Origin of the sequence: Helicobacter japonicus (assembly GCF_000762845.2) — a bacterium.
GTDB classification, from domain to species: domain Bacteria; phylum Campylobacterota; class Campylobacteria; order Campylobacterales; family Helicobacteraceae; genus Helicobacter_C; species Helicobacter_C japonicus.
Genome location: NZ_JRMQ02000005.1, coordinates 57672 through 115342, shown reverse-complemented (window position 1 = coordinate 115342; position 57671 = coordinate 57672). Strand labels below are relative to the sequence as shown.

The 57671-nt window shown below is 35.7% G+C and carries 60 protein-coding genes (2 of these 60 cut by a window edge); 34 read left to right on the top strand and 26 right to left on the bottom strand.

The window, feature by feature from the left end; all coding sequences use genetic code 11:
* The 3 genes in view from LS65_RS05215 to LS65_RS05205 are tightly spaced (at most 8 nt apart) and all read left to right on the top strand, a layout consistent with a single transcriptional unit that may run on beyond the window.
* On the top strand, positions 1-758 hold the 3' portion of the coding sequence (locus LS65_RS05215) for a peptidoglycan D,D-transpeptidase FtsI family protein (protein WP_052061000.1). It extends 1054 nt beyond the left edge of the window; the window shows 758 of its 1812 coding nt (coding positions 1055-1812); its start codon lies off the left edge, out of view; the stop codon is at positions 756-758.
* Positions 759-766: 8 nt separating this feature from the next.
* Positions 767-1231: a hypothetical protein gene (locus LS65_RS05210; RefSeq protein WP_052060999.1), complete on the top strand. Its 465-nt coding sequence runs from the start codon at positions 767-769 to the stop codon at positions 1229-1231.
* Complete coding sequence (locus LS65_RS05205) at positions 1231-1512, top strand: RNA-binding S4 domain-containing protein (RefSeq protein ID WP_034360859.1); 282 nt, start codon at positions 1231-1233, stop codon at positions 1510-1512. Before LS65_RS05210 ends, LS65_RS05205 begins: the two co-directional genes overlap by 1 nt.
* A gap of 1 nt (position 1513) precedes the next feature.
* Here LS65_RS05205 and LS65_RS05200 read toward each other — a convergent pair whose 3' ends face one another.
* Genes LS65_RS05200 through pheS form a run of 4 tightly spaced genes read right to left on the bottom strand, consistent with a single transcriptional unit; the run spans position 1514 to position 9193 of the window.
* The gene (locus LS65_RS05200) at positions 1514-3799 is read right to left on the bottom strand and encodes a PD-(D/E)XK nuclease family protein (protein WP_034360857.1); all 2286 of its coding nucleotides are present in this window, start codon (positions 3797-3799) and stop codon (positions 1514-1516) included.
* A gap of 12 nt (positions 3800-3811) precedes the next feature.
* Entirely contained in the window at positions 3812-5773 is a 1962-nt protein-coding gene (gene tkt / locus LS65_RS05195) for a transketolase (protein WP_034360856.1), read from the bottom strand.
* 28 nt (positions 5774-5801) lie between these two features.
* Positions 5802-8204, bottom strand: coding sequence for a phenylalanine--tRNA ligase subunit beta (gene pheT / locus LS65_RS05190; protein WP_034360854.1), 2403 nt, complete (start codon positions 8202-8204; stop codon positions 5802-5804).
* Positions 8204-9193 (bottom strand): phenylalanine--tRNA ligase subunit alpha, encoded by a 990-nt coding sequence (gene pheS / locus LS65_RS05185; protein WP_034361845.1) that lies wholly within the window; start codon positions 9191-9193, stop codon positions 8204-8206. The genes pheT and pheS overlap by 1 nt, the downstream gene beginning before the upstream one ends.
* A 156-nt stretch (positions 9194-9349) precedes the next feature.
* Between pheS and LS65_RS05180 the strand changes: the two genes are divergently transcribed.
* From LS65_RS05180 to LS65_RS05170, 3 genes are read left to right on the top strand one after another with little or no spacing between them, the layout of a single operon-like run.
* Positions 9350-9691, top strand: coding sequence for a histidine triad nucleotide-binding protein (locus LS65_RS05180; RefSeq protein ID WP_034360852.1), 342 nt, complete (start codon positions 9350-9352; stop codon positions 9689-9691).
* A gap of 12 nt (positions 9692-9703) precedes the next feature.
* Entirely contained in the window at positions 9704-10375 is a 672-nt protein-coding gene (locus LS65_RS05175; protein WP_052060998.1) for a class I SAM-dependent methyltransferase, read from the top strand.
* Complete coding sequence (locus LS65_RS05170; RefSeq protein ID WP_236096641.1) at positions 10299-11741, top strand: MATE family efflux transporter; 1443 nt, start codon at positions 10299-10301, stop codon at positions 11739-11741. Before LS65_RS05175 ends, LS65_RS05170 begins: the two co-directional genes overlap by 77 nt.
* 42 nt (positions 11742-11783) lie before the next feature.
* Here the strand turns inward: LS65_RS05170 and LS65_RS05165 are convergent, their stop codons facing one another.
* From LS65_RS05165 to LS65_RS05160, 3 genes are read right to left on the bottom strand one after another with little or no spacing between them, the layout of a single operon-like run.
* Positions 11784-12812: a glycosyltransferase family 8 protein gene (locus tag LS65_RS05165; protein ID WP_138129780.1), complete on the bottom strand. Its 1029-nt coding sequence runs from the start codon at positions 12810-12812 to the stop codon at positions 11784-11786.
* Positions 12791-12922 carry a hypothetical protein gene (locus LS65_RS10365; protein WP_268903703.1) on the bottom strand — a complete coding sequence of 44 codons (132 nt, stop codon included), beginning with the start codon at positions 12920-12922 and terminating at the stop codon, positions 12791-12793. Before LS65_RS10365 ends, LS65_RS05165 begins: the two co-directional genes overlap by 22 nt.
* A complete protein-coding gene (locus LS65_RS05160; protein WP_034360981.1) occupies positions 12922-14526 on the bottom strand; it encodes an ABC-F family ATP-binding cassette domain-containing protein in 1605 nt (534 codons plus the stop codon). Before LS65_RS05160 ends, LS65_RS10365 begins: the two co-directional genes overlap by 1 nt.
* 161 nt (positions 14527-14687) lie before the next feature.
* Between LS65_RS05160 and ccoG the strand changes: the two genes are divergently transcribed.
* The 4 genes from ccoG to LS65_RS05140 all read left to right on the top strand — a co-directional run bounded on the left by ccoG (position 14688) and on the right by LS65_RS05140 (position 18487).
* A complete protein-coding gene (gene ccoG, locus LS65_RS05155; RefSeq protein WP_034360983.1) occupies positions 14688-16088 on the top strand; it encodes a cytochrome c oxidase accessory protein CcoG in 1401 nt (466 codons plus the stop codon).
* 163 nt (positions 16089-16251) lie between these two features.
* Positions 16252-16464, top strand: coding sequence for a hypothetical protein (locus LS65_RS05150; RefSeq protein WP_034360984.1), 213 nt, complete (start codon positions 16252-16254; stop codon positions 16462-16464).
* Positions 16458-17489, top strand: a complete 1032-nt coding sequence (locus LS65_RS05145; protein WP_052061007.1) for a glycosyltransferase family protein — start codon at positions 16458-16460, stop codon at positions 17487-17489. The genes LS65_RS05150 and LS65_RS05145 overlap by 7 nt, the downstream gene beginning before the upstream one ends.
* Positions 17489-18487: a hypothetical protein gene (locus LS65_RS05140; RefSeq protein ID WP_034360986.1), complete on the top strand. Its 999-nt coding sequence runs from the start codon at positions 17489-17491 to the stop codon at positions 18485-18487. The genes LS65_RS05145 and LS65_RS05140 overlap by 1 nt, the downstream gene beginning before the upstream one ends.
* A gap of 230 nt (positions 18488-18717) precedes the next feature.
* Here LS65_RS05140 and LS65_RS05135 read toward each other — a convergent pair whose 3' ends face one another.
* From LS65_RS05135 to folD, 9 genes are all read right to left on the bottom strand, one after another.
* Entirely contained in the window at positions 18718-19827 is a 1110-nt protein-coding gene (locus LS65_RS05135) for a hypothetical protein (protein WP_034360990.1), read from the bottom strand.
* Positions 19828-19882: 55 nt separating this feature from the next.
* Positions 19883-20983 carry a redox-regulated ATPase YchF gene (ychF, locus tag LS65_RS05130; RefSeq protein WP_034360992.1) on the bottom strand — a complete coding sequence of 367 codons (1101 nt, stop codon included), beginning with the start codon at positions 20981-20983 and terminating at the stop codon, positions 19883-19885.
* A complete protein-coding gene (locus LS65_RS05125; RefSeq protein WP_034360994.1) occupies positions 20984-22405 on the bottom strand; it encodes a leucyl aminopeptidase in 1422 nt (473 codons plus the stop codon).
* A 47-nt stretch (positions 22406-22452) separates the two neighbouring features.
* Complete coding sequence (locus tag LS65_RS05120; RefSeq protein WP_034360996.1) at positions 22453-23199, bottom strand: DedA family protein; 747 nt, start codon at positions 23197-23199, stop codon at positions 22453-22455.
* Positions 23199-23738 (bottom strand): adenine phosphoribosyltransferase, encoded by a 540-nt coding sequence (locus tag LS65_RS05115; protein ID WP_094777055.1) that lies wholly within the window; start codon positions 23736-23738, stop codon positions 23199-23201. The genes LS65_RS05120 and LS65_RS05115 overlap by 1 nt, the downstream gene beginning before the upstream one ends.
* Before the next feature lie 17 nt (positions 23739-23755).
* Positions 23756-24106 (bottom strand): membrane protein, encoded by a 351-nt coding sequence (locus LS65_RS05110; RefSeq protein ID WP_034361001.1) that lies wholly within the window; start codon positions 24104-24106, stop codon positions 23756-23758.
* A 24-nt stretch (positions 24107-24130) separates the two neighbouring features.
* Positions 24131-24562: a ribose 5-phosphate isomerase B gene (rpiB, locus tag LS65_RS05105; RefSeq protein ID WP_201274335.1), complete on the bottom strand. Its 432-nt coding sequence runs from the start codon at positions 24560-24562 to the stop codon at positions 24131-24133.
* A 67-nt stretch (positions 24563-24629) separates the two neighbouring features.
* Positions 24630-25643, bottom strand: coding sequence for a signal peptidase I (gene lepB / locus LS65_RS05100; RefSeq protein WP_034361004.1), 1014 nt, complete (start codon positions 25641-25643; stop codon positions 24630-24632).
* A complete protein-coding gene (gene folD, locus LS65_RS05095) occupies positions 25640-26512 on the bottom strand; it encodes a bifunctional methylenetetrahydrofolate dehydrogenase/methenyltetrahydrofolate cyclohydrolase FolD (RefSeq protein ID WP_034361007.1) in 873 nt (290 codons plus the stop codon). Before folD ends, lepB begins: the two co-directional genes overlap by 4 nt.
* 74 nt (positions 26513-26586) lie before the next feature.
* Between folD and LS65_RS05090 the strand changes: the two genes are divergently transcribed.
* Positions 26587-26910: a c-type cytochrome gene (locus LS65_RS05090; RefSeq protein WP_034361009.1), complete on the top strand. Its 324-nt coding sequence runs from the start codon at positions 26587-26589 to the stop codon at positions 26908-26910.
* Between the two features lie 105 nt (positions 26911-27015).
* Here LS65_RS05090 and LS65_RS05085 read toward each other — a convergent pair whose 3' ends face one another.
* Complete coding sequence (locus tag LS65_RS05085) at positions 27016-28536, bottom strand: flagellin A (RefSeq protein WP_138129779.1); 1521 nt, start codon at positions 28534-28536, stop codon at positions 27016-27018.
* Between the two features lie 376 nt (positions 28537-28912).
* Between LS65_RS05085 and LS65_RS05080 the strand changes: the two genes are divergently transcribed.
* Positions 28913-29374 (top strand): acyl-CoA thioesterase, encoded by a 462-nt coding sequence (locus LS65_RS05080; RefSeq protein ID WP_034363720.1) that lies wholly within the window; start codon positions 28913-28915, stop codon positions 29372-29374.
* Here LS65_RS05080 and LS65_RS05075 read toward each other — a convergent pair.
* Together LS65_RS05075 and LS65_RS05070 are read right to left on the bottom strand one after the other, a co-directional pair.
* Positions 29371-29874, bottom strand: a complete 504-nt coding sequence (locus LS65_RS05075) for an ankyrin repeat domain-containing protein (RefSeq protein WP_052061181.1) — start codon at positions 29872-29874, stop codon at positions 29371-29373. The two genes, LS65_RS05080 and LS65_RS05075, sit on opposite strands and share 4 nt — an antisense overlap.
* 14 nt (positions 29875-29888) lie before the next feature.
* Complete coding sequence (locus LS65_RS05070) at positions 29889-31325, bottom strand: catalase (protein ID WP_034363718.1); 1437 nt, start codon at positions 31323-31325, stop codon at positions 29889-29891.
* A 189-nt stretch (positions 31326-31514) separates the two neighbouring features.
* Between LS65_RS05070 and ribA the strand changes: the two genes are divergently transcribed.
* The 7 genes from ribA (at position 31515) to LS65_RS05035 (ending at position 35620) form a co-directional block, all read left to right on the top strand.
* Entirely contained in the window at positions 31515-32099 is a 585-nt protein-coding gene (gene ribA, locus LS65_RS05065) for a GTP cyclohydrolase II (protein ID WP_034363716.1), read from the top strand.
* A 34-nt stretch (positions 32100-32133) separates the two neighbouring features.
* Positions 32134-33378 (top strand): molybdopterin molybdotransferase MoeA, encoded by a 1245-nt coding sequence (locus LS65_RS05060; protein ID WP_034363715.1) that lies wholly within the window; start codon positions 32134-32136, stop codon positions 33376-33378.
* Positions 33379-33425: 47 nt separating this feature from the next.
* Complete coding sequence (locus tag LS65_RS05055) at positions 33426-33650, top strand: MoaD/ThiS family protein (RefSeq protein ID WP_034363711.1); 225 nt, start codon at positions 33426-33428, stop codon at positions 33648-33650.
* Positions 33650-34105 (top strand): molybdopterin synthase catalytic subunit, encoded by a 456-nt coding sequence (locus LS65_RS05050; protein ID WP_034363708.1) that lies wholly within the window; start codon positions 33650-33652, stop codon positions 34103-34105. The genes LS65_RS05055 and LS65_RS05050 overlap by 1 nt, the downstream gene beginning before the upstream one ends.
* Entirely contained in the window at positions 34095-34670 is a 576-nt protein-coding gene (mobB, locus tag LS65_RS05045) for a molybdopterin-guanine dinucleotide biosynthesis protein B (protein WP_034363705.1), read from the top strand. The genes LS65_RS05050 and mobB overlap by 11 nt, the downstream gene beginning before the upstream one ends.
* Before the next feature lie 9 nt (positions 34671-34679).
* Positions 34680-35210 (top strand): molybdopterin adenylyltransferase, encoded by a 531-nt coding sequence (gene mog / locus LS65_RS05040; protein ID WP_138129782.1) that lies wholly within the window; start codon positions 34680-34682, stop codon positions 35208-35210.
* Between the two features lie 116 nt (positions 35211-35326).
* Positions 35327-35620 (top strand): hypothetical protein, encoded by a 294-nt coding sequence (locus LS65_RS05035; RefSeq protein ID WP_236096640.1) that lies wholly within the window; start codon positions 35327-35329, stop codon positions 35618-35620.
* 3 nt (positions 35621-35623) lie between these two features.
* Here LS65_RS05035 and LS65_RS05030 read toward each other — a convergent pair whose 3' ends face one another.
* Both LS65_RS05030 and LS65_RS05025 read right to left on the bottom strand, forming a co-directional pair.
* Positions 35624-36268: a Fic family protein gene (locus LS65_RS05030; protein ID WP_034363551.1), complete on the bottom strand. Its 645-nt coding sequence runs from the start codon at positions 36266-36268 to the stop codon at positions 35624-35626.
* Positions 36252-36989, bottom strand: a complete 738-nt coding sequence (locus LS65_RS05025) for an ankyrin repeat domain-containing protein (protein WP_034363553.1) — start codon at positions 36987-36989, stop codon at positions 36252-36254. Before LS65_RS05025 ends, LS65_RS05030 begins: the two co-directional genes overlap by 17 nt.
* A 323-nt stretch (positions 36990-37312) precedes the next feature.
* Here LS65_RS05025 and moaC point away from each other — a divergent pair, with 323 nt between their 5' ends.
* From moaC to LS65_RS04950, 15 genes are all read left to right on the top strand, one after another.
* A complete protein-coding gene (gene moaC, locus LS65_RS05015; RefSeq protein WP_034363558.1) occupies positions 37313-37789 on the top strand; it encodes a cyclic pyranopterin monophosphate synthase MoaC in 477 nt (158 codons plus the stop codon).
* Positions 37728-39176, top strand: a complete 1449-nt coding sequence (locus tag LS65_RS05010) for a DNA recombination protein RmuC (RefSeq protein ID WP_236096639.1) — start codon at positions 37728-37730, stop codon at positions 39174-39176. The genes moaC and LS65_RS05010 overlap by 62 nt, the downstream gene beginning before the upstream one ends.
* A 110-nt stretch (positions 39177-39286) precedes the next feature.
* A complete protein-coding gene (locus LS65_RS05005) occupies positions 39287-40447 on the top strand; it encodes a radical SAM protein (RefSeq protein WP_338323598.1) in 1161 nt (386 codons plus the stop codon).
* A gap of 1 nt (position 40448) precedes the next feature.
* Positions 40449-40769, top strand: coding sequence for a hypothetical protein (locus tag LS65_RS10160; protein WP_034363561.1), 321 nt, complete (start codon positions 40449-40451; stop codon positions 40767-40769).
* Positions 40759-41694 (top strand): glycosyltransferase family A protein, encoded by a 936-nt coding sequence (locus tag LS65_RS05000; protein ID WP_052061167.1) that lies wholly within the window; start codon positions 40759-40761, stop codon positions 41692-41694. The genes LS65_RS10160 and LS65_RS05000 overlap by 11 nt, the downstream gene beginning before the upstream one ends.
* Positions 41695-41832: 138 nt before the next feature.
* A complete protein-coding gene (trxA, locus tag LS65_RS04995; protein ID WP_034363564.1) occupies positions 41833-42153 on the top strand; it encodes a thioredoxin in 321 nt (106 codons plus the stop codon).
* A 216-nt stretch (positions 42154-42369) separates the two neighbouring features.
* On the top strand, positions 42370-43959 hold the full coding sequence (locus LS65_RS04990; RefSeq protein ID WP_034363566.1) for a phosphoethanolamine transferase: 1590 nt from the start codon (positions 42370-42372) through the stop codon (positions 43957-43959).
* A gap of 173 nt (positions 43960-44132) precedes the next feature.
* On the top strand, positions 44133-45293 hold the full coding sequence (locus tag LS65_RS04985; protein ID WP_034363568.1) for a hydrogenase small subunit: 1161 nt from the start codon (positions 44133-44135) through the stop codon (positions 45291-45293).
* Positions 45294-45303: 10 nt separating this feature from the next.
* Positions 45304-47034, top strand: a complete 1731-nt coding sequence (locus tag LS65_RS04980; protein WP_034363569.1) for a nickel-dependent hydrogenase large subunit — start codon at positions 45304-45306, stop codon at positions 47032-47034.
* A gap of 10 nt (positions 47035-47044) precedes the next feature.
* Entirely contained in the window at positions 47045-47803 is a 759-nt protein-coding gene (gene cybH, locus LS65_RS04975) for a Ni/Fe-hydrogenase, b-type cytochrome subunit (protein ID WP_034363571.1), read from the top strand.
* A gap of 11 nt (positions 47804-47814) precedes the next feature.
* Positions 47815-48354, top strand: coding sequence for a HyaD/HybD family hydrogenase maturation endopeptidase (locus LS65_RS04970; RefSeq protein WP_034363572.1), 540 nt, complete (start codon positions 47815-47817; stop codon positions 48352-48354).
* On the top strand, positions 48351-50108 hold the full coding sequence (locus LS65_RS04965) for a hypothetical protein (protein ID WP_034363574.1): 1758 nt from the start codon (positions 48351-48353) through the stop codon (positions 50106-50108). The genes LS65_RS04970 and LS65_RS04965 overlap by 4 nt, the downstream gene beginning before the upstream one ends.
* 50 nt (positions 50109-50158) lie before the next feature.
* The gene (locus LS65_RS04960; protein WP_034363576.1) at positions 50159-50929 is read left to right on the top strand and encodes an SIMPL domain-containing protein; all 771 of its coding nucleotides are present in this window, start codon (positions 50159-50161) and stop codon (positions 50927-50929) included.
* A 10-nt stretch (positions 50930-50939) separates the two neighbouring features.
* A complete protein-coding gene (locus LS65_RS04955; protein ID WP_034363579.1) occupies positions 50940-52091 on the top strand; it encodes a trans-sulfuration enzyme family protein in 1152 nt (383 codons plus the stop codon).
* Position 52092: 1 nt separating this feature from the next.
* On the top strand, positions 52093-53019 hold the full coding sequence (locus tag LS65_RS04950) for a PLP-dependent cysteine synthase family protein (protein ID WP_034363582.1): 927 nt from the start codon (positions 52093-52095) through the stop codon (positions 53017-53019).
* 184 nt (positions 53020-53203) lie between these two features.
* Here the strand turns inward: LS65_RS04950 and LS65_RS10155 are convergent, their stop codons facing one another.
* From LS65_RS10155 to lepA, 5 genes are all read right to left on the bottom strand, one after another.
* The gene (locus tag LS65_RS10155; protein ID WP_236096638.1) at positions 53204-53476 is read right to left on the bottom strand and encodes an FkbM family methyltransferase; all 273 of its coding nucleotides are present in this window, start codon (positions 53474-53476) and stop codon (positions 53204-53206) included.
* Positions 53477-53480: 4 nt separating this feature from the next.
* Positions 53481-53909, bottom strand: a complete 429-nt coding sequence (locus LS65_RS10150) for a hypothetical protein (RefSeq protein ID WP_236096637.1) — start codon at positions 53907-53909, stop codon at positions 53481-53483.
* A 265-nt stretch (positions 53910-54174) separates the two neighbouring features.
* On the bottom strand, positions 54175-55086 hold the full coding sequence (locus LS65_RS04940; protein WP_236096636.1) for an alpha-1,2-fucosyltransferase: 912 nt from the start codon (positions 55084-55086) through the stop codon (positions 54175-54177).
* A 23-nt stretch (positions 55087-55109) separates the two neighbouring features.
* On the bottom strand, positions 55110-56201 hold the full coding sequence (locus tag LS65_RS04935; protein WP_034360928.1) for a DegT/DnrJ/EryC1/StrS family aminotransferase: 1092 nt from the start codon (positions 56199-56201) through the stop codon (positions 55110-55112).
* Between the two features lie 81 nt (positions 56202-56282).
* On the bottom strand, positions 56283-57671 hold the 3' portion of the coding sequence (lepA, locus tag LS65_RS04930) for a translation elongation factor 4 (RefSeq protein ID WP_138129778.1). Its footprint extends 423 nt past the window's final position; only the last 1389 of its 1812 coding nucleotides appear in the window; the start codon falls outside the window, past its right edge; it ends in the stop codon at positions 56283-56285.

Genomic DNA, 57671 nt, shown 5'->3' with positions numbered 1-57671 from the left:
ATACACACCCGCTCAAAAGCGCAAGTATTGAGGATATTATTGTGCGCTCTAGCAACATAGGTATGGTAAAAATTTCAAAAGATTTAAAACCTAATGAATATCACATTGCGCTTCACGCTTTTGGATTCGGGGAGTTAAGTGGGATTGATTTGCCCTATGAAAAAACAGGCTTAGTGCCAAGCCCAAAGACATTTAATAATGAGGTATATCGCGCAAGTGTAAGCTATGGCTATGGAATGAGAGCAACTTTTATGCAACTTTTGCGCTCTTATGCAATTTTTAGCAATGGTGGTTATTTAGTAACACCTCGTGTGAGCGAATATGTAACTTCTCCAAGTGGGGAAAAGTATATTCCAAAACGACTTGAGCCAATTGCTATTCTTTCTCCAGAGACAACACAACAAGTATATAATACACTTATTCAGGTCGTTCAAAAAGTCATTAAAGTAGCTCAAATAGAGGGTATTATTACAGGTGGTAAAACAGGCACAGCCAGAATCGCTCTTAATGGTAAATATGATAGTAAGTATAATGGTTCATTTTTTGGTTTTGCTCAAGACGAAAACAATGCCTATACGATTGGTGTTGTAGCTTTTGAATCTGATATAAAAGATGATTATTATGGCGCACGCACTGCTGCACCAATTTTTAGACGCATTGTAGATATCTTGCTTGAAGAAAATTATCTCACACCTATGAGTAAAACTACAGAGACTGCCACCCAAACAAATGAATCCCAAACAAATATCACACAATAAGTATCTCTATGAGACGCACACAAAATACCGCACAATACCAACCTCTTATCTATCTTGCCCAATGTGATACAACTGCGGGATTGCTTAGTGAAAATCCACAGATTCTAAATAGTGTAAAAAATCGTCCAAAATATCAAAATATACTTATGCAAATCTCTTCACTTCATATTCTTAAAATTCACACTAGAATACCTGCTGCACATAAAAATCGTGTCCGAAAATCTAAACTCTGCACTTTTATTTATCCTAATCAAAAAGCATTGAGGGTGATTAAGGATAAATACCATTTGCAATTTTTTGCTCCTTTTACTGCTCTTTATTCTACTTCGGCAAATCTCACACGATGTAGCTTTAATCAGCAATGGGCAGAAGAAATATGCGATGTGATTGTGCGCGATAAGAGAGGTATTTATGAGAATCAAGGCTCAAAAATATACAAAATTAATCAACATAAAATTAAAAGGATTCGTTAATGCGTATTGATAAATATTTAAGTAGTGTAAATATCCTCAAAAGACGCTCTATTGCCCAAGATATGTGTGAAAATGGTGTAGTAAGCATTAATAATATCATAGCTAAACCAAGCAAAGAAGTGCGTGTGGGCGATAAAATTACATTAAAATATCTTGATTATAGCAAACATTATGAGGTTCTTGCACTCCCTACGACAAAAACTATACCCAAATCTCAAAGTAATCTCTATTTTAAAGAGATTAGCCCAAATCTTAAAGATAAGAAGTTTATAGATTCTTAAGCTATCTATCACATAACTGCGTAAAAGGGCAATAATGGCAATTACTTCTTGTCTCTGTTTTGCTAAAACATATCTCGCCCTGCAAAGTTGTAAGATGTTCTACAAGAGCCTTTTCTTTTTCTGCTACAAACTCTTCTTCTATTTCTGTATTATCTTTTATATTCCAATAATACATTTTCACAGGCAAAGAAGCATATTGGGGATAATTTTGCTTAAAAGCATTTTTATAAAGTAAAAGTGCAAAATCTGTCATTTTTGACACATTTGTTTGCAGCTTAAAATTTTTGCGATATTTATAGTCAATGATTTCAATACACTCACCATTCTTTTGTATTCTATCAGGGCGCACTTTGAATCTAAAACCTTCATATTGCGTTTGCATTTCTTTTTCAAGGCAAAGAATCTCCACTTCACTTTTGCCCTCATAAGAATACAAAAATTGCTCAATTTCATATTCAAGAAGCCTTATATCAGCCTTTTGCAAAGCAGATAAATTCTTTTGTGTATTTTTGTAAGCATTAAGCCATAAAACCGCTTGGCGACTTATCTTTTGTATATCAAAACATATTTTTTGCCCCACATATTCACAATATACAGATTCTAAACATTCGTGTAAAACATTGCCCATAAATGCCCTATCTTGCCCCATATCACTTAAATATTCCACATATTGGTAAAAATATTTTCTCGGACATTCTAGTAGCACTTTAAGTTTGCTCGGACTTAATTCTAGTGAAATCTTACCCCTCATCTCATCTTCTTGATATTCTAGCTTCTCACCCTCTGCTAAAAGTGTAAAACACTTATCACCATTATGCTCCTGTATAGGTGCTTTTATATACGCACTCAACTCCTCAAGCAAGAGACTTTTATGTTTATCATCATTTTCTACATAAGAGAGCACTATCTCATCAGCTGTGCTAAAAAGAGTAGAATAATAATGCTTTTGCAGATTCTCTTTATCTTTGATTGTCGGCATTTTTAGACTTTCACGCAAATGTGAATTTAAAAATAAATCACTTTGAGCCACACTTGGTATTACACCTTCATTAAAATCTACAATTATCACTTTTTTACACATAAAGCCTCGAGATTCTAAAACACCCATTACGCGTATTTTTCCACCTGTAACATCATCAATGCTATATTCTTTTAACCCTTCAAGCAAAAGCTCCAAAATTTCCACAAATTTACAATGCCCAAAACCAATACTCTCCCATATAAACAGAATCTCACTCACATATTCTCGCACTCTTTGACTCTCTCTATCCGTATAAATTTCAAGGCGATTTTGTATCTCTTCACAGATACGCTCATAAGGTGAATTCATACTATCCCCCCTATAAACATTAAGCATTTCTTGCAATTCTTGATACACAAGGGAATGCGTTATATCCCTCCCCATAGCAAAATTTAAATTATGCATTTTGTCAAAGAGTAAAAGATATTGAGTAAATTGCTCATCTGGCACGATAATGACAATATCCTCCTCTTTTACACCATTTTTCAACCACTCATCAAGCATATAAAATACAAGTGCAACTTGGGATATACGGAGGGCGAAACTATAGGAACGCACTTGTGCCTTGAAACTTATGGGAGTTTGAGTAAGCATTTGTGCTGTTTTAAAATCAAAACTATATCGATTAAAGGTTGTGCATTGCTCTAAAATTTCTTTTGGTAAAAAAGGCAAACTCGCATTATAGTCATCATAACAAAAATGCACCCGAAGTGTCGTAAAACAAGCCACTTGAGAAAGTAAAGCAAGATGAGCCTTGCTTATAATACCCTCAACATACATATCAATAGATTCAAAATGAGAAATAAAAGTCTCATTGATTTCTAAATGTGCATTGGGAGGTAAAATCAGACCATCATAATATTTCGATTGCTCTAAATATGCTTTGTAATGTTTTTGAATCCATTCAAGCACATATAAGTGGTCTTCATAATCCCCATAAGTATCAAGGAGCGGAATCTCCTCTATACACACTTGTGCTTGAGAAAGCTCATCAAAAAATCCAAATAAAAATTGCGAAGATTCTAAGAAGGCTAGAAAACTCTCTTCAAAGATAAAATTCACTCTTTGAAGTTGTTCTGCACAACTTTTAAGAATCTGCATAGATATGGGCAAACGCATTGCTTGTGGTAAAGCTCTATAGTCCTTAATTATTACAATTTGACTAAAAAACTCGCTCATCATCATATGAGGTTCAAGCAAAATTCCTTCATCTAAATGCTGAATTAAAGAACGATGAGAGCTATAAACTTTGAGTGTTTGTTTCATTTTTAGTTTTTTTTAAGAATCTGCCTTGACTAACTCCTGCGCTACTTCAACAATATGTGCCACACTAAAACCAAAATGTTCAAAAAGCGCATCACCTTTACCTGAAGCACCAAAGCCTGACATACCAATTACATCATCTGCAAAAATATGCCACTCTAAGCCTCTTGAAGCCTCTATTGCAAGCACTTTACCTTTGCATAAACTTGCCTTATAACTTTTATCTTGTTCCAAAAGCAAATCAAAACAAGGCACACTTACTACTTGTGTCTTTATCCCTACTTGTTCTAAAGATTGAGCTGCCTTAAGTGCGAGACTTACTTCACTTCCGCTTGCCATAAGTGTAATATGAGGATTATCTTGCGACAAAATCACATATCCGCCTTTTTGCACCTGCTCCTTAAGTTGTGGTGTATAAGATTCGAGCACAGGGAGATTCTGCCGACTTAGCACAAAGGCACAAGGCATTTTAGAATCTAACCCCACTTGCCAACACGCAACATTTTCATTCGCATCAGCAGGGCGAAAAACAAGTAGGTTTGGCATTGCCCTAAAATGACTTAGCTGCTCGATAGGCTGATGTGTCGCACCATCTTCACCCACACCTATACTATCGTGCGTCCAAATGTAATATACTCTTGCTTTCATCAAACTTGCTACACGCACACTAGGACTCATATAATCACTAAAAACAAAAAAAGTTGCGCAGAAAGGCAAGAATAAGCCGTAATTTGCTACACCATTAGTAATTGCACCCATTGCGTGTTCTCTAATACCAAAATGCCAATTTTTACCCTGTGGGAAATCACCCTCATTCTCTAAATGTGTGTTATTTGATGGTGCTAAATCTGCACTTCCACCAATAAAACCCTCCATAGCCTGTGAAATAGCATTTAGAATCTTGCCATTACTTACCCTTGTCGCCATACTTTCTCCCACTTCAAACTGCGGATATACAATATGTGAGACATCTTTAGCTATCATTTTATCAAGTCGCTCTTTTGTAATCTGCGGGAGATTCTCATATTGTTTCTGCCATTGCACTACACTCAGCTCACCCCGCTCTTTCATAACTCCAAAGGCAAAAGCTACATCTTCGGGTATATGAAAAGCACTTGGCTCTAAACCAAGTTTTGCTTTGGCTTGAAAAATAATCTCCTCACCCAAAGGTGCGCCGTGTGCCTTATGACTACCTTCCAAACTTAGAGCATTTTTTGCAATTTTTGTCTTTGCAATAATAATACTAGGCTTAGGAGAACTTTTGGCACAAGAAATTGCATTATCAATTTCTAAAAAACTATGCCCATCACAAGAAAACACCTCAAAACCTTGCGATTCAAAACGTTTAGCAATATCCTCACTCATAGAAATGTTTGTATTTCCCTCAATTGTAATTGTATTACTATCATAAATTACAATAAGATTTGATAATTGATGATGTCCTGCCAAAGAAGCAGCTTCATAGCTAATACCCTCTTGCAAATCCCCATCACCACATAAACAATACACATAATGTGAGATAATTTCTTTACCAAAGAGATTCTGTGCATATTTACTCGCCATAGCCATACCTACTGCATTTGCTATACCTTGTCCCAACGGACCTGTAGTAATTTCAACACCTTGAGTATGTCCGTATTCTGGGTGTCCTGGTGTTTTAGAGTGAATCTTCCTAAAAGACTGCAAATCTGCCTTACTCACATCAAACCCCCATAAATGTAACAGCGCATAAACAAGCGCACTTGCGTGTCCCCCGCTAAAAACTAATCTATCACGATTGAGCCAAGTTGGATTATGAGGGGCAAGGTGGAGATGAAAACTAAGCACACTAGCAATATCTGCAAGCCCCATAGGTGCGCCAGGGTGTCCGCTATTTGCCTTTTGCACCATATCTGCGCACAAAAACCCAAGTGTGTGCGACATTTTCTGAAGCAAAGGTATGTCTTCTTTTGTAATATGAGGTGAAACTTGCTGCATACATTATCCTTTTATTTTTAAAATAAGCTTAGGCACGTAAAGTCGCCTGAAATGAATCTTGCAATATCTTAAGCACAGCGTGTGTAGCATTATTTAATTGTGATTCTTGCAAGGTGTCTTCATAAGATTGCAAAACAAGACGAATGCTTAATGCCATTTGCTCACCTAAGCTCTCATTATAATACACATCAAGTGGATAAACGTTTTGCACAAAGTCAATTTGAGCCTGTGTAATAGCCTCACGCACACGATAAAATGGAATCTGCTTATCAATAAGAATTGTTAAATCACGTGTAGATTTCTGATATTTTGAAAAATCCTTAGCCTGTGTCAAAGCCATATTATTCAAGCAAAGATTAATCTCACATATAAAAGTTTCGCTTATATCTAACTGCGTGGTAATTTGTGGATGCAATTTTGCGATAATACCAATAGGTTTATCATCTTGATATACAAAAGCACTTTGATAAGGGTGCAAGATTCTATCGTCTCTTAACCCAAATTCTGCTAAAAGTGTCTGTGAATCTTCTACATCACGTATATTTTTTAAACTTATCTCTCCTATACATTTTTGACACACAAGAGCAAAGGAGAAAAAATCCCAAGTTGTAGCTTTTGTATGAGGATAGCATTCATCTTTGCTTAAACCGCTTACCACAAAAGCTAGCTTGTTTTTCTCCTCACGCTTTATGTTATAAACGCTACCTATTTCAAAAAGTGCAATACTTTTAAATCCAAGATTTTCATTGCGTTTTACAGAATCTAAAAGTGCAGGAAGTAAGCTTGTGCGTAAAGTATCAAGCTCTTGTGTGATAGGATTAAGCAAAGCAAGATTTTCATCAATTTGTGTAAAGCCAAGATTCTCTAAAGATTGTGAATAAGCAAACACATAGTGGATACATTCATTAAAAGCATTGGCAATAAAATTATGAGCGAGATTGCGTGTATTTCTATAAGTAAAATATGCTTGAGAAATATTACAAGCTTGCAAATGAGGTAAAGGTGCAGGCATAAGATTATCAATGCCATAGATTCTTAATACTTCTTCAGCTACATCTTGAATACTTTGTATATCGTGGCGATAAGAAGGCACAACAATCATAAAAAAGTTTTCATCACCAGTTACTTCAAGTCTAAAAGAAAGCGATTTTAAAATACTTGCAATTTCCTCTCTCTTTAGTTCAATACCAATAATTTTATTAATTGCACTAAAGGTTGTTCGAATCATCATCTCATCGGTATGCTGTATGATACTATGTGAGCCAGAATATACAAGCACATTAGAGGCGCACATAAGCTTTTTACACAAAAAGTCAATACCTTGTTCTAAATATGGATTACTTCCTCTCGTGCTACGATAAGTAAGAGACGCATCACCTTTGATTTTATCCTCATAAAGTTTTTTAGCAATATGAATAGGATTCACATAACTTGCCTCTAAGATTAAGACTTCTGAACGTGTGCCAAAATGCCTATCTCCATAAGTCGTGCCAAGAATAGAAAGTTTCTCGTGAGCAAAAACTGCCTCTAAACCATTTTCATCTTTTTTGATACTTAGTTGTGCTACCGGGGAATCATCTAAAGCATTTTCCTTATCAATACAATCTTGCATTTTATAAGCATTTACAATAACGCCTGTCATATAAGTGGTATATTCTAAAAAATTACACACAATATCATCAACCAAAGTGCCATTACGCGCTAGAGCAAGAGCAATATCAAGGGGTAAATATGCTTGTTTTATTTCTACTACACGATAAAGCAAATATGCGTCAATTTTCTCATTTGTCAAAATACGCAACACTCTTCCAAGCCCTAAAGTAACAACATTATCCATATCTATTTCAGTCTTTAGGCGCAGATTATAATAGGCTGCAATTTCACGTGCAATTCCTAACACACTCAAACAATCCCCGCGATTAGGCGTGATATTAACTTCTATTACATAATCATCAAAAAGTGCTAACTCTCCTACTTCTTTACCAAGTATCAACTCCCCTGCCGTGTTATCAAGCACCATAATACCATTATTTATTTTTGGTAACCCTAACTCTGTGCTTGAACAAAGCATACCACAGCTCTCTACACCTCGCAAAGTAGCTTTTTGAATGACAAGCTCACCATTTTTTGTATGCGGTATCACTGCACCCACAAGTGCGACAGCTACATATTGCTCTGCCTTTACATTTGGCGCACCACAAACAATTTGAAGCTCCTCACTTCCTATATCAACACAACACACACTTAATTTATCTGCATCTGGGTGTGCATTACAAGAGCGCACTTTACCAACAACAACCTTTTGCGGAATCCTTATCTCATAAGCAGATTCTACTTCTAATCCAATATTGCTTAAAAGTGTGCAAAGCTTATCAAATTGTATATGTGAAATATCAACAAATTGTGATAATAAATGTTTTGTAAAAATCATTAAAACTGCTCCAATACTCGTAAATCTGTCTCAAAAAAGCTACGCAGATCATTTACACGATGAATAAGCATAGCAAATCGCTCCACACCAAGTCCAAAGGCATATCCGCTCACATCTTCATAACCTACTGCATCAAATACCTTTTGATTCACAATGCCACAACCTAGCACCTCAAGCCACCCTGTATGCGAACATACTCTACAACCCTCACCTTTACAAAACACACAACTTATATCTACTTCAGCACTAGGCTCTGTAAAAGGAAAAAAACTAGAGCGGAATCGGACTCGCACATCACCAAACATATAATGCAAAAAATCCTCTAAAATATATTTTAAATGCGCGAAATTTACCTTTTCTTTAGAATCTACAACAAGTCCTTCAATTTGGTGAAACATAGGAGAATGCGTCAAATCATAGTCTCTTCTAAACACACTACCCGGGGCAATCATACGAATAGGAAATGTATTCTCTTGCATTGTGCGGATTTGCACAGGTGAAGTATGAGTGCGTAAAAGCATAGAATCTTTAAAATAAAAAGTGTCTTGCATATCACGTGCTGGGTGATAAATGGGGAGGTTGAGTGCTTCAAAATTATGAAAATCATCTTCTATAAGCGGTCCTGTCTGCAAAGAAAAATTCATACTTACAAAAAATTCAATAATTCTATCCATTGTCTGATAAATAGGATGTCCCTGACTTTTTGGACGCAATGTGCTAAACAAACTCGCATCAACACAATCTTTAACAAGCTGCTCTTTCATTTGAGAAACAAGAATCGTATTTTTTTTGTTTGCAAGGAGAGATTCAAAAGATTCCTTATAAGTATTTAATTCTGCAGCAAAAGCCTTTTTTGCCTCTCCCTGTAAAGCTTTAAGTGTTGCAAATTGCTGTGTTAAAAAACCTTTTCTCCCTATGGTTTCTACACGCAATGCTTCTAAATCCTGCAGATTCTCCACCTGCTCTAATTTCTGTAAAATCTCTTGCATTTGTGCTTTCAATGCCTATCCTTCGTTAAAATATAAAATAAAAGCGATATTGTAGCATATTTAAAGTTTTTATTGTCCTTTATTGCTATAATAAAGGCTTTAGAATAGTTTAAAAACTTAAGATGTTTTTAGAATTCACACTTTAAAGGAGTGTAAATGGTAGAGAAAACGATTTTTGAAAAAATTGTTGCAGGAGAAATTCCTTGTAAAAAAGTAGCTGAAAATGAAAAATTTCTTGCTTTTTATGATATTGCCCCTCAAGCACCAGTGCATATTCTAGCGATTCCAAAAAAATGTGTAAAAGATTTTTCTTGTGCTTCAGGAGAACTTTTAGGTGAGTTATGTGTATTTGCACAAGAAGTCGCAAAAAGCGTAGGTATAGACAAAAGTGGATATAGAATCATCACAAATATTGGTAGTGATGGCGGACAAGAAGTGCCTCATTTGCATTTACACATTCTAGGCGGCAAAAAACTCTCAAGCATTATCGTGCGTTAATTAAGGCAAAATATGCAAGAAGATGCGCTTAAATGGAATGAGCGTTATAAAAATGGTTTTATGCCATTTGAACCAAGTGCATTTTTAGAGCTTGCCTCTCCCTATATTAAACAATGCTTTCCCTCTCTCTTAAATACACAATCGCACTCTCCTAAACGAGATTCACAACAAAGTAAATCTTTAACAGCACATTCTCACACACAAGATTCTCATCATACACGACCCATTGCTCTTGATATTGCCTGTGGTAATGGACGCAATGCAAAATTTCTCGCACAACTAGGCTTTGATGTTGATGGCATTGATATTTCTTCTGTGGCATTAGAACATCTTGCAAATATACCTCATATCACGCCTATTTTGGCAGATTTAGACAGCTTTAACTTAAAAACTTGTCATTATGATATTGTTCTTGATAGCTTTTTTCTTGATAGACGACTTTTTCCTGCGATAATAAAAGCACTCAAACCTCAAGCACTCCTACTTTTTGAGACTTTTATACATATTGATTCCCATAAACCAAAAGATGATAGAGCTTTGTATTTTGGTGAGCTAGAAGAGGTTTTTAGTAATAAAAAAGGCTTTCACATACTCTACCATCATATTTATGAATCTAAAGACGAAGATTCTCATAGAAGAGCGATTTATCCGCATATCGTGCAATTTATTGCAAAATATCACTAAAGTATCAATGATGACTTATAATTTTAATCAAAGAATGCATAAAATTTTGCGTATTGCGCTTCCCTCTGGAGGAAATTCTTTTCTCGATATTGCTAATATTGCTGTGGGAATGTATTTTATCGCGCATATTTCTACAAATCCTGAAATCACAAAACATAATATTGTCGCCCTAGGACTTGGTATGAACTGCTGGATGTTCCTTTTTGCTCTCACAACAATTTTTTATGTTGGCACAAATGCACAAATTTCACGTGCCTTTGGGGAAAGAAACTATCCCAAGATGAATCTTATCTTAAGCACAATGAGCATAGGTGCTTTACTTGTCTCAATACCAATTTATCTCCTTGCCTGTGTGCTTAATGAATTATATTTTGATTGGATGGATGTGGGAGAAGAGACAAAAACGCTTGGAATGCTTTTTTTGAGCCTCATTTTTTATAGTATTCCCGCGTTGTTCGTAAAAACAATTTTTATCTCCTCTTTAGCTGCCACAGGTGATACAAAAAGTGTATTTTTTATTAAAATTATGAGCACTCTTTTAAATATCCTACTCAACTATATACTTATTTTTGGTAGTAATTTGCTTAGTATCCCTCCACTTGGCATTAAGGGTGCTGGAATAGCAAATGTTATTGTCGCTTATTTTGAATCTTTTGTACTCTTTGGGATTCTCTGTGGGCTACATAGACATCTTAAAATAGCTTTTGTATTGAGATGGCAAAATCTCATCTCTGGGTTACGCATAGGTATTCCCTCCGGTATTGAACGCGCCTTAACGATTTTTTCACTTGTGCTTATCACAAAATTTATGACAGATTATGGCTTAGAAGTGATTGCAGGATTTCAAATTGGCTCAAGAGTAGAGAGCTTCATCTTTATGCCCGGCTTTGGTTTTCAAGTGGCAGCAATGTCGCTTGTTGGGCAAATGCTAGGGGCTAAACGCATAGACTTAGCTCAATCTTTTGTCCGCACTACCCTCCTTGTTTCCTCAATTATTATGGGCATACTTGGCATAGGATTATGTGTTTTAGGTAAAGAACTTTCTGCGATTTTCACTACCGAATCTGCAGTGATTTCATATTCTTTTGCTTATCTTGTCGCAGTGGGGCTTTCACAAGTGCCACTTATTTGGATTTTTGTGCTTGATGGAGCATTGAGAGGTGCAGGAGCGACAAAACTCTCACTTTGGATTAATACAGGAAGTATTTGGATTTTTAGAATCTTGCCAATGTGGTTATGTGTGCGCTATCAAATTGATGTGATATATATATTTGCTATTATTTGTTGCGAGACATTCTTACGTGCTTTTATCTTTGGTTACATTTTTCATAAAGGCGTATGGGAAAGATATATTGCAAAAATCTAAGATTTAATCCTGTATTTTCGCCATTTTACACATTTTTAATTCCTATGACTTTTTAGAATGCATAATAGTCTTAATCTTCTTCGCAAATGGTCTAATATAATATTTTTCTGTAAATTTTAGAATAAAAATAATTAAGGCTAGGCAAAAAGAAAAGGGGTTGTAATGTGTTATTTTGATTTTCTTAAGTTCTGTATTAAAAACAGGAGTTTGTAGAGCAATATCCCACCATTGCTTATAATATGGGTGAAAAATAACAAGCTTTTTATGGGATTTGATATTTTGAGCTGGAGTGCGCCAAGGCTTTGCACACGCATTATAATGTGCGATTTTAGTATAAGGGAGGATTTGCATATAGGTATTAACATACTCTTGTATCGATTGAGTATTGCTAATCCCGCAAAGATAATGCAGAGCTAAACCATATTCTGGAGGCAAAATCTTAGTTCTTCCATTAAGGACAACATTCAGTGCATCTTGGTCTAAATATAAGGGCTTGTAAGTTTTTAGAAATTCTAAACATTGAGATTCTATATTATTTACACGATAAAGGGGCATATTTAAAAGCATAAGTCCTGCACAAAAATAATAAGGTATATGTTTTTTACCTATATCAAATCCACTATCAACATTTTGCTCCTTTATAGATTCTAAAATCAAACTTTCAGGGCGTAAATCATTTGGGATACCTGCTTCATTCACACCAGCAATGCACCCTCCTAAATCTATTGCAAAGAGTTCTCTTAAATCACATAATACAAGCATATCTACATCAAGATAGAGACATTTTTCTATATCTTGTGGAATAATATGCGAAAGTGTAAGTCGATAATAAGTAGAATAGTTTTTTTGCTTTTCAAATCCCCATTTGCACATACCAATAAACATACTTTCATCAACACAATGTATGCAAATTTCACAAGGATAAATAAGGGAGAGTTCATTTTGAAGAAGTTGGAGTTTATTTTGAGTTTCTTGAGAGAGCGCATCACTTAAAATATGAAAGACATAACCCTCACTTTTATCACATTTTTTATTCTGAAGCTTTTGAGCTAAATCCCCCCCCCCCCAGATACATAATTTTCAAAAGTTTTACTTCTATCAGTATATTTAATAATACTTGTAAGAAGCACACTAAGGTATTTTATATAATTCTCATCGGCACTAAAAACTATATGAAACATTATTTGCCTCCCCTTTCTATATACTCCTCATAACTACCACGAAAATCAATGATTTTTGCCCCATTAGAATCTGCCACAATCTCTATAATTCTATTTGCATATGCATCAATAAGTTCTCTATCGTGGCTTACACAAATGATATTCCCACTAAACTTATAAAGTGCCTCACCAAGTGCAATAATAGATTCTAAATCTAAGTGATTTGTTGGCTCATCAAGCACTAAAAAATTCCCTCCCTCAAGCATAAGTTTGCTAAGCACCATTCTGTGTTTCTCTCCACCACTTAAAGCGTTTATAGGCTTTTCTTGCTCTTCTCCACTAAAAAGCATTCGCCCAAGTGCATTGCGTATCTCACCACTTTCTTTTTTCTTATCAAAGCCCCTAAGCCATTCATACAAGCTCTCCTCACCTTTTATCTCCTCACTCACATTTTGTGGGAAATAGCCTCTTTGTGTGGTTGCACCCCATTTAATTACACCACTATCTGGTGCAATCTCCTCAACGAGAATCTTGCAAAGAGTGCTTTTACCTACACCATTTGCACCAATAATGGCAATTTTATCACCGGGCAAAATCTTAAGATTCACATTTTTTAGCACACATAAATCCCCATAGCTTTTTGAAATATTCTCACATTCTAGAGCCTCATTACCAATTTGACGATTTGGTTTAAAAACAATGCTTGGGTCGCGCCTTGAACTTACTGCCAGAGCCTGAATATCGAGCTTTTCAAGCTGTTTTTGTCGGCTTGTGGCTTGTTTTGCCTTGCTCGCATTTGCAGAAAATCGTGCAATAAAAGATTCTAATTCTTCTTTTTCTTTAAGTTTTTTATTACGCTCCATTTCTTGTTGCTTGGCAATAAGAGTGCTTGCGATATACCAATCATCATAATTCCCGCTAAACTCACGCACAGAGCCAAAATCCATATCTAAAATATGAGTGCAAACGCTATTTAAAAAGTGTCTATCGTGGCTAATAACTACCAATGTGCCATCGTGTCGCTTAAGATTCTCCTCTAGCCACGCAATGGAATGCAAATCAAGATTGTTTGTAGGTTCATCAAGGAGTAAAATATCGGGCTTTGGAAAAAGCACTTGTGCTAAGAGAATCTTAAATTTATCCCCTCCTGTAAGCGTTTTCATTAGCTCATTGTGTAAAGTGCTCTCAAACCCTAAATCCTCCAAAATCTTCTCTATTTGCACCTCATATTCATACATCGGGTCTTCTTCAGCACAAATTATCTCAAGCTCACCAAGTTCTTCATTGACTTTATCATCACTTAAATCACCATTTTCATAAAGGTATTCTTTGCGTTTTACCGCCTCATAAAGTCGTGTATTGCCAATAAGCACAGCATCTTTTAAACTTAGTTCTTCAAAAGCATATTGGTCTTGCCCCAATACACCCATTTTCAAGCCTTTTTCAATAATAACTTCTCCACTGCTTGCCTCATATTCGCCGCTTAAGATTTTAAGAAAAGTTGATTTTCCTGCACCATTTGCACCTATAAGCCCATATCGTTTGTGCGCATCAAGCTTGATATTGACATTTTCAAAAAGTTTTTTTGTTGCATAGCGCATTGAGAGATTAATCGTTTGTAACATATTTTTGAATCCTTAAAAAATGAAAACAAATAATGATTGTAGCGCATTACATTAAATATAAATTATTAAGCGATTTATATCAAATTTAAGCCAAAAAATTATAAAATTTTTGTGAGTTATCCTTGAAGCTCAAACAACAATCACTCTTTTAAGGAGAAAAAATGCAGGCGAACACATCTCATACAGAAATACCTAGTATAGCACATTATCGCAATAAACGCTATATCATTTATGGTATCGCAACCTTGTTTTTACTTTCTTTTCCTTTTATAAAAATTAATGGTAATCAACTTTTTTTACTCTCTTTTGATCACAAACAGCTTCATTTACTTGGCACTATCTTTGACATACAAGAATTTTATCTTATGCCATTTTTGCTCATTCTTATGTTTGTGGGAATCTTCTTTATGACAACGCTCGCAGGAAGAATCTGGTGTGGCTGGGCTTGTCCGCAAACGATTTTTCGCATTCTTTATAGAGATTTATTACAAACAAAAATTTTTGGCTTACGCAAGAGAATCAGTAACAAACAAGAAAAAATGGATTTAAGCACCTTTAATGCAAAGGTTAAAGCGGTTTGTGCATTTTTAATCATTTCTGTGCTTTGCCTTGTGGCTTCTGCAAACCTTATGTTTTTCTTTACGCCACCAAGTGATTTTTTTGCTTATATAAGCGATCCACTTAATCACCGAATATTGCTTGGATTCTGGCTTGGATTTGGTCTATTTTTTATCCTTGATATTACTTTTATTCAAGAAAATTTCTGTATTTATATGTGTCCTTATTGCCGTGTGCAAAGTGTGCTTTACGATAATGACACGGTAATGGTGCTTTATGATTACAAACGTGGGGGTGCAGTGTATGACACAAAAGGTATGAAATTTGATGTCGCTCCAAAAAAACAAGACCCGAATAATGAATGCACAAATTGCAATGCTTGTGTAAGAGTTTGTCCTACACATATTGATATTAGAAAAGGTATGCAGCTTGAATGTATTAACTGCCTTGAATGTGCTGATGCGTGTAGTGATGTAATGGGCAAACTTGGCAGACCTTCACTTGTAATGTGGAAATCCTCTGCATCACTTGATAATGACGGAAAAGTGCGTTTTGTGCGATTCAAGACAATTGGTTATGTCATTATTCTAGCTCTTGTATTTACAATGCTCCTTTTTGTCAGCACCACCAAAGAAACTATGCTTCTTGATATTGCTCGTGATGCGGAGTTATATGAAACTCGTGCGCATCGTGTCGTGGATAATACCTACACAATGGTATTCAACAACACAGATTCAAAGCCACACGAAATATATTTTGAAATTCTTGATGCAAATGGCGGTGATACAGCTAAATATCTCAAGATTCTAAGACCAAAAGAGCCATTTAAAGTAAAGGCAAAAGAAAAGAAAAAGATAGTTGTAACACTCCGCACAAATGAAATATTGCCAGAAGGACACTATGATATTATCATTCACGCTTTTGCAGTCGATGAGAAAGAACGAGTCTTTGTAGAGCGCAAGACAAACTTTGTCTATCCAAATCATAATAAGCTCAAAGATTAGAGCTAGATTCATATATTAATGCCAGGAAATTATCCTAGCATTAATATATAATTTTTATCTTTTTTATATTAAACTCAACACAAATAGCCCATTCTACCATATATAAGCTACATATTAGTTTCACTTCATTACAATATAGTATTTTAATTATCACGGATATAAAATGATATTTCACAATAAAACTACACTTTACAAAATATCTTTTAGTTTAGACTTGCTCAATAGGTGCAATGGGGGGGGGGATAAACTAAGACTTTTTGGTTTAGCTACCCTCAAACACTCTACCCAAACTTACTTTATTGCATTTTGCTCTCCATTTATTAATTTAATTCCTATTTGGTTTGTGTATTTTGTCTCTAGGGAGGCAAAATGCTAAAAACTTATGCACCCATTATCCTTTTTACCTATAATCGCCCCAAACATACAATTCAAACTATCCAAGCATTAAGTGCAAATCCGCTTGCGTTAAAAAGTGATTTATATATCTATCAAGACGCACCAAAGCCAAACGCTTCAAAAGATATTTTACAATCCCATACACAAACAAAAAACTATATTCAAGATTTTATTACAAACAATACACAAAAGCCTCTTTTTAAAAGTATTACCTTTATTGAGCGCGAATATAATTTAGGACTCGCAGATTCTATTATCGATGGCGTGAGTTTTGTCATAAATAAACACGAAAAGGCTATCATATTAGAAGATGATATTATCGTATCACCTGTATTTTTGGACTATATGAATGCAGCATTACAAAGATATGAAAATGAGCCAAAAGTATGGAGTATTGCGGCGTGGAGTTATCCCATAGATACAAGTGGCTTGGGAGATTGCTATTTTTGGCGTTTGCCTCATTGTTGGGGTTGGGCGACTTGGGCAAGTAGATGGCAATATTATAAGCGCGACATCACTTGGGCATTAGAAAATTTCTCACAGAGTGATATTGATTATATCAATATTGATGGAGTGGCACACTATTACGACCACCTCCTTGCAAATGCTCAAGGCAAAATTAAAACTTGGGCAATTTTTAACTACCTCATTGGCTACAAGCATAATGCCCTGAATCTATGCCCTAGCACCTCATATATCAAACAAATTGGTTTTGATGGAAGCGGTGTGCATTGTGGGCAAGAGGGAGAAGTATTCAATACCTCACATATCAATACAAAATTTCCAATTACTTTTCCACAAGAGATTATAGAATCTCCACTTGCCTTAGAACGCATTAAGGCATTTGAACTTTCTCTTAAAAAACCTCTTCCATTACGAATTTATAAGAAACTCCGCAGAATCACACATTCTCTTAGCCAAAAAGTAAGCTATTTAAGCGGGGGGGGGGTAGTAAATAATATTCTAGCCCTTGATACACCTCCTTATTATGAAAAGGGGGCATAATGTATCAAAAGTTAGATACACCCTATGCTTGTGCTAATCCTATTTTATTGCTAAGCTTTAATCGCCTTGATACACTAAAGCGAGTGTTACAGATTATAGAATCTGTCCGCCCAAGTAAAATCTATCTTGCAAATGACGGCGCAAGAGAAAATAAAATATATCCTAATGGTATCAGTGAAAAAGAACAAGTGCATTCTGTAAGAAATTTTCTCATAGATAGCATATCTCATTTTGACTTTCCTTGTGAAGTCAAAACGCGCTTTTTAGACTCTAATCTTGGTTGCAAAAAAGCTGTAAGCTCTGCGATTTCTTGGTTTTTTGAAAATGAAGAACAAGGTATTATTTTGGAAGATGATTGTTTGCCTACACTTAGCTTCTTTAGATTCTGTGATGAATTATTAGAAAAATACAAAATGCAACACAATGTCTTTATGATAAGTGGTTGGAGTGCGCTAGACTTTGCCCAAAACACTTCAGTAGAAACACTCTCCCCCAAAGCGCGTTTGCAAGAAGACTATTATTTTTCAAAATATAATCACATTTGGGGTTGGGCTTCTTGGGCAAGAGCGTGGAGCAAATATCAACTAGAATTTAATGAAAATGAAATAAAAACACTCCATAATTTTTGTTCCACAAAAGAAAAACACTACTGGTATCATATATTCAAAACCTACGCTCAAGGCAAAATAGACACTTGGGATTATCCTTGGACTTATAATATTTGGAAACACAATGGCTTATGCATATATCCTAAAAATAATATGATTTCAAATATTGGGTTTAATCGTGTCGATGCCGCACATACCACAGGAGATTCTAAATTTGTATCTATGCCCTCTTATGAGCTATGTTTCCCTCTCACTCACCCAAAAACTATAAAACAAAATAGTAATCTTGATAAAGCAAATTTTCATATCATATTTAACACATTACCACTTCATAAGAGAATCTTAGTCAAATTAAAGCGCACATATAAAAAGTATTTTAATTTGATGTAAGAGTGCCACTTAGCACTTCTTAAATTAAAGTTTTTAATCATTAGCATAAGTTTCCTTACAATCATAGGGAGTAAAGAGGTATTTTAATGCCATTAATAAAGCTACCAATTTGCATTTTTGCTCCAAAAATCCACGAGTAATTACCAAACTCAAAGTCTTTATAAATTCTTGTTCGCAATGCATATAGCGCAAAATAAAAAAGCCCAATGGATAACATTTCACCAATTTGTTTATCTTTGATGATAAGTTTTCACAAATGGATAAGCCTTTATCTCTTTTAAACGCATTTTGAATGCTAAAATATCCTTATATACTTGCTGCTGTTTAGAATCCCCCATTTCATAAATACTCTGCTTTGCCATCGCACTCGCACTCACAAGATTAAACCAAGTAAGTGCTATATTGCTTTTATCCTCATTATCAAGCCTCGCATATTCGCTACTATTTGCCGACAAAATAAAACCATAAGCTTCATAACGCCAATGAGCGATACTCTCAAAAACATTACTCAAAGCATTACCCTCAATCACTGCAAGGCTTCCTGTAATCATAGGATTACTCTTCATAGCGTTTTGATAATCCCCTGCTTTGATGGCATTTTCAAGCATTTGTACCGCTATTTTATTAGTAGGAAGATAAATACCATTATCAAGTAAAAAGAGTATGAGAGTTGCCGCGTCTGTATTGCCCCAAAGTGCTGACTGCATAAGAGCATTGAGCGCGCGAGTATTTAGCCCAGAGAGTGCAAAATGCGCATAAGCACTCATAAATAAGAGAGAATCTTGCTTACTCAATCCCTCACACAGCAATGTTTCGCCACTCAAAGCATAAGTATCCAAACTCACAAGCCACTCTAAAAATACCTTGTTTGGTTGCAAATGTGTAAAATCTATAACACCCCGCACTTCTCTATCATTTATTTTTGAAGGCATAGAGCTTAAAATAAAGCCTATTTGCTCCTCTGCAACTCTTAGACAGGTCAAACAAGGGTTATGATAATCCACTTTTGCCAACTGCATAAGATACACTTTAGCAAGTGTAGAATCTTTTGCCAATGTCGCAAGCTCTTTGATGTGAGGTATTTTTTCTACTTCTCTTATATGCCTTGTGCGAGTTTGTATAATAGAATCTGTAATAAGAGATAAGGCTTTAGATTCTATTTTTGCATTATGATATGTTTTTGGCTTTTTATCTGTGCCTATCTCGCAAGTAAGTGTGCCGCCTAAACCTGCATTGCTTGTTTGCAAAAAAGCATTTTTCATAAACGCTTCTTTAAATTGAGGCACACTAAATTCACTCGCACACATTAAAGTCACAGACAAAACTAAGCCTAAAAACATACCGCATTGCCTCTCCTTGTAAAATTTGTGCAAGATTCCTTAATCCTACTGAAATTCACACATTGAATCTAAAGTGCATCACATCGCCATCTTGCACGATATATTCTTTGCCTTCAATACGCATAGCTCCAGCTTCTTTTGCCTTTGCTTCGCCACCATATTTAATGAAATCTGCATAACTAATACACTCTGCACGAATGAATCCCTTTTCAAAGTCTTTGTGAATCACACCTGCAGCCTTTGGTGCGCTATCGCCTTTTTTTATTGTCCAAGCGCGCACTTCTTTGACACCTGCGGTAAAATAGCTTATAAGTCCTAGTCTATTAAATCCCTCTCTAATAATTTGCGTTAATCCACTCTGCTTTGCTCCAAGACTTGCCAAAAACTCTGCACGCTCATCATCGCTCATATCCACCATTTCCTCTTCAATCTTTGCACACAATTTAATCGCTATTGCACCATTTTGCGCCGCATACTCACGCACTTTTTTCACAAATTCATTATCAGATTCTAATCCCTCCTCACTGACATTTGCGCCATAAATCACTTCCTTATTGGTTAAAAACCTTAGCTCTTTATTGAGCGCGATAAACTCCTCACTCTCTTTTTTAGCAAAGCTCCTTACAGGATTATTTGATTCTAAATGTGTCAAAAGTTCAAGTGCTAGGCTTAATTGAGCATTTGTGCCTTTTTGGGCTTTGCTTTCTTTTTGGAGTTTTTCAATGCGTTTATTTAGACTTGCAATATCTGCAAAAAGCAGTTCAAGCTCAATAATCTCAATATCGCTAATAGGGTCGATTCTACCCTCAATATGCGTAATATTAGAATCTTCAAAGCAGCGCACAATATGCAAAATCATATTGCATTCTTTAATATTTGCTAAAAACTGATTGCCTAACCCCTCGCCCTTACTCGCACCCCGCACAAGCCCAGCAATATCTACAAACTCCACGACAGAATGCTGAATCTTTTGAGGATTCACAATTTTTGCTAATTCATTTAAACGTGTATCTGGCACAGACACTACAGCCTTATTTGGCTCAATCGTGCAAAAAGGATAGTTTGCTGCTTCTGCATTTTGTGCCTTTGTGAGAGCATTAAAAGTTGTAGATTTGCCTACATTTGGCAAACCTACAATACCTATTGATAATCCCATTTATGCTTTTCCTTGTGCTAAAATAAATTCTACTCCTGCTCTCACACCTGCACCACTTGCACCACTTGGATTAATATCCCATTCTTTCTCTACATACGCAGGTCCCGCAATATCAATATGAAGCCATTTTTGCTTAAATTCTTCTCTAATAAATTCACTCAAAAATAACCCTGCACTTATCGCCCCACCATAGCGTGATGATGAAATATTACACACATCAGCAATTTTAGATTCTATAAGTTTTTTGATATGGCGATTAAAAGGAAGTGTCGCCATAAGCTCGCCACTCTCCAACGCATATTTTTCAAATTGCGCCTTAAGCTTATCATTATGTCCCATAATACCACTTGTATATTCACCTAAAGCTACTACGCACGCTCCTGTGAGTGTTGCAAAATCAATGAGAATATCAGGATTCAAATCTTGTGCATAACTCAAACAATCAGCCAAGACCAAACGCCCCTCTGCATCGGTATTTCTTACCTCAATGCTCTTTCCTTCACGCGAATACAGCACATCATCAGGCTTATAAGCATTGCCACCTATCATATTTTCTGCTGCGCCCACAATCGCGTGAATCTCAATATTAGTTCCAAGCTGTGCTATGGTTTTAATTATCCCCATAACCGCACAACCTCCGCCTTTATCAGCTTTCATAGTTACCATATAATCAGCAGGTTTGAGTGAAAGCCCACCACAATCATAAGTAAGCCCCTTGCCTACAAGCACTATACGCTTTGTTGCACCTTTAGGCTTATAGCTTAAATGTATGAGACGCGGAGGATTTACTGAAGCAGCATTGACAGCTAAAAATGCGCCCATTTTTTCCTTCTTTAAGTCATCTTCATCAAGGATTTTGCACTCTAGATTCTCTATCTCTTTGCTTATTTGCTTTGCGTGTTTAGCGAGATATTTTGGTGTAGCCACTTGTGGAATTGTATTCACTAGTTCGCGCGTTTCATTCACGCTTGCAGCAATGATTTGTGCCTTTTTTAAAATCTGTGTGTCTTTTATCTCACCCTTAGCATCAAGCAGATTCAACTCTTTTAGCTTTGACACGCTCTTTTTACTCTTGTAGCTCACGCATTCATATTCTCCACATAATGCACCTACAAAAAGCGCATAAGCCCTGTTTTCATCAAGCTTACTTTCAATTATCACATTTACACACTCATAAGGTAAAGCCTTAAAATATCGCGCAATACTCGCTCCTGTTTCTCTTATACTATCAATATCAAGTGCTTTTAAACAAAGCAAAAGTGTATGTGATTCTTGGATAAAAAATTTACCCTCTCCCTCAAATCCAAATGCTTTACATATTTTTGCATATGGAGATTTTTCAAAAGCACTTTTTGCTATAAGCACCGCTTTTGCGCTTGACCTTACATTTTTACCCTCTGTTTTGACAATGTTAATCTTCATTTATTACTCCTTTCAATAAAGATAATTTAACCTTAGCCTTTTTAAGCTTATTTTTCTCTTGCTTCAAGTTTTTCTTGAAGTTTAGCAATTTTCTTATCAACCTTTTTTGTTTGGGAATGAAAATACCACATTACACCCCCACCAATCGTAATAGCAAGAGGTATAAGCAAATATGGATGATTTTTAAACCAATCAAGCACGATAAAAATCTCCTCACCAAAAACCCAAGTTAATATAATTGTAATTGCTGCCCAAACCCACGCAGAAAAAAGATTAATAATAGCGAATTTAAGCGCACTATAACGCGTAGTGCCAATACTCATAGGGATAATAGTCCGCATACCATACATATAACGTTGAATAAAAATAATAGACCAACCATACTTTTTAAGCAGTAAATGTGCAAGAGCAAATTTTCTTCGTTGAGAAGTAAATTCTTCTTGAATCTTTTTACGATTGAATCTACCGATATAAAAATAAATTTGATCACCTACAAATCCACCAAGTCCAGCAACAAAAATAGCTATAAATAAATTCATCTTACCATCGTGCGTAGCAAGTCCAGCAAAAATAAGCCCCAGCTCTCCCTCTAAGATTCCCCAAAAAAATAAAATGACATAGCCCCAATCTTCTACATATTGATTCCATAAATGTGTGATAAATTCTTCAAGTGAGAATCCTGAACGTTTATAAAGAATAAAAAGTATAAGAATAATGCTAAGCAGTAAGCACCAAATCAAAATACGTTTTGGATTCTGTTTTATATATGTAATTGCCTTTTGTATAGATTCCATTATTTTCCTTCATATTCTACAATGCTAAAGACTTGTGTATAAGGAGTAAGCCTTTTTTCACCTTCTAAACCTTTAAGATTAATCACAAATGCAGCTTCAATACATTGTGCGCTCATAGATTTTATGAGTTTTACACTTGCTTCTGCTGTGCCACCTGTAGCGATTAAATCATCGACAAGCACCACTCTTGCATTCTCTACGCCTCTAAAAGCGTCTATATGCATCTCAACTTCATCAAAGCCATATTCAAGGCTATATTTTTCACTCACTGTTGTATATGGTAACTTGCCTTTTTTGCGTATAGGAATAAAACCTACGCCCATAGCATAGCTAAGTGCTGCGCCGAAAACAAAACCTCGTGCTTCAATACCGGCTACAAAATCAATTTTTTGCCCTTGATAGCGATTCTTGAATATTTCTATCACTTCATAGAAAATCTTGGCATCGCCTATAAGAGTTGTAATATCTCGGAATATAATGCCCGGCTTTGGATAATCATATATCGCTCGTATAGAATCTGCTATCTGTTGTTTATTCACTTTTTCTCCTTTATGGCTTAGAGTAATGCCTCGATTTTTTGCTCTAGTTCTTTAATGCGCGCTTTATATTTATCAGTCTCGATTCTGTATTGAGAGTTACGTGCCTTAAGCACTTTTACTTCATTTTTCAAAGCATTCATTTCTTGTGTGAGAATATCTATATTTCCCAATGCTCTCTGAAGCTGTAATTGATGTTTGCGAATGAGAATCTCCGCTTCATTAAGTGTAAGCTTCATAGAAGCTGAGGTGCGTTCCTCTTTTTGTGCCACAGAACGATAAAAAAATGTCCGCACAATCATATACAATACAAAAAGAATAAAACCTGTTAAGAAAAACCATTGTGTAATTGAAGTCCCTACAGCGTGCATTCCCTCTTCTCCTTAAGATTCAAACTAGCTAAGATTATTAAGCTTTTCTACGCGTTTAAGATGTCTGCCACCCTCAAAATCACTGCTTATAAAAGCCTCAAGGATTGACTCTACCTCACCTATTCCACTAATGCGCTCACCCATACAAAGCACATTTGCATCATTATGTGCGCGTGCCATTTTTGCCATATATGCATCAGTGCAAAGCGCAGCACGAATATGCTTAAAACGATTAGCAGCAATGCTCATTCCAATTCCACTTCCACAAATAAGAATCCCACGACAAAATTGCGAATCTATGGCTTCGCATACTTTTTTTGCATAATCAGGATAATCTACTCTCTCTTCATTTTGTGGTGCAAAATCAACCACCTTAAACCCCCTCTCCTGTAAAAATGCAATCACAAAAGCCTTGAGCTTAAATCCGGCGTGGTCTGTGCCGATGTAATAAGTCATTTGTATTTTACCCCCCTCTTGTTTTTCTTTCATTTAAAAATCTTTATTTTGGCTTCTCTTATGGCTCTTATTTAGGTATCGCTTCTCTCATTGAACGCTCTAAGCCATCTACACCCTTAAACATTCTATCCCAGCGGATTGTATAACGTTTGCTTTTATCCTCATCGGCACCTGCTTCTTGAGAATTCGCCTTATTTATACTAAAGTAGATAAACCACGGCTGACCTATGATATTTTTGTAAGGCACACTTCCCCAAAATCGAGAATCAAGGCTATTGTTACGATTATCACCTATCATAAAAAATTCATCATCAGCAATCTTTAAATAATACATATCACCCTCAAGCTTCATCATTGCCGTAGGAGTTCTGCCACTTTTCATCATCGTATAGGCAATATTAGTATCCTCAATAAAAGATTCTATAGGTTCATCAGTATAAACTCTGCTCCATAATTCACAATTCTCCTCCATATCACCGATATTTGAACTCATTTTGCCCTCTATGCAATTTTTTCGATAAAGTTTGCCCTCATTGTCAGCAAAATAAGAATCTCCATACGGGTACTTATAAAATACGCTTCTGTAAATAATGCCAGGGTGTTTTCCGATATAGGGATTTTTTACAAAAAGTTTGCCTAATCGCTCTACAACAATATGCGAAGAATAATGTTCTCTCACATATTCATCACCCTCAAATGGGTGGAGATATAAGCCATCTTTATCAAAAATCACTTCATCGCCGCCCACTGCAAAAGTGCGTTTGACAAAATATGTTTTTTCTATATGTGGTGGAATAAATACTACAACATCGCCTCTTTTTGGACGCTCACCATCAATCAAATGCCCATTACCCTTAAAATCAGGTAAAACATTCACTTCAAGCCAAGGGATTCTAGGCGTTGGAATTCCATAACTAAATTTTTTAACAAATAAAAAATCACCCTCAAAAAGTGTGCCAACCATTGAGCGTGTAGGAATTACAAATGCTTGCATAACAAAAAATATCAAAACAAGCACAATAATAATTGTCCCCGTCCAACTTGATATAAATGAACATAATCCATTTAAAATTTTTTTCATACCTTTTGACCCCTTCTCTTATCTTGCTCTAAGCGAAATGCTGCAGCCTTATAAGTATTTTGAAGTAAGCTAATAATTGTCATAGGACCAACTCCTCCAGGAACAGGTGTAATAAAACTTGTCTTTGGCGCAACATTTTCAAAATCCACATCACCGACAAGCACACCAGATTCTAAACGATTAATGCCAATATCTATTACAATCGCATCTTCTTTGATCATATCTGCAGTAATTAAGCCTACCTTTCCTACACCTACACACACAATATCTGCATTTTTAGTATATGCCCTAATATCACGTGTGAGGATATGACAACAACTTACACTTGCACCAGCATTCAGCATAAGACTTGCTAAGGGTTTGCCTACGATATTACTCATACCCACAATTACTACATCTTTGCCACGAACATCAATATTATAAGATTTAAGGAGATTCATTACACCAAGAGGTGTAGCAGAGACAAAGGTATCTATACCAATACTTAATCGCCCTATATTGAATGGGTGGAATCCATCAACATCTTTTTTAGGATTAATTGCCTCAAGCACTTGAGTAGTTTGAATATGTGGAGGCAAAGGTAATTGAACAAGTATGCCATCAATATTTGGATCATTATTTAAAATCTCAATAACAGACAAAAGTTCATCTTGCGTAATTTTTGAGGGCATTTCGTGCGTAACAGAATAGATTCCCACACGCTTACACGCTTTTGCTTTCATTTGCACATACGCACAACTTGCAGGGTCATTGCCAACCAAAATTACTGCTAATCCCGGCGTGATACCTTGAGATACAAGAGTAGCAATTTGTTCATTCAAATCACTTTCAAGTTTTGCACTCAAGGACTTACCATCAAGTAATGTCATTTTAAAGCCTTTATGATTATCATTGTGTTATTATAATATAAGATATTAAAAAAACATTATAGAAGTGAGGATTTATGAGCAAAAAACTCTTCTTACTTGTAGCAATAAATGTATTATGGGCAAATGATGAACCTTTAGTTGAAAACTATGGTAAAAATCTTTATGAGAATCCACGAGGTATAGCGTGCAATAAATGCCACGGAAACAAAGGAGAGGGTGGAGTTATTGCACATTATAAACATAAAGGTGTGAATAAAACGCTCCTTGCCCCACGCATTAACAATATTGAATTTAGCACTTTTAGTCAAGCTCTTGATGTGCAAAAAGGTGTTATGCCAAGATATTTTTTAACTGATGAAGAAATTACTGCAATTTATATGTATCTCTATCGCCCATAATTTTTAAGTAAGTTTGGATTAACTCTCCCCTATATTTAGGGAAGAGAAGGAGTAGTAAGAGTTTAGGGACACTTAGAGTATCCCTTTAAGTCTCAAGAGAACTTATTAGTTAAGTAGTCTTAAGATATTTTGCTGAATTGCATTTGCTTGAGAGAGCGCGTAGCTACCAGATTGAGCAAGGATATTAAGCTTACTAAATTCTGAACTCTCTGCTGCAAAATCCACTTCACGAATACCAGATTCAGCTGCCTTAACATTCACTTGAGTAATAGTAATGTTATTCACTGTGCTTACCATTTGTCCTTGAACAGAACCAAGGTCAGCTCTAATTTTATCAAGCATTTTTTGAGCAGATTCTGCAATATCCATTGTTACCATTGCACCTCTAAGGCTTGTAACACCAGCACCAAGGTCAGCTCCACCACTTGCAATCACTGCATTATAGTTTGAACCAGCAGCAGACTTCACATCAGCATTAAACACACCTGTAACATCTCTTAGGTTTGTTGTAGTTTGTGCTACTTGAGTTTCATCTTGGTATCCTGTTGAACTAATATTCACACCAGAAACAACGATATCTCTTGCATCAGTTCTTACCAATGAGAGACGTCCATAGTTAGTAGAACCTTGTGTAAGTTCTTGCCCACCATTAACCTTTTCAATAGCAACTGGACCATTGCCCACAGCACCACCGATTTTTAAATCAATACCGCGCCCGTCCATACTTCTTAGATTTAGTCGCCCTATATTGTCTGTATATGCTTCCACACCTGTATGCATTGTCGCAGCATTAAAAGCTTGCACCAAACGACCATCGCTATCGTTTTTCTTAATCCCGATAATATCACCGATTGAGATACCATTAATTATCACATTTGCCATAGAACCACTTGCGATAGATGAATCTGAAGTAGTAATCGCATTTGCTTGAGCACGGATACCTGTTTTATCAGAGTTTTTATTAATAACTTCAGCTAAAACACCAAGCCCTGTTCCTGCTGACGATGAAATTTTCACAGATTCTAAAGTTACATCATTCACACCATCAACATTCTTAAATGTTACAGTTACTTCACCAGAAGCAGTAACAAGCGCACCTGTTTCAATACGTACCTGCCCGATTTTATCAGATGTAGTCGCACCAATAGATGCCTTAATAGATTGGTTAGAATATGCGCCCACTTGAAATTCTTTATTAGAAAATGCACCAGAGAGTAAAGCCATACCATTATATGTGGTTGTATTACCAATATTATCCAATCCCTCAATAAGTCGCTTAATGTCCATTTGAATCATTGAACGAGATTGTGTGCTTTGCCCATCTTGAGCTGCTTGAACAGCTTTAGTTTTGATAGTATCTAAGATCTTGATTTGCTCATCCATTGCTTTATCTGCAATTTGGATAATCCCCATACCATCATTTGTATTTCTAATCGCTTGTCCTAACGCACTTGCTTGAGAGCGTAGGCTATCAGCAATGGTCATACCTGAAGCATCATCTGCTGCCTTGTTAATACGAAGACCTGAACTCAATTTTTCCATTGAATTTTTGAGGTTGTATTGAGTAAAGGTAGATTGTGCGTGCGCATTGAGCGCGTTAATGTTTGTATTGACTTGAAAAGCCATAGTAACTCCTTTTTTTGTTTTCCTTTTAGGCATCCTTGCCTTTTAGGTTGAGATACATATCGGGTAAGAACATAAAAATTTTAATAAATTTTGCTAATTTTGCCTATTTTTTGAATGTTGAAATGTTTTTAACTTGCGAATAGGTTACTTTTATAGACATTACAAGTATTAAAATTAATAAACTTACCTTCCATTTACATAGGTAGTAACTTTGGCATTGCATAATTAAGCTATTAAAGTTTAAAATAAACTTGTCTTTTAACCTTAATATTTTGAGGACTTTTAAGATTCTTAAGTCTATTTTCAACTTTGCTCTACATAAAAAAGATTTTATTTTAGAATTCTATATCTTAAATGTATAACAAGGAGTGTTGCAATGGAAGATGTTTTTGACCCGAAATGTTTAACAATGAGTGTGCTTGCTGCACCAAGTATGGCAAATTTTAGTGGCGTAATGCACGGTGGTGAGCTAATGAAGCTCCTTGACCAAGTTGCATATGCGTGCGCAACACGATATTGTGGTTGTGGTGTAGTAACCATAGGTGTAGATGGTATGGTATTTAAAAATCCTATCCCTATTGGTTCATTAGTGATTTTTCTTGCTTCTGTGAATTATGTTGGAAGTAGTAGTTGTGAAGTAGGGATTAAAGTCATCAGTGAAGATATTAAAAATCGCTTTGTTACCCATACAAATAGCTGTTATTTCACTATGGTAGCTATTGACCCTAGTGGTAAAAAAGTGAAGATTCCACCGCTTAATCCCACCACAGAAGATGAAAAAAAGCGATTTGAAGAAGCTATCAAACGTAAAGAGCTGCGTATGAAAATAAAAAATTAGACACGCAAGAAAAAGAAGCTTAGCCTTTGTAAAAATGTAGGCTTTTTATGAGAGTATTGAAGTAAGAGGCGGAGGATATTTTTGCGCCCAAAGAAACAGGCGCAATTCATTGGACTTAAGCCCATACCACCATCTCCATTGGGATTTGCACCATATTGAAGCAAAAGTTCTGCTATGTTATCATAACCCTTAAAACATACACCTGCTAGGGGTGTGTGATTTTTGTCATTTTTCTTATCAACTAATGCACCGCGCTTTAAAAGTAACTCTGTAGCTTCAAAATTCCCATTATACGCTGCCAACATAAGAAGTGTATTGCCGCTCTCATTGCTAAGATTCACATTAAGCCCTGCATCAAGCAGGGTTTGCAAAGATTCTACATCATTATGGCGCGCACATTCAAAAGCATATTGACACAATTCAGTGAGTTTTGCCTCTTCTTCTGCGCTAAGCGTAAAACCTTGATGAATTTGTGAATTCTGCACTTGTGGAGTTTGCATTAAATGCTGCACACTCATAGCCCTAAAAGCTCCGCTACTCTTTTACCATAGGCTGGGTCTGCCTTTTTAAAATGCTCAATTTGTCTTTTTTTAATCTCATCTGGCACACCTTCCATTGCATCTTTAATATTTTGGCACAATGCTTCTTTTTGCTCCGCATTCATTAAGCGATACAAATCTCCGGCTTGCACATAGTAGTCATCTTCTGTATCTCGATGATTATATCTATCCATTACATCACCCCCATCTATACGTAATGATGGTTCAAGTGCATTAGAATCTTCTGTATAATCATTAAATGCACTTGGATTATAATTTCTCTCTCCACCAAAATCACCCCTTTGCATATAACCATCTCTATGTGTATTTGCTACAGGTGCAATACTTGCATTTACAGGAAGTTGTGAGTGATTAATGCCTAATCTATACCTTTGTGTATCTCCATAGCTAAAAAGTCTTCCTTGCAACATCTTATCAGGGCTGTATCCAACTCCAGGCACAATGTTTGCTGGATTAAAGGCAGCTTGCTCTACTTCAGCAAAATAATTCTCTGGATTCTTATTAAGTTCCAAAATTCCTACTTCAATAAGCGGATAATCTTTATGACTCCATACTTTTGTCAAATCAAATGGATTAAAGCGGTAAGTCGCCGCGTCAGATTCTGGCATAATTTGCACACAGAATCGCCATTTAGGGAAGTTACCCTTTTCTATATTTTCAAATAAATCTTTTTGATGAGATTCTCTATCCTTAGCAATAATTGCCTCTGCTTCTTTATTGGTAAGATTATGAATTCCCTGCATTGATTTAAAATGGAATTTTACCCAAAAGCGTTCATTTTTTGCATTAATAAAACTATATGTATGGCTACCAAATCCGTGCATTTCGCGGTAACTTCGTGGAATCCCCCTATCACTCATTAAGATTGTTACTTGATGTAGGCTTTCAGGGTGCAAACTCCAAAAATCCCACGCTGCTGTGCTGCTACGCAAATTTGTCTTTGGGTCTCTTTTTTGTGTATGGATAAAATCAGGGAATTTAATTGCATCTTTAATAAAAAATACAGGTGTGTTATTCCCCACGATATCCCAATTCCCTTCATTTGTATAAAATTTGAGTGCAAATCCTCGCACATCTCGTTCTGCATCTGCCGCGCCTCTCTCTCCTGCAACGGTGGAAAAACGCAAAAATGCTTTTGTTTTTTTGCCAACTTTACTAAAAATATCTGCCTTTGAATATTGTGAAATATCATTTGTAATAGTAAGTTCTCCATAGGCAGCACTCCCTTTTGCATGGACTACACGCTCGGGAATTCTCTCCCTATCAAAATGTGCGAGCTTCTCTAAAAGCCAAGTATCTTGTAAAAGTGTAGGACCTCTGCTACCTGCTGTAATAGAATTTTGATTATCACCTAATGGTGTTCCTGTTGCTGTCGTAAATTTTTTTGACATATTGTCTCCTTTTAATATTAAATTTGTGGAGTGATAATATAGCCCATAATAATTAATGGATAATTATTATTATTTAATATTTTATTCTATTAAGCAAGATTCTATAACAAATTTAATATTTAATAAAATATTTTACAATGCAACTTCCTAAAATATCCCACAATACTTTTATGAATATAAGGAAAGATAATGAAATATGAAATATCAGAACAAGCCAAACTCCCAACGCGTTTTGGTAACTTTCTAACTAAAAGCTTTCGCGAATATGGGACAAATGGCATTCTTTTTGAACACCTTGTAGTTTTTACAGATACACTTGGGGAAACTCCTCTTGTAAGAATTCACTCTGAATGCTTAACTGGCGATGTTTTTGGCTCAAAAAAATGTGATTGCGGCAATGAGCTTGCCCTCGCAATGGAGCAAATCGCGCACAATAGCGAAGGTGGAATGCTTATTTATTTACGACAAGAAGGGCGAGGCATTGGGCTTTTTAATAAAATCAATGCTTATGCTCTGCAGGATAAAGGCTATGACACAGTGGAAGCAAATGAAAAATTAGGATTCCAAAGTGATGCAAGAAGTTATGAAATTGTAGGAGAAATTTTTAAACATTTTCATATTACACATATTAATCTCTTGACCAACAATCCACGCAAAGTAAATGCAATAGAGCCTTATGTAAAAGTCGTGCGTCATAGTATTATAACTCCTACAAACCCATACAATGAGGAATATCTCAAAATCAAAAAACAAAAGCTTGGGCATTTGCTTTAAACAACGCAATATCAAAAATAATAAGGAGTGATTTATGGCAGATTTTCCAACAATGGTAAGTTATGAACAAGCTTTAAAAATTATACAAGATTTACCTATAAAGCCACTTGGCACACAACAAGTGCATTTCAAAAATGCACTTCATAGAATCTGCGCACAAGATATATGTGCTCCTTATAATGTCCCTGCTTATCCCACAGCAGCAATGGACGGCTATGCGATACATTTTGATGATATACCTATGCTTTTACAAGAGGGGTTGAAGATTCTCCCACCAAACAAAGCAGGGAATCCTACACGTCCTACATTACAAAGAGGCTATGCAATCAAAACCTTTACAGGCTCTATAATGCCTCTAAACGCTGATACGCTCATCATTGTAGAACACATTACATTACAAGATAATAGAATCTTCCTCAATGTCCCCAAAGAGCAAGTGCAAAAATCTCAATGGATTCGGCAAGTAGGGGATAATTACAAAGAGGGTGAAATTTTATTGCATAAAGGAGATAAAATCGGTGCTTTTGAAATAGGTTTGCTTGCTGAACTGAATTATAACTTTATTCAAGTATATCAAAAAGTGCGTGTAGGTATATTATGCGTAGGTGATGAAATTATCGAAGTAGGCGAGATAAACCCACATAGCAATGTCGTGCGAAGTGTAAATACTCATCTTTTAGAATCTTTGCTTTTAGAGATGCAACAAGAACCTATTATCTATCCTATTGTCAAAGATGATAAGGCACTTATTAAAGCCGCTTATGAAAAAGCTCTTGAAGAATGCGATATGCTTATTACTACTGGCGGTATGAGTATGGGAGATTATGATTATACTCAAGAAGTAATGAAAGAACTTACTCAAATTCACTTTAAAGGTGTGCGACTAAAGCCGGGCAAACCTGTAACATTTGGCACATTTGCCAAAAAAGGAACTTTTGTGTTAGGATTACCTGGATTCCCAAATTCAAGTGCTGTTACCTTTTTGCTTTTTGGCTTACCTATTCTTGCACGATTACAAAGCAGAGTATATAAACCTATGCTTCTTCAAGCCAAACTCCTTGAAGATGTATATCGCACAGATTCTCGTATGGAATTTCGTGCCTGTGAGATTATCAATGATAATGGAATACTTGGCGTAAAATTTAGTGCTAAAAAATCCTTACAAAGCTCAATGATTAATAATCTCACACATAATACCGCTCTTGCCTTACTCGCTGAAAATGGCAGTAATTTACAAGCAGGAGAGCAGATTCAAATAATGCTTTTAAATGAGTTTTAACTTTAGCTTTGCTATGCTTTTTATTTCATTGGTTTAAGGAGAAATGAATGATTAAAGTTGATTTTTTAGGTCCTATGAGCAGTATTCCCTCACGCGAATTAGAGGCTAACTCCCTTAAAGAACTTAAAGAGATTCTAAAACAAGATGAATCGCTACATTTATGGCTTGATATTAGTGCCGTAGCAGTCAATGATGAGATTATTGAGGAACTCTCTCACCCACTGCAAAATGGCGATAGGGTTGCTCTCCTTCCTCCTGTATGTGGTGGCTAATGCTTAATCTTTATAAGGGAGCATTGCCTACTTGTGAGATTTATGCTAAATGGGAGAAACTCGCCCAAAGCAAAAATGCTGGAGCATTGAGTATTTTTACAGGTATTGTGCGTGCAGAAAATAACATAAGCGCATTGAGTTTTGATATATATGAGCCACTTTTGCAAAAATGGTTTGACAAATGGCAACAAAAAGCACAGAATCATTTTGATACATATATTTGTATGGCTCACAGCATAGGTGATGTATTATGCGGACAAAGCTCTTATATGTGTGGCATCATCTCCGCACAACGCAAAGGTGTGCTTGATATATATGAGGACTTTATAGAAGATTTTAAAGCAAATGCACCTATTTGGAAATATGATGTTATCAATCATCAAAGAATTTATGCCAAAGAGCGCAGCAAACCTTTGCAAGGTAGCGGTATTTTAGGTAGTCAAAATGACACATAATTCTAAACTCACGCACACTCCCATTGTCTTTGCCTTTAGCGGGGAAAGTAATAGTGGCAAAACAACGCTTATTTGCAAACTCTGTGAATATTTAAAGCCAAAGGCAAAAGTTGCTGTGATTAAGCACGACCCAAAAGATAAGGCAATTTTTGATACACAGGGCAAAGATTCTTATGAGTTTTTTCAACGCTCTAGTGCAGTAGCCCTTATCTCCCCTACTCGCACTATTTTACAAATAAAACACGATGTAAAGCCTCAACAAGATTCTCAAAACACACAAGAGTTAGAATCTAATGCTTTATTTAGAATATTAAAGCAACTTAAAGAGTATGATTATATATTTATTGAAGGGCTTAAAACCCTGCCTTTTCCGCGCATTGTTGTGGCAAGAGAACATATAGAATCTTCATATATTCCTTATGCAAATGCTTTTGCTATTGATGAGAGCGTGAAAAACACCCATATTCTCCCTTCTGCCCTGCCTATTCTTAATCTCAATGATGTAGCACAAGTTGCAGCATTTATCAACGCTTATCCCAAATCTACTTCATTCAAAGGAGAGTAAATGCAAAATATGCACACTATCAAAATAGGTATTTTAGTTTCAAGTGATAGGGCATCTCAAGGTATATATGAGGACATTTCAGGCAAGGCAATACAAGAAGTATTGAATGAATATATTCTGAATCCTTGCGAATATCACTACCACATCATTAGTGATGAGCAGGAATTAATAGAATCAAATCTCAAGCATTTAAGCGATAAAAAAGGTTGTGATTTAATCGTTACCACAGGCGGCACAGGACCAGCTAAAAGAGATGTAACTCCGGAAGCGACACAAAATGTGTGTGAAAAAATGCTGCCTGGCTTTGGGGAGCTTATGCGGAGTGTAAGCCTCAAATATGTCCCCACAGCAATTCTTTCTCGTCAAAGTGCGGGGATTCGTGGAAAAAGCCTTATTATCAATCTACCGGGTAAGCCTAAAAGCATTAGAGAATGCTTAGAGGCAGTATTTCCTGCTGTGCCTTATTGCATTGATTTGATTGAAGGAGGCTATATCCACGCTAATACTGCTAATATCCATATTTTCCGCCCTAAAGCATAAATTATTTAAATAGTAAATGCAAATTTTAATTAAAAATGTTACTTCAATACTGAACAAAAACAAAAAAACTTATTTTTTGAATACAATGTTTTATATCAAAATCCAAAGGAAAAACAATGACAAGAGAACAAGCAGAGCTAATCATCAAAGAGGAATGTTTGCAAGTCATTTGGGACAATGAGGCTTCGAAGCCCTTATGTGCGGGTATTAAGCACGATAAACAAAGAGATAAATATATTTCTTTTATCACAGATTCTAAAGCAGAAGTGATAAAGTGGAGGAGTATTGAGTTTGAGGGAGATAGATATAGTGAAACTTTTGAAGAAGTATTTAGTGATGAGGATACAGCCCTCTATGCGCTTATCAATCGTGCAAGAATGATAAAGCAAGGAAAGATTAGCTTTGTGTAGAATCTAAATTTCTAGATTCATAAAGACTAGCTCTTCAAGGCTTTGTAAATTGCCTCTCATCGACCTATTAAGTGCAATAACTTGCTTTCTTCTCTCTATATTCTCTATATCAAATTTAATATGTAATGTTTGAGCAAACATTTCTAAAAATAGCCTTGAAACTCTGCCATTACCCTCGCGAAATGGGTGCAAGAAATTAAGCCTAGCCCAAAGACTTGCTAATTTTTTAGCTATCATTTTTTGATATGTATAATCTCTTTGAGATTGCATAGATTCAATGTGTGTTTGGCTAAAATCTTTGGTATTTAGATTCTTAAATTCAAGTGTAGAAAATATCGAATCTGCATAGCTTGAAATCTCATCTCCGCGACAAAATTGAATAATATATTTGCTAAACTTACCGCTAAATCCTAGCTCATATCTATCTTGCCCCGCCCATTCAAAAATATCTTGAAAGACATATAAATGGATATGTTTATATTGCGCATAATCAAAATTATCGAAATTCCAAAAGCGAGTATTAGACTTTAACTCCAAAATTCTAAACTGCGTTAGCTCTCGCATTTTCAGCTCTAATGCTTCACCTAATAACCCAAGTTTATTATGAACTATAAGGCTATCAAAGTCGTTGTTATTTCTTAGTTGCATAGGCTCGCATTTGCTCTTTTAGCTCCTCCCATTCCTCAATAGGCATTATCTCTCTTATCCACTCATCTGGGTCAGTCTCATAGCGATAATCATCTTCGCCATCTTCATTCTCTGCATATACTGCAGGTTCGTCCCAAATCTCATTTTCCCATTGCTCCATATAGCTATCAAAACCCTCTATAACTGCTTCAACATCTCCGGCTTTATCTATCAAAATTTCTACCACAGGTGGCATTTTCTCATTGATAAAATCAAACTTCCACGCATTAAGAACAGAATATAGCACAACTTGCCCATTGCCAGATTCTGTATCTAGCAAACTCTCATCACTAATATTTTGTTCTTGAAATTGCTTTAAAATAGAATCTTTTGTATCCGTTAAGAAAAATGGAACTTCCATTTCTTCCTTTTCTTCATATTTGCCGTGTTTTTCTTGCCACCTATCTCTAACGCTATCAATCATTTTAGCTATATAAGCATTATCATTTTCATAGGCTATATTAAAAGGTGTTTTACCCTCATTATTGCGGATAAAGGGATTTGCATCAATAAGCATCGCAACCCCTCCTTCACTATTTAGTCTTGCTGCGTGGTGGAGTAGTGTATTGCCATCTTCATCTTGCGTATCAATACCTTCACTATCAACAAGAAAGATTTGAAGTTTGTTCACATCACCATCTTCTAGTGCCTTAAGTAATTCTGCAAATCTTGTTTTTTCCATATTTTTTCTCCTGTAACTCTAATATGTTTTGCGATACAAATTGCACAAACAGCAATTTGTAAAAACTCTTTTACCTTTTCCACATCATTTGTTAAAACGAGTGCAACTAATTCGCTCTCAAGAGCATTTCTTTGCCTTAACTTCATTGCCTCAATTTCCCCATTTATTCATTTATGTCTCCTTTGTCATAATTAAGGTTATTTTTTTTTTTTTTGTAATACTAAAGTTATTTAGCTTATATCAAAGTTAAAATATATAAGTGATATAAGCCAAAATTGATATAATGCTACGAGGTTTTATAAACTTTAATTTTAAGGAACAATATGCAACTTACTCATCTCAATAAACAAAATAATCCAACAATGGTTGATGTGAGTGATAAGCATATCACTACACGTGAAGCTTATGCAAGTGGCGTTATCTCAATGAGTGAGCAAGCCTTTGAATCCGCCATAAATCACACAGGGAAAAAAGGTCCTATTACTCAAACAGCCATTATTGCTGCGATTATGGGGAGCAAAAAAACAAGTGAGATTATCCCTATGTGCCACCCGCTTATGATAAATAAAATCAATGTGGATATAACCCCAAATCCTGCTAAACACTCTATCACGCTTGGTGTTTTAGTCAAATGTGAGGGTAAAACAGGTGTAGAAATGGAAGCACTCACTGGCGTGAGTATCGGGCTTTTGACAATCTATGATATGCTAAAGGCTATTGATAGGTCTATGGTTATAAGTGATATTTGCTTACAATCAAAAAGCGGTGGCAAAAGTGGGGAATATCATCGTGGAAATTGAGATTATTTTAAGTGCTTTTGTAGGGATAGTATGTGGAGCTGTGGGTGTATGGCTATGGCAAAAAAGAGTTATCAAAAATTTAGAATCCACCTTTAATGAGAAATTAGAAAAGCAAAGACTAGAAAACCAAAGCTTGTCAGTTACTCTTGCTGAATCTAAAGGCACTATGCAATCTATGGAATCTACCTTTACACAAAGAATAAAAGACTTGCAGGAAAATTTTGAACTTCGCTCCAAAGAAGAAAAAGCACATTATGAAGAGCGACTTATAGCAGAAAAGGCACATTCACAAGATATTTTGCATAAACTACAAGAGCAATACACTCTCACTCAAACCGAAAATAACAAAAAAGAGGAAGAGTTAAAAAATGCCTTTAAAGCCATAAGTGCAGATATTTTGCGTCAAAATACCCAAAGCTTTAATCAAATGCAACTCCTCTCACTCCAACCTTTGCGAGAAGAAATCACAAGATTCACCAAGCAGCTCAATGATAATCATACCTCTACACTCACACAACATACTGCCTTACAAACACAAATTGAGCAATTAAGCAAACTCAATATGCAGCTCTCAAATGATGCGCATAATCTCACAAATGCTCTCAAAGGTGGAAATAAAACACAAGGAAATTGGGGTGAAATCATCTTGCAGCGTGTATTTGAAAATAGCGGTCTGCAAGAAGGACGAGAATATGAATTGCAAACGAGTATGCGTAATGATGAAGCACAAATGCTCCGTCCTGATGCGATTGTAAAATTACCCAAAAGTGGCAATGAACAACGATGCGTGATTGTAGATTCTAAAACTTCACTTATAGCATACGAAAAATTATGCAATGCAGAAAACGAAATACAAAAATTAAGCGCGCAAAAAGAATTAGCACACTCCATACAAACGCATTTTAGCAATTTGAGTGCTAAAAATTATCAGCAATATTTACAAGGACAAAAACTTGATTTTGTGCTAATGTTTATTCCTATTGAGGGAGCATTTTTAGAAGCAATGCAATATGATTCTACGCTTTATGATAGGGCATATCAAAAAGGTGTAGTGCTAGTATCGCCTACTACAATTATGGCAGTGCTAAAAATTATCCATAATTTATGGCAGATTGAATATCGTGATAAAAATATCAATAAAATATTTAGTGAAATTAAAAAACTTTTTGAACGTATTGAAAAATTTGAAAATGTGCTAGAACAACTTGGACGCAACATTGATACGATGAAAAAAACTTATGATGATGTAATGACTAAATATAATGGAAAACAAGGCATTGCCAATACAAGTAAAAATATTCATAATCTGCTTAGGGGAGCAGAGACCCAAACACTTTCAGATTCTATAAATACAAATTATACGCTTGGCAATAACAATGAAAATTAATGCCTTAGGTGATAAAACAAAAAGGACGACTAAGATTCTATGCTTAAAAATATCTGCAATAAAAGGATAATTTTATGATAGAATTATCCTTTTTATAATATTTAAGGAGCATTCAATGGATACAGCAAGAATATACGGGGGGGGGGGATACACTAAAAACATCCTCTAACCTTAAAATCACTTCCAAACATTTTGTCCTCACAACAAAAAAACTCCCTACAAGACGCGGTGTCATTTGGCTTGGTCAAACTTGCAATCTCAATTGCTATTTTTGTTATTTTGCCGAACGCATTGCTGATAAAAATCACCCTGAACACGCATTTTTTAGTCTAGAAAAAGCTCAAGAAATTTGTAGAATCTTCGCACAAGAATATGGCTTAAATAGTATTGATATTCAAGGTGGTGAGCCCACTATTTATCCGCATATTTTTGAACTTATAACATATTGCAATAGCATTAATCTCAAACCAACTTTAATCACAAATCTTATATCACTTGCAAATTTTAAGCATTGTTTGAAATTTAAAGAAGCAGGTGTTTATGACTTTTTGGTATCTCTCCACGGCATTGGTGAAAATTATGACAAAGTAGTAGGTAAAAAAGGCGCATTTGAAAAGCAAATACAAGCTTTAGAAAATTTAAAACAACTTGAGATTCCTATCCGTGTCAATGCAGTGCTTTCTAATGAAATCATTAATGATTTAGAACAAATTATAAATCTTGCCATTACATATAAAGCAAGGGCTGTTAATTTTCTAGCTTATAACAACACAGGCGATCAAAAAATCTTACGTGATACACACAAAATCCCCTATTATGATATTATAGGAGAGAAGTTAGAACAATGTGTAGAGATTTTAGAAAGTCAAAATATTGAAGTAAATATTCGTTTTTTACCCTTTTGTGTGATAGGTGAAAAATATCGTAAAAATATTCAAAATAGCCTCCAGATGATATATGACAATCACGAATGGGAGATAAGCTCTCGTCTATGGATAGACAGACCAGCTCAAAGAAGAGCAAAAGAATCTATTGAAAAAAGAAAAAGTGTATATTATCTCTCTCGTATTAAATTTTCTAAATTTTATCGTGAAAAATCACTACAAGAAAAATTATGGTGGTTACGCTCACTTATAAAACCATTTTTTGGCTTTTTTATTCCTAAAAATTATAAAAAATATCTCCCCTATCAAAAACCTATACTCAAAAAAATACGCTTTTATACACCAGATATTGATGAAGCTTATATAAATGGGGGGGGGCATAAGTAAAATGGAAGCATTCTATATTGAACAATCAAAAATTATGGCAAAAGTCTCCTCTCATAAAATATACCATAAAAAATGTTTAGATTGCTCCATTTCGCATATTTGTGATGGATTCTATAGGGATTTTATAGATGAGTTTGGTAGCAATGCTATTAAACCCATTGAAATTCTCACCCCACAAGGCAATAAATGTCAAATTTATGACCCCACATACTACACACAACATCAATATAAAGTTATTGAACAACAAGAATTTGAATGGTTTTTTGATGAAGAAGAGAAAAAAGAAATAAAAAGGCAAATGGAGACTCTTAATGTCAAATAATACGCCTCATACAGAAAAATTACAAGAGATAAAACTCCCTTATGTTGGTGTTATTGTGAGCTGCTATAATTATGAATCCTTTATCACCTCTTGCTTAGAATCTATACTCGCACAAAATTATCCATATCTTACAATTATTGTTGTAGATGATGGGAGCAAGGATAATTCAACTCAAGTTATTCAAACTTTTTGCAAACGACAGGGATTAAGTAATATTCATCTCATTACACAAGAAAATAAAGGGCAATTAGGAAGTTTTAATACTGCTTTTCAAGCAATAAAAAATGAAGAAATTATATTTTTTATGGACGCTGATGATATGATGAAGCCTGATTATATAATAAAATGCGTTCAAATGTATCTTGCAAATCCACATATTGATATGGCTTTTTGCAATGTAGAATACTTACAAAATGATAAATATTATTTCAAACAAAGCCCACATCCAAATGGTCCTCTTGGTTTTAGTTTGTTTCGCTCATACTTTTTGAAAGATTATTTAGGGCATTCTACCTCCACGATAAGCATACGCACAAATACTCTTGCTCATATTTTGCCTCTAGAACTAGAGCAAGAATGGAAAATTCGTGCTGATGATTGTATTATTTGGGGTGCAAGTTTAGTTGGAGCGTGTATCTATCACTTAGATTTTTATGGCATTATATACCGCATACATCAATCAAACAATCATTATGGCAAACATTTTGACCTACACTACCTTTACAAAAGAGAGTTAAATATTGAACGACTTTTTACACATATATTGACAAAAAACCGCATTATTCTTTCGGTCTCAACACTTTATTTAGAATTTTTATCAAATGGCAATCGCTTAAAATATGCTAAAATCACCCTTTTAACACCTTTTACTTTTGTGAGAAAATGCCTTTTGTTAGTGCGGATTCTATGCAAAATAAAAAGATAACTCCTGCCGATTACTTTAAAAAACTAAAATCAATAAACTTTTTATTGAATAATGCAATGTATAATAAGTATATAAATGTCATTTTATGTCGCATAGGTGCGCTTTAGTGGCGTTTAAACTAAAAATAAGGAGCTTATTATGGCTAAATATATAGAGTTAAGTAACGACAACTTTGACACGGAGGTTATGAGTGGTGGCGTTGCATTAGTGGATTTTTGGGCACCTTGGTGTAATCCTTGCAAAATGCTTGCACCTGTGATTGATAAACTTGCTGAAAATTATGAGGGAAAAGCAAAAGTATGTAAGGTGAATGTGGATAATGAAGCTGAACTTTCAAAGAAATTTGGTATTAGAAATATCCCTACGATACTCTTTTTTAAAGATGGAGAAGTTAAAGATCAAATAACAGGTGCTCAACCTGAACAAGTTATTCGCGAAAAACTTGATGCTCTTCTTTAAAATATAAAACATTATTGCACTCTCACATTTTGGTGTGTAGAAACTAGTTTGAATCTTATAATTTGGGGATTTTCACAACAAAATCTCCAAATTAAACTCAAGTAGCGTTCTTACAAAAAGCAATGACACGAAGAGTTTCACACAGATTCTAAAACATAAAGTGTATTTGTCATTATGCCAAAACAAGCAATAATTTTATTTTACTAAGCTTTTAAAATGTTTATATCCTTTAAGAAATACTCTCTTTTTCATTTCAATTATCACATACTTATACTTGCTGTCGCAACTTTTATTGCTTTATGCCTTAACCACACCTTTAATACCACATTTGATAAAGTCGCTACACAAGTAGAATTTACCTATCTTACCTATTATGGAAGAATAATTCATATCTTTATACTTGCACTTGCACTTGAAATTTTATGCCTACGCTTTAGTGCCAAATATATCTTAGGATTTGTGTTACTCCTTAGCAGTGTGTGTGGATTCTATATGGATTCACTTGGCATAGTCATAAATGAAGATATTATTCAAAGCGTATTTAATACACATACTGATGAAGCTTTAGATATGATAAGCTTTGGCTTTATGGGTTATGTGCTAGGATTTGGTATTCTACCCTGCTTTGTATTAAGTCTTATCAAGATTAAAAAACCTACTTTTATTGCTTCTTGCAAACAAAAAATACTTGCTGTGGGGATTCTTAGTGTGCTCATAGCACTAGGCTATATCACTTTAGGAAAAGATATTATCTTTATTTTTAAAACACAAAAAAATATAGAAGGTATGCTTAATCCCATAGCACCTATCCGCTCTGGCATATTGTATATTCAGAACCAAGTAGAGCAGAGAGACTTTAAACCTGTTATTGTCGCTCAAGATGCGACCTTGGCACAAGATACCCCTCCACAAATTGTGCTTTTTGTCATTGGTGAAAGCACAAGAAGCGCAAACTTTGCACTCAATGGTTATACAAAACCTACAAATCCTTACACAAGCACACTTAATGTCATAAGTTTTGATGACTTTTATTCTTGTGGTGTTATTACAGCTATTTCTGTGCCTTGTATGCTCACACACTACACACAAAAAACCTACACAAATCGTAATTTATCTCTTTATACTAATAATATTCTTGATATAGCCCAAGATGTCGGCTATGAAGTATGGTATTTGGGCAATAATGGCGGTAAATGTGTAGGAGGCTGCGACAAAAACATCAAACATACAATTTATTACCCAAATGATAGCCTTGATGGCATAATGCTCCCTGATATAAAGCACATTATAGAAAATGCACAAAAAACAAAGCAAAATACCTTTATTATCGCACACGGCTATGGAAGTCACGGGGCTTCTTACGCACTTCGCTATCCTCCAAATTTTGAGCATTTTAATCCAGCGTGTAAGCAAAAAGAACTTTCAAAATGCACGTATGAAGAAATCGTCAATGCCTACGATAATTCACTTCTCTATAATGATTGGTTCTTGGCACAAATAATTCACACATTAAAGCAAACAAATATGCGCTCGATGCTTTGGTATGTAAGTGACCACGGAGAAAGCCTAGGAGAATTAGGACAATATATGCACGGAGGCTTAGGTTATACCCTTGCCCCAAAGTATCAAAAGCATATCCCCTCAATTATGTGGTTTAGCACCCAATGGGGTGAGATTCCTGCTCTCGCTTTGGCTCAAAAACATACAGAACTTAATCACGATTATATATTTCATACTTTACTCCATTTACTCGGTATTCAAACACAAGCTTATGATAAGCATCTTGATATTTTAAATCCTCAATAAAACAAGATTTGAAGATTCATACATTTTTTTTATTCGTATTAATATTAAAACTCTATTTACCTTTTGTAACTTTTATTTTTTAAAAAAAATACTTTTTATCCCTCTCAATTCTCAATATATTTTGAAACATTGTAAAATATAGTTAAACGCAAAACACAACAGAAAGGATTGCTATGAAAATACAAGATGCTCATCAGGAGTTGTTTCAAAAAGCTTCCAAAAGACTTGAGCGACTCTCCAAAGTTTCCGCCCACAATGCAGACAAAAACTTACTTCAAGAGTTAAAGTCTAAAGGATTCTCGCGCCGAGATTTTATTAAATGGTCTGGTATGATGACTGCCGCACTTGCACTTCCTGCAAGTTTTGCTCCATTAACTGCAAAAGCTGCAGAACTTGCGAACCGACTCCCTGTCGTATGGCTTCATATGGCAGAATGCACCGGCTGCAGTGAAAGTTTATTGCGGAGTGATGCGCCTAGCATAGATTCTCTTATCTTTGATTATATTAGTCTTGAATATCACGAAACCGTTATGGCGGCTTCTGGTTGGCAAGCTGAAGCAAATCTCGAAAATGCTATTCATAAATATGCCGGTGAATATATTCTTATGGTAGAAGGTGGGATTCCAAAAGGAAGTAGCGAATTCTATCTCACTATAGGAGGACACGGACGCACAGGTGCAGAAGAAGCTAGAATAGCAGCAAAAAATGCAAAAGCAATCTTTGCTATCGGAACTTGTTCAAGTTTTGGTGGGGTGCAAGCTGCTTATCCAAACCCAACAAATGCTATGCCTCTTAGCAAAATTACAGATCGCAAAGTGATTAATGTACCCGGTTGTCCGCCAAGTGAAAAAAATATCGTAGGAAATGTGTTGCATTTTATTCTCTTTGGTGAATTACCTACACTTGATGCTTATAATCGTCCAACTTGGGCTTATGGATTAAGAATCCACGATTTATGTGAGCGCAGAGGACGATTTGATGCAGGACAATTTGTAGAGCATTTTGGTGATGAAAATGCACAAAAAGGCTATTGTCTTTATAAAGTCGGGTGCAAAGGTCCTTACACTTTCAATAACTGCTCAAAATTGCGATTTAATCAACACACGAATTGGCCTATTGGTGCAGGACACGGCTGTATAGGTTGTAGTGAGCCAAATTTTTGGGATACTATGAATCCATTTGAAGAACCTATCGGTAATCGCCTCTATGCGACAAATTATAATGGAATGGGTGCAGATAAAACAGCAGATACTATCGGTGCAGTAATACTTGGAGCTGCAGCAGTAGGTATAGCAGCACACGCCATTATTAGCTCAACACAGAATGCAAAATAAGGAGTAAAAAATGACAAAACGTATAATAGTAGATCCAATTACAAGAATTGAAGGGCATTTGCGTATTGAAGTGATTGTTGATGATAATAATGTTATACAAGATGCATTTTCTACCTCAACTTTATGGAGAGGATTAGAAACAATTGTAAAAAACCGCGACCCACGTGATGCTGGATTCCTTGTGCAAAGAATTTGTGGTGTATGCACCTACTCTCACTATAAAGCAGGGATTGTCGCTGTTGAAAACGCACTTGGCATTAAACCGCCACTTAATGCAATTCTCACGCGCACATTGATGAATATCTCACTTTTCTTGCACGACCACGCAGTGCATTTTTATACTTTACACGGACTTGATTGGTGTGATATTACTTCTGCATTAAAAGCTGATTGTGACAAAGCAGCAAAACTTGCATTTAAATATAGTGCAAATCCTCTTTATACGGGGGAAAACGATTTAAAAGCTGTGCAAGAAAAAGTAGCAAATTTCGTAAAACAAGGTGCATTAGGACCATTTGCTAACGCATATTGGGGGCACAAAACATACAGATTTACTCCAGAACAGAATCTTATTGTTCTCTCACATTATCTCAAACTTCTTGAAGTGCAACGTATAATTGCCCAAATGATGGCAATTTTTGGTGCAAAAAACCCACATCCACAAAGCCTTACCGTGGGTGGTGTAACTTCTGTTATGGATATTTTAGATCCTAGCCGATTGGGTGAGTGGCTTTCAAAATATAAAGAAATAGTAGATTTTATTAATCGTGCATACTGGGCAGATATTATTATGGCAGCTGAATCTTACAAAGTTGAGGATTCTGTGCTTAAAGGTTGTGGGGTAAAAAATTTCATCAGCTTCCAAGAAATGCAAGTAGGTGAAGATGAATGGCTTTTTAGCAGTGGAATTGTTAAAAATGGTGATTTAAGTAAGGTATATCCTATTGATGAAAGTAAAATTACAGAGGAAGCTACACACTCTTGGTATGAAGACAATGAGCCTCTCCACCCTTATGATGGTAAAACAAATCCAAAATATACAGGATTCAAAGATGCTCAGACAATCGGTGCTGATGGCAAACTTGTAGATTCTAAAATTATTGATGAAAATGGTAAATATTCGTGGATTAAATCTCCACGATATGATGGAGAACCTATGGAAGTGGGACCTCTTGCAAGCGTAGTTGTAGGATATGCGAGTGGTAATCCAGCAATTGTAAAAGTTGTAGATGAATTTTTAAATATTACAGGGTTGCCACTAGAGGCAATCTTTAGCACACTTGGTAGAACTGCAGCACGTGCAATTGAATGCAAAGTTGTGGCAGACAATGGTCTTAAGGCTTTTAATGCACTTACTGCAAATCTTGCCTCTGGTGATAAAAGCACCTGCGCACCTTATGTTATAGATAAGCATAAAGAATACAAAGGACGTTATATTGGTAATGTCCCACGAGGAATGCTTAGCCATTGGGTGCGTATTAAAAATGGTGTGATTGAAAATTATCAAGCGGTTGTGCCTTCTACTTGGAATGCAGGTCCTCGCGATTCTAAAGGACAAAAAGGACCTTATGAAATGAGTTTGATTGGAACACAGGTTAAAGATATCACACAACCTTTAGAAATTATCCGCCATATTCACTCATTTGATCCTTGTATCGCTTGTGCAGTACATGTTATGGATACACAAGGCAATGAGCTAAGTCAATACAAAGTAGAGCCATCATTTGCAAGACTTCACTAAAGGAGACGATATGAATAAAGTTGAAATGTCTAAAAAAGAGCTCCATATGCACGAGGAGTTCTCTGGGCTCACTCGTATATTCCACTGGTTAAGGGCATTATGTATCTTTGTGCTTATTGCTACTGGATTTTATATCGCCTCGCCATTTATTATCTCTCAACCAGATATGACACAAGCCACATTGCAAGGTATCATCAAAGGAGATGTAGTGATTGAGCAATCAATGGGTGTGGCAGAAACATCATATATGCAAGCCTATATTCGCAGTGTGCATTTGATTATGGGATTTGTGCTTATTGCTATTTCAATTTTTAGAATCTATCTCTTTATCTTTGATAAGAAATCTTCGCCTGAGCGCGTATCTTTTAAACAAGCTATAGATTCAAAAGTGTGGATTGCACAAATTAAGACTTATCTCTTTTTAGGTTCTCACCCACATATCAATGGTGCATACAATCCATTGCAATTTATTACATATTTTTTTCTTGCCTTGCTTGTGCTACTCATCTCACTTACAGGTGTGGTGCTCTATTACAATGTTTATCACGATGGGCTTGGTGCAATTTTAGCTTTTTGCTTTAAATGGGTAGAGGTACTTTGTGGAGGCTTATCAAATGTCCGAAACCTACACCATATTCTTACTTGGGGATTTATCATTTTTATCCCTGTGCATATTTATATGGCGGTATGGAATTCCATTAAATATCCAAATGGTGGTGTAGATGCTATCGTAAGTGGTGTTCGATACACTGATGAAGTAAAAGTCTGATAAAAGCCGAAATGAAAATTCTTGTGCTTGGCATTGGCAATATCCTCTTTGGTGATGAGGGTATTGGCGTGCATTTAAGCAATTTTTTAAAGCTAAACTACCACTTTAGCGGAGAAAATCAAGTAGATTTTGTTGATGGTGGCACACTTGCCTCTATGCTTATCCCTCTTATCACTTCTTATGACAAAGTGCTTATCTTGGATTGTGTAAGTGTCAATAATGCTAACATTGGTGAGGTATATTATTTTGATTTTGATAATGTCCCAAATATTATTACTTGGGCAGGAAGTGCGCACGAGGTAGAAATGCTTCAAACATTGCGTCTCACAGCAATTAATGGCGATTTACCACCTGTTAAAATTATTGGTATTATTCCCGAAGTGATTGGAGAAGATACAGCCTTTACTCTTTCACATCCAGTAAAGGAAGGAGCAAAGCTTATGGAAAAACTTGCTCTGGAGTTTTTAGAAGAAAATGGAATCTATGCAAAAAAAATTGATAATAGAGATTTACAGGAAGTTGCTAATGGCTCATTTAGAGGCTATGAATGATTTATGATTTTATTTTTTCTAATACAAGCGAAGATAAGGATTTTTTTCTATATATCCTTGCTAACGAAGCTCAAAATCTACAATTAGAAGCTTTTTTTTATACACATAATCAACAAACACATTGCCTTATACCCAACCTCAAAACCCTTATAGAATCTCATTATAATTCTACAAACCTTTTAGAATCTTTTATAACTCAAAAAATATGCTTAACAGAAAACATTCTCACTTTTGCAAATAATATGACACATCTCTTACCTTTATCACTTTATTTTTCTTTTTTACAATTAAATCCCATAAATCCAACACAAACTTTTTATGAAACGCTCAACACACTAGATTCTAAACTATCTCTCAAAGATATTTTTATGCAAACCTTACCTCTTGTTATTCCTGATTATCCACCAAATGTTATTTTAGAAGATGCACAATCTATACTTTCTCATTTTCATATGCCTAAGACCTACTATTACACACCCTTGCAGACACAACAGATTCTAAATCCTGAAAGTGAAAATTTTGCACTGCTTAATCCGCCAAATGCCCCAACACATAAAGCCCTTACAATGCAGGATAAAACATATTTTATAGACATTATTCATTCTCTTAAAAAAGGGCAGAACATAGCTTTTTGCACCTCAAGGGGCACACAGCTACTTTCTCTTACACCCACAGCACACACTCATACAACTATTTTATGCGATATTGCTTCGCTAAAAACTTATTTTCGCACCAAGGAATCATATATTCATACTTTGGCAAGTTTTGAAAAGCCTCTCACTTATCTTGTGCCAAAAGAAGTATTTGAAAACCAATTTCCCCTCAATGAATGCGGCTTAGTGAAAGTCGGTTTGCCCTATGATATGCCTTTAGCACTCATTAGCGCACTTCTCTTGCAAGATGAAATAGGCTATTTTTTTCTTTCACACACGACAGAAAAACCATATTGTGATTTTTCACACTCCCCTGCTCCGAAAGAGCAGATTCTAAGTATTGCACAAAATGGTATGTTTATTGACACACATATTGCACAAAATCATACTTTGCAGTCCCTCATAGATACACATATAGAAGCAGATTCTAAAGAAGCTCATCTTGTGATTTATTTGAGCACCAAACACCCAAGTGCATTTCTTATCACGCACAACCCTCCTAAAATTTTGCTTGATATTAGCTTTGATAACAATCCACATTTAACGCTTGAAACTATTGCACGCTCCTATGAAAGTGGCGATGAACTTATAAAAAATTTTGGCACTCATTTTCCTCAGATTCTCTTAAATATTTTTAATCTCCCAAAAACATCTAGCCCTACTCATAATCTCATCGATATATTTGATACTTGCGCTTTGATTTTGGGATTACAACCTCACACAGCTACAAACACGACTAATAAAAATACTCTATTCCATTATGCTTATCGTTTTGTGCGTGAGAGAGGACCTCGCATTGATTACAAACTCTTGCGTGAGGGCAATAATCTAAGCCTTGATTATCCTCGTATTGTCCGTTCCTGTATTAGTTTTAAGTGTGCGAAAATGGAAGATGAAATCCTAAGTTTTGGAATCTTAGATTCTCTAAGTGAATTTATTGCTACATTCGTGCGAGATTGCTCAACAAATCTTGCGCTTCACAATGTCCTTTTACTTGGTGATATGCTAGGCAATCATATTTTTCTTGATAAAATTTTAGAATATCTCCCTAAAAATATACGACTTATCCTTCCAAAAAATGGTTTTATCGATTACGAGTAAGTTACCGAAAATAGTTATAATTTTTGGCAATTTACAAAAAAGGAGAGAAAATGAAACCTATTCTCTATATTTCAACATTAGGACTTGTAGCTTTTATGATAAATGCTTGTAGTAGCGATAACAATGCACTTAGCACCAATGAATGTCCCCAAAATACACTTTGTCTTTATACAAATGTATCTGTCTCGCAAAATATTATGCCAAATGCTTACAAAGCAAATATCCGCATTACAGAAAGCGATACTTTACGCAAAGGTGGTGAAATAGAGCCTACTACAAAAAAAGATATTGCTAACACACTAAACGACATTATTGCCTTAAGTAAAAAAAGTGGATTCTGTGAGGGTGGTAATCACGATTTACGCCCAAATATTCAATATAAAGATGGTGCAGCAAGAGACACAGTAGGCTATACATTAGGCTTTAGCCTTGAATGTGATGTGCCAAGTAAAAAAAAGAAAGAATATGATAGCTTCATTGCAGAAATCGATAAAAAAATCAATAAAAATAAATATCTTAGCTTTCTTGCACCAAATGTGAATGTCATCGCCACTTCTGAATCTTTGCAAGAAGCACAAGATAAAGCCTTTGAAAAAGCACTCAAACTTGCCAAAAACAAAGAAGATGAATATTCTAAAATTGCAGGTAAAAAATGTGCTCTATCAAGTGCAGATTCACTCAACACACATTCTATACAACCCAAATTTGCTCGACTTGAAACAAGCAATATGAGTGCTTATGCCGATACAAGCTGGGAGCTTCCTATGCCCAAAGAGCAAGAAATCACAGCGAAAATTCAAGTTAAATATATTTGCAAATAAAGGATAAAGTATGAAAAGCCCACTTGATACACTTCTTATTCACGGCGGAGCTACCACAGACCCACGCACAGGGGCTGTGAATCTCCCTATTTATCAAACTTCTACCTATGCCCAAAGAGCATTAGGAGAGAATCTGGGCTATGAATACTCACGCACCAAAAATCCCACTCGCGATGGAATTGAAAGCCTTATTGCTGAATGCGAGGGTGGAAAATTTGGTTTTGCTTTTGCCTCTGGTATGGCAGCTATTGGCACAATTTTAAGCCTTTTTCAAAGTGGCGATAGTATCATTATTTCAAACAATGTTTATGGTGGCACTTTTAGAATCTTAGATAAAGTTTTTTCACACTTTAAGATTGGCTATAAAATCATTGACACACGCGATTTAAATGCTTTAGAAACTGCTATTACTCCAGAAGTTAAGGCTGTGCTTATAGAAACTCCAGCAAATCCGCTCTTAAGCGTTACACCCTTAGAGCAAGTTGCTGCCCTTGCTAAGAAAAAAGGTATTTTAAGCATTGTGGATAACACCTTTATGACTCCTTATTTACAAAAGCCTTTAGAACTTGGCATTGACATTGTCGTGCATTCAGCAACAAAATATCTTGGAGGACATAGCGACCTTGTAGCAGGTCTTGTAGTTGTCAATGATTCTATCCTTGCTGAAAAGATTGGATTTTTGCAAAATAGTATTGGTGGTGTGCTTGCTCCTTTTGATAGTTTTCTTCTCATACGCGGTATGAAAACCCTAGGCTTAAGAATGCAACGACATTGCGAAAATGCACTTTTTCTTGCTCAAGCCTTAAGTGAAAATCCAGCAGTGAAGAAGGTGTATTATCCTGGATTGCCTACCGATGAAGGCTATAAGATTCAAAATGCACAAGCACGCAGTGGGGGTGGAATGTTAAGCTTTGAACTTAAAAAAGAGTTTGATTATAGAATCTTTTTTAAATCAACTAAAATCATCGTCCTAGCTGAAAGTCTAGGAGGAGTAGAATCCTTACTTTGCCACCCTGCATCTATGACTCACGCTTCAATCCCAAAAGATATACGTGAGAGTATGGGTATATCCGAACATCTTATCCGCCTATCAGTAGGCATAGAATATGCGCAAGATTTGCTTGATGATGTTAATCAGGCTATTGAAAAATCAAAGAGGTAAGATGATTTTTTACTCAAGTCTTGAGCTTATTGGCAATACACCACTTTTAGAACTCACACATATTCAGATTCCAAACAAGAATCGTATTTTTGCAAAATTAGAATCTTGCAATCCCGCAGGTGGTGTGAAAGACCGCATAGCATTATATATTTTTCAAAAACTCTTTAAGGAAGGAAAACTAAAAAAAGATTCTGTAGTGATTGAAGCAACTGCTGGAAATACAGGACTTGGAATCGCTTTTGTTGCACAGCGTTTTGGTTGCAAAGTAAAACTTGTTGTGCCCGATAAATTCTCAATAGAAAAGCAAACACTTGCTCGGGCACTTGGTGCAGAAATTATTCAGACTCCAGCAGAAAAAGGTATGCAAGGAGCAATAGATAAAGCTAAAGAACTTCTTGAAGCCACTCCACAATCCTTTAGCCTTAATCAATTTGAGAATCCACAAAATCCATACGCACATTATCTCACCACAGCCGCAGAAATTTATACTGATATGCAAACACTTTACTCTACTCGTATGCCAATTTTTGACTATTTTGTTTGTGGAGCAGGAAGTGGAGGAAGTTTTAGTGGCTGTATGCGCTACTTTAAAGAGCAAGATTCTCACATACAAGGTGTGCTTTGCGACCCTATTGGTTCTATCATTGGTGGAGGAAAAGAAGGTTGTGCAAATATAGAAGGCATTGGCAATAATGTCATTCCTCAAACAATGGATACCTCACTCATTGATAGCGTAGAAAAGATAAGCGATGAGGAGGCTTATCAAGGATTAAGAATCCTCGCCAAAAAAGAGGGGGTTTTAGCAGGAATCTCTTCTGGAGCGTGTCTGCAAGCTTGCCTTAAACTTGCTAATAAAGTGCAAAATAGCATTATAGTAACACTTTTTGCCGATGATTTAAGTCGCTATTTCAGTCGCAATTTGATTTAATTACTCTCATCTATCACCTCGCAAAATAAACAAGTCTCCTCTGACACACTCTCATCTATTGGTTTATGAATCCTAAAAGTATAGCCAAAATTAAGCTCTTCCAAAAAAGGTTTGATACCAAAAAAATCACTTCCTTGATGATAAATACTTACAAGCATTGCAGGTTTTTGTGTCTTAATTGTCTCTAATGCACCTTGTAAAATGGCATTTCAAAGCCTTCAATATCTACCTTAATAAAGCCTACTTCAAGATTATGTTCTTTGACAAAAGCATCTAAAGTCATCATTTCAATCCATTCAAAATCATCACTTCTAAATATAGCTGCACTTGATGCGCCACCATAACGAGCAATTTTTATCTGCCCAAATCCCGCACCCAAAGCCTTTTTAATTGGAATGACATTGTTTATGTGATTAAGATTAAGGGTTTTACACATCAAATCATAGTTTTTACTCATAGCCTCAAAAGAATAAATTTTTTTGATTTGTATAATTTTGCAAAATAAGTGTGCTATCACCGATATATCCACCTACATCTATAATATTCTTTTGTCTTATTTTATCCCAATTTTTTATCATATAAAGGCTATGTTTGTGCCAAAATACACTGACCTCAAAATGTTTAATAGGTAAAAAATAGCCATTATAAAAATAGCAATCTTTAAGTGGCAAAATATGTGGATAAAATTCATTCTTTAGACGCTTGAGTGTGCGCTTCTCTTCTTTGGTGAGTGCATAAATTTTTTTATTTTTCCAATAAGATGCGAGGTTTAAACGAGCTAGAATCCTATTTACACAAGCTACACTTTGTGAATCTAGTCCTGATAAAAGTTTCTCTATTTTTTGCTTAATATCATCATTTTGTAATTCTTGTGCAATATTTTGCGACATACTACTTGAAGCATCTAATGTGTATTTACTTCTGCGTGAAGTACCCCCCCATAATAAGATTGTAAGGTTCGTAATCTCCTTTTCAAATGCTTGAGCCTTCTTTTAACCAAATGTAAAATATCCATTGTAATTCCTTTTATATGAAATAGTATATTATACACATTTTAATCACTCAAAATCCTTTTCTAACTAAATCTTTTTATGAATCTTTTATATTTCTATTTGACCTGTATAAGGATAAATTTGATTGAGCTAGCTTTAATATTTATAATCTTACCTCTTTTTCAGCTTGTATCTTAATCCAATCATCACAAATAATTTCATCATTGCTATGTAACCAAGGTGTTGGAGCAATGATAATCTTGTGAGGATTTTCTATCAAATAAGCAGCCCACCAAGAATAAGAACTATTTGCCACTATGCCGTGCTGACAATGCGCCATTAAGATTAAATCCTCAAAATGATTATCTAGACTTATATTCTCTGAAGTCATATCAATAAAAGGATAACCTAAGTCAAGATTGTGTGCGAATTCCCTATCTGCGCAGAAAAGAAAAAAATGTGGATTCTCTATCTTATTTACAATAGTAGCCACAGCTTTTTTATAATACTCTATATCTATTTGCCAAGAAAGTGAAAGATAATCTCCTCGCCGAATGTGAATAAAAATGCTGTTTTTAGTATTTAGAATCTGATCAAGTTTGGAGAGATTTTCTAGACTTTTAATGGGGGGGGGGGATAATGATTCTTTAATATAATCATCAATGCCTTGATAGTATCTCGGATTCTGAAAATAGCCGTGAAAATAGGTAATATTATTTGACTTAAGGTACTCTGCCCTATACTCAAAAGGTGGAGTAGAAAAAGTCGGCTTTTTGTAACCTAGCCACTTAAGAATACTCCTTAGAATTTTTGGCTTACGCTCAAATGCCCGAGATTCTGTGAGTTGCTCTATATTTGGGTGATTTAGGGCTTCAATCACTTGTGTTTTTGTCGCATAAACTAAGTCCATATGAAAAATATCTAAGCTCAACATCTTTGCGTTTTTTGGATTGTCATACCAACTTTTATCAAGCAAAATCGGTATTTGTAAATGATGTTCTAAACTCTTAGCAAAGGCATATTGAAACATTTGATTACCTAATCCCCCCATAATCTCTACGACTTTATATTCCACTCTCACTCCTTCATTTATTGCTACTATGGCTTAAACGCATTGACAGATTCTATTACTGCACCCACTTGTTCATCACTCATCACAGGACTTATGGGGAGCGAAAGAACTTCACTATGAATTTGCTCTGTGATAGGCAAACTTAAATAATTATACTGCTTATAGGCTTGCTGCTTATGGGGTGGAATAGGATAATGGATAAGTGTTTGAATTCCATTTTGTGCCAAATACTCCTGCAATTTCGCACGATTTTTTGTGCGCACAACAAAAAGATGCCATACTGCTTCCTCTTCATTTTTGGTCTGTGGGAGAATAATATGCTCGTTTTGAATCTGCTCTCTATAAGCTCTTGCTATTTCTTGTCGTCTTTTATTATCGCTATCAAGGGCTTTGAGCTTGAGGCGCAAAAATGCTGCTTGAATCTCATCAAGCCTTGAATTAAGCCCAGCATAGAGATTTTCATATTTAATATACGAGCCATAATTTCCCAAAGCCCTTATTTTATCTGCCAAAACCTTATCATTTGTAACCACACAGCCACCATCACCTAATGCTCCTAGATTCTTGCCCGGAAAAAATGAAAATCCACTCACATCGCCCAAACTCCCTACTCTCTTGCCTTGATATATCGCGCCGTGCGCTTGAGCACAATCTTCAATAATTTTTAAATCATATTTTCGTGCCAAATCCCATATATGCTGCATTTCCACTGCCTGTCCATAGAGATGCACAACAAGAATAGCTTTAGTTTTTGGTGTAATATGTGCTTCAATTAAATTCACATCAATATTATAAGTCTCTAGGCTTGGCTCTACGAATACAGGTGTGCAGCCATTATCAGTGATTGCCAAAATGGAGGCGATATAAGTATTTGCAGGGACGATAATCTCATCGCCAACGCCAAATCCAAGTGCTTTAATGCTAAGTCGCAAAGCGTCCAAACCATTCGCACAACCTACACAATGATTTGTCCCACAATACGCGCTAAACTCACGCTCAAAGCTTTTACCCTGCTCTCCTAGAACATACCAACCACTATTTAGCACTGCATTAAAGGCAGATTCAAATTCAGCTTGAAATCGTTTATTTATCGCTTTGACATCAAGAAATGGTATCATTTACAAACCTCTTTATTTTAAACTTTTCAAGCACTTGCATTATCTTTCTTTTCATATAAATGCGAATTAGGATTATTTTTATCAATCAATTTTTAGCACAGCTAAAAATGCTTCTTGCGGCAATTCCACGCGCCCGATAGCTTTCATTCTTTTTTTACCCTCTTTTTGCTTCTCAAGCAATTTTCTTTTACGCGTTATATCCCCACCATAGCATTTTGCAGTTACATTCTTACCCATAGATTTTACACTCTCTCGTGCAATGATTTTGCTCCCTACACTTGCTTGAATTGCCACTTCAAAGAGCTGTCTTGGGACAATTTCTTTCATAGTTTCTACCAAAGCTCTACCCTTTTCATAACTCTTTGATTTATCAACAATAATTGAAAGTGCATCTACCACTTCACCTGCTACTCGTATATCAAGCCGCACCAAATCACCTTGACGATTTTCTATAGGCTCATAATCAAAACTCGCATAGCCTTTCGTGCAAGACTTAAGTTTATCATAAAAATCCATTACAATTTCATTGCTAGGAAGCGCATACACAAGCATTACACGCGATTGATTAAGGTATTCCATTTTCTCTTGCACACCTCGCCGATTTGAAAGAAGGGTAATGATATTACCTACATATTCACTAGGCGTAATAATATTTGCCCTCACATAAGGCTCATAAATAGATTCTATCTTTTGAGTTTCTGGTAATTCACTAGGATTTTGCACAAATACCTTTGAACCATCGGTAAGATTCACTTCATATATCACCGTTGGTGCAGTAGCAATAAGTGAAAGTCCAAACTCACGCTCAAGTCGTTCTTTCACTACCTCCATATGCAAAAGCCCCAAAAAACCCACACGGAATCCAAAACCTAAAGCTACACTTGTTTCAGGCTCAAAGCTTAAAGCAGAATCATTGAGCTTAAGCTTATGTAATGCCTCACGCAACTCTTCAAATTTATCCGTTTCAATAGGATAAATACCTGCAAACACAAAAGGTTTAGCAGGACGAAATCCCTCAATAGGTGTTTTTGTAGGATTTTTAGAATCTGTGATTGTATCACCCACTGCCATATCTGTAAGCGTTTTTAACCCAAGTGAGATAATGCCAATCTCACCACACGCAATGCTTTGTGTGGGAATCTTTTGGACAGGGTGAGGATAATATAAACTTAATACCTCATATTTTTTGCCACTACTCATCATCTGCACTTCTTGTCCCACACGCAATACACCATCTTTTAAACGCACCAAAGCTAATGCTCCCAAATAGTTATCAAACCAACTATCATAAATAAGTGCCTTTGTAGGAGCATTAATATCGCCATTAGGAGCAGGGATACATTCTATAATACGCTCAAGAAGTTTCTCAATACCCTCACCACTTTTAGCACTCACACAAAGAGTATCTGTGCAATCAAGTCCGATTGTAGATTCTATATCCTCACACACACGCAATGGGTCGGCTGCAGG

Coding starts and splice junctions, on each gene's coding strand:
- LS65_RS05210 (WP_052060999.1), top strand. CDS start 767: ATGAGACGCACACAAAATACCGCACAATACCAACCTCTTATCTATCTT.
- LS65_RS05205 (WP_034360859.1), top strand. CDS start 1,231: ATGCGTATTGATAAATATTTAAGTAGTGTAAATATCCTCAAAAGACGC.
- LS65_RS05200 (WP_034360857.1), bottom strand. CDS start 3,799: ATGAAACAAACACTCAAAGTTTATAGCTCTCATCGTTCTTTAATTCAG.
- tkt (WP_034360856.1), bottom strand. CDS start 5,773: ATGCAGCAAGTTTCACCTCATATTACAAAAGAAGACATACCTTTGCTT.
- pheT (WP_034360854.1), bottom strand. CDS start 8,204: ATGATTTTTACAAAACATTTATTATCACAATTTGTTGATATTTCACAT.
- pheS (WP_034361845.1), bottom strand. CDS start 9,193: ATGCAAGAGATTTTACAGAAATTAGAGCAGGTGGAGAATCTGCAGGAT.
- LS65_RS05180 (WP_034360852.1), top strand. CDS start 9,350: ATGGTAGAGAAAACGATTTTTGAAAAAATTGTTGCAGGAGAAATTCCT.
- LS65_RS05175 (WP_052060998.1), top strand. CDS start 9,704: ATGCAAGAAGATGCGCTTAAATGGAATGAGCGTTATAAAAATGGTTTT.
- LS65_RS05170 (WP_236096641.1), top strand. CDS start 10,299: ATGAATCTAAAGACGAAGATTCTCATAGAAGAGCGATTTATCCGCATA.
- LS65_RS10365 (WP_268903703.1), bottom strand. CDS start 12,922: ATGTTTCATATAGTTTTTAGTGCCGATGAGAATTATATAAAATACCTT.
- LS65_RS05160 (WP_034360981.1), bottom strand. CDS start 14,526: ATGTTACAAACGATTAATCTCTCAATGCGCTATGCAACAAAAAAACTT.
- ccoG (WP_034360983.1), top strand. CDS start 14,688: ATGCAGGCGAACACATCTCATACAGAAATACCTAGTATAGCACATTAT.
- LS65_RS05150 (WP_034360984.1), top strand. CDS start 16,252: ATGATATTTCACAATAAAACTACACTTTACAAAATATCTTTTAGTTTA.
- LS65_RS05145 (WP_052061007.1), top strand. CDS start 16,458: ATGCTAAAAACTTATGCACCCATTATCCTTTTTACCTATAATCGCCCC.
- LS65_RS05140 (WP_034360986.1), top strand. CDS start 17,489: ATGTATCAAAAGTTAGATACACCCTATGCTTGTGCTAATCCTATTTTA.
- LS65_RS05135 (WP_034360990.1), bottom strand. CDS start 19,827: ATGTTTTTAGGCTTAGTTTTGTCTGTGACTTTAATGTGTGCGAGTGAA.
- ychF (WP_034360992.1), bottom strand. CDS start 20,983: ATGGGATTATCAATAGGTATTGTAGGTTTGCCAAATGTAGGCAAATCT.
- LS65_RS05125 (WP_034360994.1), bottom strand. CDS start 22,405: ATGAAGATTAACATTGTCAAAACAGAGGGTAAAAATGTAAGGTCAAGC.
- LS65_RS05120 (WP_034360996.1), bottom strand. CDS start 23,199: ATGGAATCTATACAAAAGGCAATTACATATATAAAACAGAATCCAAAA.
- LS65_RS05110 (WP_034361001.1), bottom strand. CDS start 24,106: ATGCACGCTGTAGGGACTTCAATTACACAATGGTTTTTCTTAACAGGT.
- rpiB (WP_201274335.1), bottom strand. CDS start 24,562: ATGACTTATTACATCGGCACAGACCACGCCGGATTTAAGCTCAAGGCT.
- lepB (WP_034361004.1), bottom strand. CDS start 25,643: ATGAAAAAAATTTTAAATGGATTATGTTCATTTATATCAAGTTGGACG.
- folD (WP_034361007.1), bottom strand. CDS start 26,512: ATGACATTACTTGATGGTAAGTCCTTGAGTGCAAAACTTGAAAGTGAT.
- LS65_RS05090 (WP_034361009.1), top strand. CDS start 26,587: ATGAGCAAAAAACTCTTCTTACTTGTAGCAATAAATGTATTATGGGCA.
- LS65_RS05085 (WP_138129779.1), bottom strand. CDS start 28,536: ATGGCTTTTCAAGTCAATACAAACATTAACGCGCTCAATGCGCACGCA.
- LS65_RS05080 (WP_034363720.1), top strand. CDS start 28,913: ATGGAAGATGTTTTTGACCCGAAATGTTTAACAATGAGTGTGCTTGCT.
- LS65_RS05075 (WP_052061181.1), bottom strand. CDS start 29,874: ATGCAAACTCCACAAGTGCAGAATTCACAAATTCATCAAGGTTTTACG.
- LS65_RS05070 (WP_034363718.1), bottom strand. CDS start 31,325: ATGTCAAAAAAATTTACGACAGCAACAGGAACACCATTAGGTGATAAT.
- ribA (WP_034363716.1), top strand. CDS start 31,515: ATGAAATATGAAATATCAGAACAAGCCAAACTCCCAACGCGTTTTGGT.
- LS65_RS05060 (WP_034363715.1), top strand. CDS start 32,134: ATGGCAGATTTTCCAACAATGGTAAGTTATGAACAAGCTTTAAAAATT.
- LS65_RS05055 (WP_034363711.1), top strand. CDS start 33,426: ATGATTAAAGTTGATTTTTTAGGTCCTATGAGCAGTATTCCCTCACGC.
- LS65_RS05050 (WP_034363708.1), top strand. CDS start 33,650: ATGCTTAATCTTTATAAGGGAGCATTGCCTACTTGTGAGATTTATGCT.
- mobB (WP_034363705.1), top strand. CDS start 34,095: ATGACACATAATTCTAAACTCACGCACACTCCCATTGTCTTTGCCTTT.
- mog (WP_138129782.1), top strand. CDS start 34,680: ATGCACACTATCAAAATAGGTATTTTAGTTTCAAGTGATAGGGCATCT.
- LS65_RS05035 (WP_236096640.1), top strand. CDS start 35,327: ATGACAAGAGAACAAGCAGAGCTAATCATCAAAGAGGAATGTTTGCAA.
- LS65_RS05030 (WP_034363551.1), bottom strand. CDS start 36,268: ATGCAACTAAGAAATAACAACGACTTTGATAGCCTTATAGTTCATAAT.
- LS65_RS05025 (WP_034363553.1), bottom strand. CDS start 36,989: ATGGAAAAAACAAGATTTGCAGAATTACTTAAGGCACTAGAAGATGGT.
- moaC (WP_034363558.1), top strand. CDS start 37,313: ATGCAACTTACTCATCTCAATAAACAAAATAATCCAACAATGGTTGAT.
- LS65_RS10160 (WP_034363561.1), top strand. CDS start 40,449: ATGGAAGCATTCTATATTGAACAATCAAAAATTATGGCAAAAGTCTCC.
- LS65_RS05000 (WP_052061167.1), top strand. CDS start 40,759: ATGTCAAATAATACGCCTCATACAGAAAAATTACAAGAGATAAAACTC.
- trxA (WP_034363564.1), top strand. CDS start 41,833: ATGGCTAAATATATAGAGTTAAGTAACGACAACTTTGACACGGAGGTT.
- LS65_RS04990 (WP_034363566.1), top strand. CDS start 42,370: ATGTTTATATCCTTTAAGAAATACTCTCTTTTTCATTTCAATTATCAC.
- LS65_RS04985 (WP_034363568.1), top strand. CDS start 44,133: ATGAAAATACAAGATGCTCATCAGGAGTTGTTTCAAAAAGCTTCCAAA.
- LS65_RS04980 (WP_034363569.1), top strand. CDS start 45,304: ATGACAAAACGTATAATAGTAGATCCAATTACAAGAATTGAAGGGCAT.
- cybH (WP_034363571.1), top strand. CDS start 47,045: ATGAATAAAGTTGAAATGTCTAAAAAAGAGCTCCATATGCACGAGGAG.
- LS65_RS04970 (WP_034363572.1), top strand. CDS start 47,815: ATGAAAATTCTTGTGCTTGGCATTGGCAATATCCTCTTTGGTGATGAG.
- LS65_RS04965 (WP_034363574.1), top strand. CDS start 48,351: ATGATTTATGATTTTATTTTTTCTAATACAAGCGAAGATAAGGATTTT.
- LS65_RS04960 (WP_034363576.1), top strand. CDS start 50,159: ATGAAACCTATTCTCTATATTTCAACATTAGGACTTGTAGCTTTTATG.
- LS65_RS04955 (WP_034363579.1), top strand. CDS start 50,940: ATGAAAAGCCCACTTGATACACTTCTTATTCACGGCGGAGCTACCACA.
- LS65_RS04950 (WP_034363582.1), top strand. CDS start 52,093: ATGATTTTTTACTCAAGTCTTGAGCTTATTGGCAATACACCACTTTTA.
- LS65_RS10155 (WP_236096638.1), bottom strand. CDS start 53,476: ATGAGTAAAAACTATGATTTGATGTGTAAAACCCTTAATCTTAATCAC.
- LS65_RS10150 (WP_236096637.1), bottom strand. CDS start 53,909: ATGTCGCAAAATATTGCACAAGAATTACAAAATGATGATATTAAGCAA.
- LS65_RS04935 (WP_034360928.1), bottom strand. CDS start 56,201: ATGATACCATTTCTTGATGTCAAAGCGATAAATAAACGATTTCAAGCT.